Source organism: Blautia sp. MCC283, from assembly GCF_018785565.1.
In the GTDB taxonomy this organism is placed as follows: Bacteria; Bacillota; Clostridia; order Lachnospirales; family Lachnospiraceae; genus Blautia_A.
The window spans coordinates 1-57,671 of the sequence record NZ_WQQB01000017.1; the positions used below are offsets into that span (position 1 = coordinate 1).

Here is a 57,671-nt window from a genome sequence, read left to right on the forward strand (position 1 = left end):
GTTCGACTTGCATGTGTTAAGCACGCCGCCAGCGTTCATCCTGAGCCAGGATCAAACTCTCTGATAAAATGTTTGATTCGTTTACTCAAGACAACCGTTTGGCTATCTCTCGTTTTTACTGCTTTTGGTTTGTCAAAACCGTTCTTTAAAATGTAAAGAAATTTTCGAGAATCGTATGTGTTTCACTGTTTAGTTATCAAGGTTTTTCGTTCTGTCTCTCAGACAGCTCGTTTATTTTATCTCATCTCAAATCATTTGTCAAGTACTTTTTCAACTTTTTTCAAATTCTTTTTTGATGAATTTCTGTCTCGCTGACAGCTTGTTTACTTTATCATGTTTGCAAGCGTTTGTCAACAAGTTTTTTTATTTTTTTGAAAAGTTTATTTTTTTCAAAAAAATAACGGAGAAGGAGGGATTTGAACCCTCGCGCCGCGTTAGCGACCTATACCCTTAGCAGGGGCACCTCTTCGGCCTCTTGAGTACTTCTCCAGACTCCGAACTCATAATTTCTTATTAAATTGGAGTGCATTTCTTCTGTGTTTTCATCCGAAACGCAGGTTTAATTATAGCGGAAGGCGATATGCTTTGTCAACACCTTTTTTTATTTTTTTACATTAATTTTATTGTATTGCGATAGATGGGGGATAACAACGGGTATATACTGTTGTTTATTGCCTTATTGCATATGGCTACGCGGGTCGCATTGTAATGCGGGAATACGCAGGGGGAAGGCCATCTCAGAGTTCCGTAAGCCCGAAGGCCCTCCCCCTGCACCCCCCACCCTCTTGGGCACGGAAACCAGTGTTACATCTTCGATGTGTAACACAGTTGACTCTTGTCTGTATTCTTCGGTATTCAGGATGTAGCTCTTTGCCGATCCAATCTTCTGTATGCTACGATATTCAAAATGGTTCTCTTTGCCGATCTGGTTTTCTACATGCCACTCTCTCAAAATGCTTCCCTTCACCAATTTAATCTATATACTCCCCACAACCAGGACAGGGCGCCACAGCGCCCGCTTCCGTCCCTCTGCAGGCTTGTTTTCTCCTTTCCGGTCTGAATGCACAGCCGAGGCTCAGGATACTGGCTGGCTCTGCTTCTACAGGAGGGGTGCGCTTCTTAGATGGCGGGAATCTGCGTTGTTTTTCAAAAGTTCGCTGTTTGAGCGAAGCGAGTTCGGACTTTTGGAAAACGGTTTTAGCAGATTTTCGGCATCTTAGAAGCCAGCCCCCGACGAAGCCGCAGACCGGACAGTATCCTGAGCCTCGGCGTCCCTTCAGCCACCAAACCGTCCAATCACCAACAACCTCCCGCAGAAGCCCACCCTCCCAGCCATCCAGCGCAGCGCTGATGGCTCAACAACCTTCAAATTCAACAAAAAAGAGACTGCACACCCATGCAGCCTCTTAATGTTATTGATACAGTTTTTCGTTAGATCATCCAGAAATTATCCGTGCAGACAATCTTCCTGTAAGTCTCAAACTTAAACCACTTATTATGAAACTCCGACTTATTATCAGCCGCCTTAAACTCCTTCAGGAACTGCTGATAATCATCATTACTGCGGATCTCCAGGGCAAAACCTCTCTCGTCCACAACAGGAAGCCCCATAAAGGCATACTTATCCAGCGGAATAATATCCAGCACCTTCTTATCACGAATAAGAACAGCTGCATTGTCCTCCAGGGATACAATATCAAAATAACCCGGATACTCGAAGCTATCACCTTCTGTAGGTACAGCATCCCCTACATGATAAGTCTTAACCTCTTTATCCGCCTTAGAAAGCAGCGCATTCTCAAGGTTAAAATAAAACTCCTCAAAAACATAACCGCCAACCTTCACATCATCCTTCTGGAAATAAGGCTTCTCACCCTCAGTATCAACAGACTCCACAACACCACACGCAGAAGTCATATGACTCACACGATCGATCAGGATCAGCTCACCAAGAGTCTTATTCTTCTTAAACTCATCCAGCACAACCTTATCAGAAAGACCGATCTTACACAAAGCGATCTCATTCTTCTCAATGGTATCTGCATGAAGCTGCTCTCCGGTATTTACATCCGTCTTAAACTCAATACTCTTAACCACACCTGCGATCTTCTTGGTACCAAGCTTCACAAGATATTCCTTGCCCACTTCAAGTCTGGAATCATCCATCCAGAGAAGAGTAGCCTCGAAACCTTTTGCCACAGGAATCTCATTATTATTGGTAAGAACACAGCCACGGCTGACATCCACCTCTTTATCCAGCTGAATGGTAACAGCCTGGCCTGCAACAGCCTCCTCACGGTTGTCGCTGCCCACCAGGATCGTCTTAACAGCCGCTGTCTCGTTGCTTGGAAGCGTAGTGATGGTATCGCCTACATGAACCCGGCCACTCTCGATCTGGCCCTGGAAACCACGGAATTCATGGTTTGGACGGGAAACACGCTGAACAGGCATATAAAACTCGCTGACATTCTCAGCCTCGGAAACATCCACAGTCTCAAGATGATCCAGAAGCGCTTTTCCTGTATACCACGGCATATTCGGAGACTTCTTCGTAACGTTATCACCCTCTGTAGCACTGACAGGAATGATTACAACATCCTGAAGACCCAGAGTCTTTGAAAGCTCATTGATATCCTTCACGATCTCGTTAAAACGGCTCTCACTGTAATCAACAAGATCCATCTTATTAACAGCAAATACGAAATGATGGATACCCATCAGAGCGCAGATACGCGCATGACGTCTTGTCTGCACCAGAACACCCTGTTTTGCATCCACAAGAATAATGGAAAGCTGGGCAAAAGAAGCACCAACTGCCATGTTTCTTGTATACTCTTCATGACCAGGAGTATCCGCAACAATAAAACTTCTCTTATCCGTTGTAAAATAACGGTAAGCAACATCAATAGTGATGCCCTGCTCACGCTCAGCCATCAGACCATCCAGAAGAAGAGAATAATCAATGGCACCGCCTCTGGAACCTACCTTGCTGTCCAGAAGAAGGGCTTTTTCCTGGTCTGCATATAAAAGCTTGGAATCATAAAGAATATGGCCGATCAGTGTAGACTTTCCATCATCCACACTTCCGCAAGTGATAAATTTCAGTAATCCGCTCATCCTAGAAGTACCCCTCTCTCTTTCTTTTTTCCATGCTGGCAGCTCCGCCGTCAGAATCGATAACACGTGTAGTTCTCTCAGATTCCACAGAGCTTAAAGTCTCGTCAATGATCTCGTCCAGTGTCTCCGCGTCAGACTCGATACCACCTGTCAGAGGATAGCATCCAAGAGTACGGAAACGAACTTTTTTCATCTGCGGCTCCTCACCCGGGTTCAGACGCATTCTGTCGTCATCCACCATAATGATGTTGCCGTCTCTGTATACAACCGGACGCTCTTTTGCAAAATACAGCGGAACGATCGGGATATTTTCTCTCTTAATATACTGCCAGATATCCGTCTCAGTCCAGTTGGAAATCGGGAAAACACGGATGCTTTCGCCTTTGTTGATCTCCGTATTATAAAGCTTCCACATTTCCGGACGCTGGTTCTTCGGATCCCAGGCCTGCTCTGCATTACGGAAGGAGAAGATACGCTCTTTTGCACGGCTTTTCTCCTCGTCACGACGACCGCCGCCAAAAGCAGCTGTGAAACCATATTTCTTAAGAGCCTGCTTCAGTGCTTGCGTTTTCATGATATCTGTGTATGCGGAGCCGCTGTCAAAAGGATTGATACCCTGCTTCACACCATCCTGATTAATGTACTCAAGCATTTCGATTCCCAGATCCTTCGCGGTTTTGTCACGGAACTCAATCATCTCTTTAAATTTCCAGGTTGTATTTACATGAAGAAACGGGAATGGCGGTTTCTCTGGGTAAAAAGCTTTCATCGCAAGATGAAGCATTACAGAACTGTCTTTTCCTATAGAATAAAGCATTACCGGCTTTTCGCACTCTGCTGCAACTTCACGGATGATGTAAATTGCCTCTGCTTCCAGCTCATCCAAATGTGATAATCCACTCATATCTGATCTCATCCTCCTGTTCCGGCCGCCAAAACCGGCAGCACCTGTTTTCTAGTATTTATTCGAATTTCGTCGATCCACATCGATCACGGATGTGGAACCGTCTGTTTTTGTAATGATCCAGTGAAGGATATCACCTTCGCTTTTTACATTCATGATACTTCCGTTACCACCGATATCCGCACCAAGGAAAAAGTCAATGGCACCGGCTTTACATTCCTTTACACAGGAAACACAGCCCCAGCAGTTTTTCGGATATTTCATCACGGCTTTTTTGTCTTCCATGACAATCAGGGTTCCCGGACATACTTCACTGCACTTTCTGCAGCCAACACATTTTTTCTGATCAATTCGTATGCTCATATGTGTCCTCCTTTACAATGTCACGGAAAATGATCTTGATCTCGCCGTTTTCCAGTTTCGAATTTACATATTTATAAAATTTCTCATCGGTTTCCGGATGATCCAGATTTTCGTTGAAAGAATGCCATCTGGTCTCTTTTCGGTTTTTCAGATGAGCGATCAGTGAACGGCACACAATGAGACGCTCACGAAGTTCGTATGCAAACATCAGCTCATGCATATCTGCTGCCGCTGTTTTTTCGGCAAGGGCCTGAAGCTTGAGGATTTTTTCATCTGCAAGGTCAAGCTGTTTCTCATTGAACTGATAATTGGAAGCAATTCCTCCCGCATACTCATCCATGACTTTCTGCATGGCTTCCTCAAGCTCCTCAACGGAAAATGCCGGTGCATCCTCATTACGGAACTTTTCGTACTGAGAAAGGATTTTTTCTTCCTGAACTTTGATCTCCGCTTCTGTGGTAATATCCGCTTCTTTCAGAGATCCTGCGGAAAACTGTTTCACCATATCCAGTGCTGCAAGTTTTCCTTCTGCAAGTGCCCCTGTTACATATTTCTGGGGACATCCGCCTGCAACATCACCTGCTGCATAAAGACCTTTCACAGTAGTCTCACGGCCTGTGTTTACCCAGTAGCCGCTGGCTGTATGGCCGCCTACGATATAGGGCTCTGTTCCCTGGATCTCCACATCCTGCTCACTTGGGTTTTTTCCACTTTCGATCCATTTCAGAGTCTGGCTTGGTGCCATGTTCAGATAAGCTTTCAGAAGATCTTCATCCTGCTCTTTCGTGATCCCTGTAGTCTTCAGGTAACACGGGCCATGGCCAAGCTGATTTTCCCGGACTGTTCCGTAAACTCGCTCGCTTGTGGTCAGACCGTATTTTGTCTCGTAGATCTCGCCTGCCGCATTGATCTGTTTTGCGCCGACACCCTGTGCGATGGTTCCTGTAGGAGCGATGGTGTCCTTGCAGCGAAGAGCAATAAAACGCATCTCAAAAGATGTCATCTCCGCGCCTGCCAGGATTCCCATTGCGTATCCGGCACCTGTGTTAAATGGCGGATACCACATCTTATGTCTGGAAAATCCAGGATTGTTCGGTTTATAAAGTCCAGCCGCTCCGCCGGTTGCAACAAGAACTGCTTTTGCCCGGATAACGTAAGCGGTTTCTTCCATAATAGAAAAACCAACGGCTCCGTAAACCTGACCGTCTTTTACAAGAAGGTCTGTGATATTTACATAATTCAGAACATCTACATTCTCAGCTTCATGAACTGCATCCGCAAGAAGTGGTTTGAAATTCTCGCCGTTGATCTTGATGTTACGGTTTCCTCTGGCTACATAATCGCCATTTTCATCCTTCAGGATCACAAGTCCAAGTTTTTCCATTTTTGCGGTAACTTCGTTGAAGTTCTCCGCTGCTGTAAGAAGAAGGTCCTGTCTTACGATCCCGGCGGCATCTTTTGTGGCGTAATCTACATAGTCCTGAGGCTTGCGGCCTTTTACAATGTAGGCATTGATGGCGTTGACACCAGCTGCCAGACAGCCGCTTCGCTTGATATTTGCTTTTTCTGCGATCAGTACCCTGCCGGCTTTCTGTTCTGAGAGAACCAGCGCCGCATAGCAGCCTGCGGTACCTCCGCCTATGATCAGCACATCCGTTGTAATTTCTTTTGTGTTTAATCTGTTTTTCATACTCATCACTCTGTTATCTGAATCTCATGTACAGTTACATTTTTTTCTTTGTCTACACCGAAGGCCTTCAGCACCGGGTTTTCTGCATCCATAAGGGAGAGGATCAGATATTCGATGTTCGGGTCAAAAGCAAGTCGTTTGTCTTCTTCGGAAGGCCTTGACGGAGACTCCGGATGAGAATGAAAGTTTCCGATCATCTGATATCCGTTCTGACGGATATCTTTGATCGCGCTCAGCTGTTCTTTCGGATCCATGGAAAAGTGCTCGTTACTCTCGTCGATATTTGTCAGTAAATACACCTTCTCGATGGTTTTTACATCGCCCTCAATGGTCCCGCCCAGAAGGCCGCAGGACTCATTGGGAAGTCCCTTTCTGCAATGGTCTAATATTTTTTCGTAATCTTCTTTTTTTAATTTCAGCATTATCTTCGCAGCCTCCAATGGGTTTCTATACTTATTTATACTGCCTGCACCAGCAGACACTTTTGACTTCTATATGATCAGTGTTTCAGCTCGCACACAGCCTGCTCGTAATCGATCAGCTCTGTGATGGTCGGATTGTCGCCGCATACCGGGCAGTGATGGTTCTTCGGAAGTTTTACGGTACGGAATGTCATCTTCAGCGCATCGTAGGTAAGAAGTCTTCCTGTAAGAAGGTCACCCTGTCCGATGATGTACTTGATGGCTTCCATTGCCTGAAGGCTTCCGATCACGCCGCCCATGGCTCCGATAACACCAGCCTGCTTACAGGTCGGTACGGCATCCTTTGGTGGCGGGCTCTGGAATGCACATCTGTAGCATGGTCCCTGTCCCGGAACGTAAGTCATCAGCTGTCCCTGGAAACGGATGATACCTGCATGTGAAAACGGTTTCTCAGCCATTACACAGGCATCGTTGATAAGGAATTTTGCTGGAAAGTTGTCTGTTCCGTCAAGAATGAAATCGTAATCTTTGATCAGATCCATGATGTTGCTGGAATCTACAAAGGTATGATATGTATTTACGGTAACGTCCGGGTTGATGGCTTTCATAGTCTCAGCCGCAGACTCTACTTTCAGTTTGCCAACATCTGCAGTTGTGTGGATGACCTGTCTCTGAAGATTGGAAAGATCTACCTCATCTGCATCTACGATTCCGATTGTTCCCACACCTGCTGCTGCAAGGTAAAGGGCTGCCGGTGCTCCAAGTCCGCCGGCTCCGATGATAAGAACCTTGGCATTCAGAAGCTTTTTCTGGCCTTTTACTCCCACCTCTTTCAGGATGATGTGGCGGGAGTAACGCTCAAGCTGCTCATTTGTAAAAGCCATTATCTTGCGCCTCCTCCCATGTAGTACAGGAACTCAACAACATCACCGTCTTTTACAACTGTGTTCGGAACGTCTTCTTTGCTGATGAATTCATCGTTGATGGTTACGGTTACATACTCAGGACTTTCGATATCCTCTTTCTCAATAAGCTCTGTAAGTTTCAGTCCGTCTTCGTATTCTTTTTTATTTCCTGCAACTGTGATTGTCATTTCTCTGTTCTCCTATTCTTCAACTTTTCTTACGATCAGTGTATAAGTTCCATCTTCATTATCTTCAAGTTTCAGGATCTGATGTCCTTCTTCTTTTACGCTTCTCGGTACATTCTGTACTGGCTCGCCATCGTTCATTTTGATCGCCAGGATCTGTCCGTCGTCTAGCTCCTCAAGTGCTACTTTTGCTTTTACAAAAGTTACCGGGCAAACTACATCGGTAATATCTACTGTATCATCAATTTTAATATCAGCCATTGTATGCTCCTTTCAAAACTTCCTGAAGTTTTTCAGCGCCTACCCGGTCGATGGTAAATTTAAAACGCTCTCCCGGATTTGCATAGTCATCAAAGAACTGGATCGCTGCATCGGTCACTCTGAAAAGCTGTTCTTCAGAGGTGATCAGCGGAAGGAATTCCTGTCCCTTGCTGATGTGATTTCCAAACGTTCCGCCAAAGGAAACGATAAATGCTTCGTTTACATACCATGCATCTACAGGACAGGATTTTGCACATCTGCCGCAGTAGTTACATTTCTCTGTGTCGATCACCAGCTTGTCATCTTTAAAGGAGATGGCGTTTTCTCTGCAGGCTTTTTCACAGACACCGCAGTGGATACATGTATCTTCTTTCCAGCTGACCTGTGCTGCTCCTTTGATTCCTACATCGTTCTCCTCTGCTTTCAGACAGTTGTTCTGACATCCGGTAACACCGAATTTGAATTTATGAGGAAGCTCTCTTCCAAAATATCTCTCATTTAATTTCACCGCAATGTCATAGCTGTTGATGTTTCCGCTTGGACAGACTGCGTTACCCTGGCAGGCTGTAACTGTACGGACTCTCGGTCCGCAGACACCAGGTTTGCATCCGCCTTTCGCAAGATCATCTTTTACATCATCAATATCATCTAATTTAATGAACGGGATCTCAACTCCCTGTCTGGAAGTAAGATGTACATATCCGTCACCGTATTTCTCAGCTACTTCTGCAATCTTCTTAAGGTTTTCTGCGGTAAGCGTACCGCCTACACAGGCAAGACGAAGAGAAAAATTATTTTTCTGCTTCTGTCTCATGAAACCACCTTTTTTTAATGTAGCGTAATCTACTTTTGCCATAGCGAACTCTCCATTTCTCTGCTGGTGCAGCTATCGATTTTATCTGTTACTCTCTATCGCTTGTTTGAAATCTTCTTTTAAATCTTCAATGTCTTCAATTCCCACGCTGATCCGGATCAGGTCTTCGAACACTCCGGACTGCTGTTTCTCCTCATCGGAGATGTGTGCCGCGATGGTGGATTCCGGATGGATCACCAGTGTCTTCGTATCTCCGATGTTGGAGATGATCAGCGGGATCTTCAGGGAATTGATAATGGAAAAAGCTTTCTCCTTGCTTCCGGTTCTTACGGTTACGATAGCTCCGTAACCATTCCTGAACTGCTTTTTCGCAATTTCGTGATAAGGGCTCTCTTCCAGTCCCGGATAATTTACTTCAATGTCACCACCCAGGCTCTGTAAAAATCTGGCAAGTTCCAGTGCGTTGTCACACTGTCTCTGCATTCGAAGTCCCAGGGTTTCCAGTCCCAGATTATTAAGGAAAGCATTCTGCGGAGCAAGACACGCGCCAGTGTTCCGGAAAAGTCCGTTTCGAAGTTTGGCGATGTATGCAAATGGTCCGAATTTCCGGTATGGAGCAAGTCCCGGATATCGGTCAGGGTCCCATTTCAGGCCCTTACCACAGACAAGAATGCCGCTGATCGCATCGCTGCTTCCATTGATATACTTGGAAGAAGAATGAACCACGATGTCAGCTCCAAGCTTCAGTGGCTGGATCAGATACGGGGTTGCTACCGTATTGTCTACGATCAGTGGTACGTCATGCTTATGTGCCACTTCTGCAACCGCCTGGATATCGGTAACGTCCAACTTGGGGTTTCCGATAGTCTCCGCAAAAACAAGTCTCGTTTTCTCTGTGATCTCTGCCTCAAAAGCTTCCGGCTTATTCTCACTTACGTACTTTACGGAGATCCCGAAAGGCTTCAAATCATCAAACAGTTCCACAGTTCCGCCGTACAGTCCGCAGGCTGCCACGATCTCGTCTCCTGCCTGCAGAATGTTCAGAAACGCATTGGTCAGCGCCGCCATTCCGGAAGCACATGCTACACTGCCGATTCCATCCTCCAGCATAGTCACTCTTTTCTCAAAGGACTCTACCGTAGGATTGTTGATCCTTGTATAGGAGAAGCCCATTTTTTTATTGTCAAAAATTTTCTCCAGGTCTTCCGCGCTGTCATGTCGGAATGCGCTGCTCTGATAGATTGGAACCTGTGTTGCACCCTGCGGATATTTCTCATTGGTGCCGTGGAGCAGTCCTGTATTAAAGCCGTATTCGTTCATAGCCTCTTCCCTTTCTTTTGTTGACACTTATCTTAACCTAGTATTCATAGTATGTCAATAGGAAATATGGATTAATTGCATTTTTTTTGATACAAAAGAAAGGGCTGACATGGTACAATGAAATTATACTTATAGAATCTCAGATCCGGATCAGGCGGATATCTGCAATCCGCATTCGCTACATAACTCTGCATCGAATAACCGTTTCTAATTTTATCAGGAGGTGATCTCTATCCATATAAATCTGAAACTCCGAGATATTTTCCACTCATTATTCAGCCCCACCCTGGATTTCCGTGTCCGGCTGTTCAACATCCTCGCCTCCGGTGGCACCATTATCAGTCTGATCATGGCTTTTCTCAGTTTCGGGACCGGCTCCTGGGGAAATGTGCTGATCAACTTCGCACTGGTTGTCATATCCGGAGGACTTTTTCTTTATTCCTATTATAGTGGGAAATATCAGCGCTGTTACCTGATCACCATTGTCCTGATCTTTCTCATTGTTTTTCCGATCATGTTTTTTACCAGCGGCGGATATCATGGCGGCATGCCGGCATTCTTCGTGTTTGCCATTATCTTCACTGTGCTGATGCTGGAAAAATGGCGTGCTCTGATCGTTTCTCTTCTGGAGATTGTCCTATATATGGGACTGTGTCTGGTTGCGTACCATTTTCCGGACAGTGTGACTCCTTTTGCAACGGAAAAAGACCGGCTGGCAGATGTACTCCTGGCATTTGTCTCTGTAAGTATTGTCTGCGGCATTGTTCTCTATTTTCATCTGAAAGAATACAATCAGCAGCAGATCCTTCTTAAGGAACAGAACCAGCGGCTTCGTTCCCTTGACAATGCCAAGTCCACCTTCCTGACCACCGTTGCCCATGAGATCAAAAATCCTCTGAACTCCATCGCTCTCCACGCCCGTGACACCTCCGAGCTCCTTGAGGAAGATCCTCTGGATTTCTCTCTTATGCAGGAAAATCTCCGCACCATCGAACAATCAGTAATGCGGATTGACCGGATTGTGCTGGATCTTATGGATACCGTTTCCATTGAGCAGGGACGGCTTGCCCTTTCCCTTGTACCATCAGATCTGGGAGCACTTTTACATTCTGTGGAAAAAGATTTCAGCAGTCATCCAAGTCCCGGGAATAACCAGCTGGTCCTTACGATACAGCCCAACCTCCCGGAAATCTCTGCAGACCCGGAACGACTGATCCAGGTTGTCACCAATCTGATCTCCAATGCAGAGCGTCACACCCAAAACGGAACCATCACCATTTCTCTTACCGGCGAACCGGGCTGGCAGACCATCTGCGTCTCCGACACCGGAACCGGCATGTCAGAAGAAATGCGAAAAAACGCACTCAAGGGTTATGTTTCCGCTGATAAGGATTACTGGCGGCACGGCATAGGCCTCTATGTCTGTCATCAGATCATCACTGCCCATGGCGGTAAAATATGGATAGAAAGTGAAGAAGGCAAAGGTACCCGCGTGTTCTTTTCCCTTCCGGAGGAGGAATCTTAAATGACTGAAAACAAACCACACATCCTCATGGTCGAGGATGAAGAACAGATCCTGAATACAAACTGCCGGATGCTGCGGCGCCGCGGTTATGATGTCCGCACCGCACAGACAGCCGCTGAGGCTTATCATCAAATTGATGAAAATCTGCCGGATCTTCTGATCCTGGATATTATGCTTCCTGACGGAAACGGTCTGGATATCTGCCGCCGCTTCCGCGAAAAAACCATGAATCCGGTTCTTTTTCTCACCGGAAAAAGTGATATCCGGGATCGGGTAGAAGGACTTCAGCAGGGAGGCGACTATTATCTCACCAAACCTTATAATTTCGATGAATTTCTGGCCGTGATCCAGATGCTTCTGGAACGCCAGAAACGAATGGAAGAAAAAATAAAAGAAAAATTTCAGTCCTCCCGTCAGATCACCATCGGCAGCCTGCGGTTGGATCTTTCGGACGGCCATGCATATCTCAATAATGCCGACACAGGCCTTACCCGGACCGAATTCTCTCTGCTGCGTCTCCTTGCAGAAAACCAGGAGAAGATTTTTTCTGCAAAGGAGCTCTACGAAGCGGTATGGGGCAGCTGTGCAGGAACAGATACCAGCACGGTACGGCGGCATATCTTTAACCTCCGGACCAAGATCGGTGCCGAAGATACCGATGAATATGACATTGTCTCGGTTTATGGGAAGGGATATCTTTTTACCTGCCGGTAAATGTCTCTTTTTCTTCACATTTCCGGATATCAGGATCTGTCTGTTACAATATACTTAACAAACAGATCCTTTTTATTTTGTAAAAATTTATGATCCGTGGACAGTAACTGAATAACTGCTGCGCAATTTATCAGGAGGTGCCTATGCATAAAAAAATCTTAGTTCTTTTAACAGGCGCGATCGCTCTTTCCATATCTGCAGTCCCGGTCCTCGCTTCTGACCCTCCAACCGATGACGGTCAGTACATCTGGCAGGATGAAAACGGAGATTACTGGTACCGCAATGGTTCCGAGGATGAATATATCGGGGAAGGTAATTATGCCCCTGACCCGGATTCCGGTGAACTGATGGAAGGCAACGATGCCGGCTGGACCGAACAGGACGGTTATTTTGAGCCTCATTATTATTATGAGGACGGCAGTGTGTGGCTGGAAGATGCCACCGGAACCACATATATTGGCTCCAGAGATAAATATTATATTGATGACTACGGCAATCTTCAGGAATATTCCGATTCTGAAACTGATTCCTCCTCCGGAGATTCTTCAGAAGGATCCTCCGATACCAGTGGAAACTCCTCCTCGCAGGATTCCGATTCTTCATACCCAAATTCCTCTTCCGATACAAACGCAGAAGAATCCTCTGAATCGGAAAAGCGTGGCGAGCTTCATATGCGGGTTGGATTCCCTGCCGATGATACGATCAGAGAATCCATGCCCGAAAAAGAAGGTTATTTCGAACAGCGTTCCGTAAATGGCGGAAAAAGCACTGCCTTTGTTTTAAAAGTACCAAACTCCTCTCTGGAGGATTCTTCCCTGAAGGGTTTTCTGGCAGAATACTATCCGGTAAAGGGTGAGATCATCACCAAAAAGGATCTTACCTTTGAATCTTATCCTGCCACGAAATATCAATACTTAACCGAAGTCAACGAAGAAGAAAAAAATGTAGATGCTCTTGTATGCCAGACTGACGATTATACATTCGGACTTTTTGTCCTGACTCCGTCAGACACCTATGATAAGGCCGCCGAAAAGGAAGCCACAGAGCTGATCAAATCCATAGATTTCGTTTACGCAGAGCGTGTGGATATGGCCATGACAGATTACTTCCAGGTCCTCACTCCGGAGCGCTGGAAATATCTCTGCCATTATGAAACAACCGAAACCGAAAATGGTGGATATAAACTGACTTATTACAATGAGGATGTTCCTGTACTGACTCTGGAAGCCAGATATTACGATGGCGAAGACCAGCCTCTGGACAGTGTATGGCAGGGCTATCTCGGCCGTATCGAAACCGTCGACGGCAAAAAATACGATCTTCTGTCCACCATCAGCCAGTACTCCAAGGACGCCTCTGATGAATGGAAGGAAATGTATGACACTTATCTGGATGTCATAAACGGGATCCGTATAATGGACGGCTGTTCCCTGACCGAAGGAAGCCATGCCTGATCCCTTGTGATTCACATTGCCCCCTCTGCCGTTATTTTGCAGACCGGAAGATCCATAGCTGCATGTGATGTTGACAGCTGCTATATATCAGGTACAGATTTTCCAGTCGCAAAAGGCACATCATATTTACATAAAAGAAGCTGCAGACTCTGTTTTTTCACTGTTCTGCAGCTTCTTTGTGTTATTGTGTCCAACTATATCTTCTGCTGTCTATCCTTCGTAAATCTGATCAAAAATTCCTCCATCTGAGAAATGCGTTTCCTGTGCCTTTTTCCATCCACCGAAATCATCAATGGTAACAAGATTGATGTCCAGGTCAAACACATCGGAGTATTCCTTCAGAATATCCTGGTTTGACGGACGGTAATAATTATCACCGGCGATCCTCTGTGCTTCATCGGAATAGAGATAATTCAGATATTCCTCTGCCACATCTCTGGTGCCTCTTTTGTCTACGACTTTATCGACTACTGCTACAGATGGCTGTGCAAGGATGCTGATGCTTGGTGTTACGATCTCGTAGTCGTCCGGATAATCTTTTACGGAAAGATATGCTTCGTTTTCCCAGGCGATCAGTACATCTCCCTGTCCGTTTTCTACAAAAGAGGTTGTTGCACCTCTGGCACCGGTGTCCAGGACAAGTACGTTTTTGTAAAGATCTCCGATGAATTCTTTAATTTTATCCTCGTCTCCGTTATATTTATCTTTTGCATAGGCCCAGGCTGCCAGATAGTTCCATCTTGCTCCGCCGGAGGTTTTCGGGTTTGGTGTGATCACACCTACGTCTTTCTTTACCAGATCATCCCAGTCTTTGATGTTCTTGGGATTTCCTTTTCTTACAAGGAATACGATGGTTGAAGTATAGGGAGAACTGTCTTCCGGAAATTCATCTACCCATCCGTCATCGATAAGCCCTGCATCCTGGATCGCGTCCACATCATATTCCAGTGCCAGTGTTACCACATCTGCTTCCAGTCCGTTGGCAACTTCAAGTGCCTGTTTGCCGGAGCCTCCATGGGACTGCGTGATATCCACGTCCTGTCCAGTTTTTTCTTTCCAGTGTTCCTGGAATATCTTATTGTACTGTTCATAAAGTTCTCTGGTCGGATCGTAGGATACATTGGTGATGCTGACGCTGTCCGCCGCATATGTTGTCACACCTGTAAGGCTTCCGGTCGCTGCTACTGCTGCAAGAACTGCTACTGCTGATTTCCATTTTCTTTTCATAATACTTACCTCCTGTGTTTTGCCTCGTGTTTTGTTGTTGGGGCTATTATAAACATGAGTAAGTCCATATGAAAACTGTTAGATTAGAAACCGTTTTCAGCAGTTTTCAGAAACAGGGGTGTTTTTGCGGATTTCACAGGTTTTTATATCTGATTCCGGCCGATATTATGTTGTTTTTGTTGATTTTTGCATCGTATTTTATTGTTCCGGGAGTATATGTGAAAACGTCATCAGCCTTGTGAATCCAACAAATTCTCCCAGTACTCCCCTCTGTTTGACAAAAATCTTTCTGCATTTATTTTTCTGAAACAGTTATCCACACCCGCCCAGGAAAATCGTTCTTTCAGGCGAGTGGTTTTCCACATATTCCACAGAAGTTATCCCCTGTTGGCTGTGCAGTCATCTATGCACTTGTGTGACCTTATCTCTTTTTACAGATAGATGTAGTCGTTCATTACCGGCTGCAGACCGTGATCTTTCAGGGCATTGAATACTTCATCCACGGATCTTCCGTCTGAAATCTCAAACTGATCATCACCTTTATCTTCGATGTCTTCCACATGGCTTCCGATTCCTGTGCTGACACCTGCAGAAATCTTGGTTGCTGCGATATTTACCAGGTTGTCACGGACACGCTCGCACTCTCTGGTGGATACGGTGATACTTGCAAACGGCATAAACAGACGGTATGCACAGACTACCTGCAGAAGCTGTGGTTCATGGACATCCTTCGGATTAATCCGGTCATTGTTGATGATCGGGCGGAGTCTCGGGCAGGAAAAAGCAATCTCTGCGTGTGGATATTTTCTCTGCAGAAGGTATGCATGATATCCCGTCGCAAAAGCATCTTTACGGAAATCATCCAGTCCCAGAAGAGCTGCAAAGCCAACACCTCGCATGCCACCTTTCAGTGCACGCTCCTGTGTATTTAATCTGTATGGAAAAATCCTCTTATGGCCTGCCAGATGCAGGGTTTCGTATTTATCAGAATTATAGGTCTCCTGGAAAACAGTTACATAATCTGCACCGCATTTGTGAAGATATGCATACTCATCAGAATTCATCGGATACACTTCAAGACCTACCACCTTGAAATATTTCCGGGCAATCTCGCAGGCTTTTCCGATATATTCTACATTGGATTTGGATTTGCTTTCACCGGTAAGGATCAGGATTTCCTGAAGGCCGGTTTCTGCAATAGCTGCCATTTCCTTCTCAATCTCTTCCTCATTCAGCTGTGCACGGCGGATCTTGTTGTGGCAGTTAAATCCACAGTAAATACAGTAATTTTCGCAGTAGTTTGCAATGTAGATCGGTGTAAACATACAGACACTGTTTCCAAAATGTTTTCTTGTTTCGATCCGCGCTGCCTGTGCGATCTCTTCCAGAAGAGGCAGTGCTGCCGGTGAAAGCAGTGCCTGAAAATCTTCCGGTGTACGGTTGTCATGGGCCAGGGCTCTGCGTACATCTGCTTCTGTGTATTTGTCATAATCATATGCATTCATTGCGGAAATAACCTGATCCATCACATCAGACTCTTCCAGCTGTTCCATATCCGGAAGGTACTTCATGTGGTCGATACGATTCTTTTTCATGTCTTCCAGAATTTCTTCGTTTACGATACTCTCATTAAAATGGCCGTCCTGCTGACTGACCTGTACTGTTTCTGCCATTGTTGTTATGTCGCTCCTCTCGCACTTTTATTATCTCTAAACTATTTTATTCATGCAGAAATCCGGTCAGCGGTGAGGATGCACTTGCACCTCTCTCCAGAGTTCTTCCCATACCGGAAAGATATGCACTTCTTCCTGCCTCGATGGCTTTCTTAAAAGCCTCCGCCATAACACGGACGTCCCCTGCTGTTGCGATGGCTGTGTTTGCCATAACTGCCGCAGCACCCATTTCCATAGCCTCACATGCCTGTGATGGACGGCCAATCCCTGCGTCTACGATGATCGGAAGATCGATTTCGTCGATAAGGATCTGGATGAATTCTTTTGTGCAGATTCCTTTGTTAGAACCGATCGGAGAACCAAGCGGCATTACACAGGCAGCTCCTGCGTTTACCAGATCTCTGGCTGCATTCAGATCCGGATACATGTACGGCATGACAACAAAGCCTTCTTTTGCAAGGATCTCAGTTGCTTTGATGGTCTCATAGTTATCCGGGAGAAGATATTTGGAATCATGGATGACTTCGATCTTTACAAAATCTCCGCAGCCAAGCTCACGGGAAAGTCTTGCGATGCGGACTGCCTCCTGTGCGTTTCTGGCACCGGATGTATTCGGAAGAAGTGTAACGTCCTTCGGCACATAGTCCAGGATGTTGGCAAGTCCGCCTTCATTTGCACGGCGCAGAGCAAGTGTTACGATCTGTGTTCCTGCTTTTTCGATACATGCTTTTACAAGATCCAGGGAAAATTTTCCGGAACCAAGAATAAAACGGGAAGTAAACTCATGGCCTCCCAGGATCAGTTTGTCTTCATTTGTGTTTGCTGTTGTCATTTTTTATGTCCACCTTTCTTTTTATCTTCAATATACCTTTTATCTCAGCAGCTTCCGCCGCCCATAAACTGCAGAATCTCCACAACATCGCCGTCTTTCAGCACTGTTGTATCGTAAGTCTCTCTCTTGATGATCTCTTCATTCAGTTCAACTACTACCTGCACCGGAGCATAATTGCAGGCTTTCAGATATTCGGTTACTGTCACCGGATTTTCCAGTGTTCTTTTCTCGCCGTTTACTGTGATCATAAGCTCTCCTTTCCGAGAATAAAAAAAGAGTCCACAAAGAAATACACCCGCGGTGGTGCACCCCTTCATGAACTCAGTTCACTCTCAAAATTTCCTGTATTCCGTTGTAGATACCAGGGTTAAAAGCATCTGCTCTTAAGCCCTTCCTTGTAAATCCTGATCATAAATAAAAAGGGAGATACACCAAAGTATCTCCCGTAAATTCATCCTATACGTTCCTACGTTGGCATTATCCAAATCAGGTATAAGGGTCGAAGTTGAAGACTTCCTCTCAGCCTGCCATCACAAGCTCCCCTGTTATTTACAATGCTTAGTATAAGGCGAATTATGATTAATGTCAAGCCTGAAAGGCTTAAGCCACACGACATAACGGAATAGAAAACCCCGGAAGGCTCGCACACTTCCGGGGTTTTCGTTTTTGCCAATGTTTGAATTTCATCACATTTCTTAGCTACTATTATCTTATGCTTTCCACTCTGTTTTGTCAACCAGAGTATATTACAATTCCGGAACCACTGTAGTCCATAGATGATTTCCTATTTTCTGGAAATCCCCCTCCAGAGACATTACAGTTACTACTGCATCCTTGTCAGGAAACGCCAGACAGAACTGACCATAATTTCCATCGGATCGATAGGAACCGGCTTCCGGATTCATGACAAACTGATATCCATATCCAAAACCGGAATAAAGATTTCCCGGACTTCCTGCCGCTGAATTGTCTACCAGATTGGACGTTGCCCTCTTCATGTACGACTCTGGCACCAGCTGTTTTCCATTATAATTTCCCTTGTGAAGAATCATCTGTCCATACCGGGTAAACTCATCAATATTCACATAAAGTCCATTAGCCGCATGCACATGCCCTTTCGGACACAAAGTCCAGTCTGGATTTCCAATTCCAAGCGGCTCAAAAAAGCGATTTCTCAAATATTCCAGAAGATTAACTCCCGCACGTTTTTCAATCGCACAGCTGATCATATAAGTATTAAAATTGCTGTACAGCCATTCTGTTCCCGGTTTTTTTATCACTTTCGCATTCTCGAAGAAATATCGGATCCAGTCCGGAGTTGTGTAACGCTCCGGCCAGTCACAGAAAAACAGAGAGCTTTCCAAACCTGTAGTCATTGTCAGCATATTTTCCAGCGTTACATCCCCCAGATATCCTTCCGGATTCTCCGGTGCATACTCTGGAAAAATATCCACAATCTTCTCATCAAGTCGAATCAGCCCTTCATCAAGTGCGATTCCTGCCGCACAGGACACAACACCCTTGCAGGCAGACCAGGTATTCAGGCGGGTTTTCACCGGCATTCTTTTATATTCTGCCGTTAACTGTCCTTCACGCCATATCTGCGCATACATAACATTGAGATTTTCTTTTAAAGTTTTGATAGCAAATTCATTGATCAGGTTCTGGTCTTTATTCATAAACATTAATCCTCCCACACACTTGTTTCCATCTTTACATCAGGACTTACACTTCTAAACCATCCGTAAGCCATGCATACTACAATGGCTATCAGACTGATGATTACTACCGGAAGTTTCAGGCTTCTGCAAGAATTGATAAAAATGCAGATATATGCAAACAGGCTCAAACAGCAGAGGAAATAATATTTTCCGTTAGAAATATGCATTGGTGATTTTTCCCATGCTTCTGCATGTTTTTTCGGAAGCTGGAAATAAGCATAAATCTGCAGAAATGCCAGTGCTGATGCCAGAAGCATAATATTATTTACAACATCACTGATAGAAAAGTCCAGTAACACAGGTAATATTCCCATAAGATAAGTAAATGTCATCAGTTTCCAGTAAGCCCCTCTTCTGTTCTGAGCTGCCCATGATTTCGGAAGCCATCCATCTTTACAGGACTGTGCAACCGGAATACAGTTATTGGAAATTGTTGAATTAATGGATGAAGACAGTGCAAGTACCGGACCACCAATCATAAATACTGTGAAAAGTGCCGGATTTAAAATATTTTTTGCAACCAGGGTAAGCGGCTGTCCGGCTACCTGATCCAGAGGAAGCACACCACTTGCTACAATTGCAACACCGCCATATACAACCATCAGTGTCGGAATACAGTACAGAAGTGCCTTTGGAATATCTTTATGTGCTTCTTTTGCCTGTTTACCATAATTCATAATGCAGGAATATCCGTTTGTTGAATATACATACAGCATGATTGCGGAAAAGAATCCGGATGGACCATTGGAGAAAAAGTCTGGTGCTGTAAACTCAAACACCGGATTTTTCAGCTGGAGGCATCCCAGAACAATAAACAGACCAAGTGCAACAAACAGCAGGGTAACCAGAATTTTCTGTACCTTCGCCATTACATCCACACCACACAGATTGATGGCAAAGAACACACTCAGGGCTGCAATTCCAAACCATTTCGCATTGATCTGCGGCCACAGGGAATTTGCATACATACCAATTGCCACACCATAAGTCGCCAGATTGATCGTCTGTGGCAAAAATCCTACTGCATACATACCGGCAACTCGTTTGCCGGCCATATCTCCTACCAGAGAATAAAATCCTCCTCCAAGTTTCAGTGTAGATGTGATCCATGGAATTGGTGCAATCATCATAAATCCCCAGATACATGCAGCTACATATGCCAGCCATGCTGACTGACCAGTCAAAAGAATTGCCGGTCCGATCAGTGTCAGAACACCCGATCCAATCGCCTGTCCTACACCGATTGTATAAAGATCACTTCGTTTCAGGTAACCTGTTTTTTCTTTTATTTCCTTTACTGTTGACGACATAAAAGCCCCCCTTTTTTATTGGCTCTAATATTAATAGTGCAATTAATTCTTTTTCTGACGTCATATGAATTATTTAATGCTATATTAACATCTAGGTTTCAAGATTTCTATTGACAATATTATTAAAAATACACACTTTAATTTGTGCATTATTTACATCTTTTTTTATATCAAGAAGAATTTTTTACTTCATTATATTGTAATCAAACTTTACACCTGTTATAATTTATTATACTAATCGTACAATACAGGAGGTTTTCATGAAAATAGAACAGTTGATCCGTGAAAAAGTATCTTTCCTTTCTGCCGGTCAGAAGAAAGTCGCCGAATATATATTACAACACCTTGATTCATTCAGTTATTCCACCCTTGCGAAACTCAGCAAGGAAATTTCCGTAAGCGAAACCACTATCATACGCCTCGCTTATTCTCTGGGATTTGAAAGTTTTTCTGAAATGCAGCGTACTGTACAGAATGATATTCTTTCCATTCCCACAGCTACAGCAGATGACACACTGGACAATGGGAATTTCTATCAGAACATCATTGCAAAAGAACTCCATTCCATGGAAAACTGGGCTTCACACCTGAGTCAGGATGATATGGATCAGATTGTTACCTATCTGACCAATGCGAAGAAACGTCTGATTGTAGGCGCCCGTTCCTCTTACAGTGCAGCACTCTGGATGGGAACCTTGCTGAATCAGCTTCTTGGAAATACCAAGGTGGTTCATGAATTTTATGATCCCCATTTTGAATATCTCACGGAAGCTTCTGAAGATACTGTTGTTCTTCTGCTCTCTTTTGCCCGCTATACCAAATGGTCACTGAAATACGCACAGGTTGCCAAAAACCATGGTGCAAAGATCCTTGCCATCACAGACAGTATTTCATCACCGGCATGGTCTCTGGCAGATCATGCGGTCATTACAGAGATCAATCTCAATGAAATGGGATTTAACTCCTTTTCCTGTCTCTATTGTCTTTTTGACAGCATTGTTGCAAAAATCCGAAAAAGCAAGTGCAAGTCCATCAGTACACGCCTTCATGACCTGGAAGAACTTTACTCAGACTTTGATCTTTTTTACGAATAATAATTACAGGGGGGATTATCATGCAGGAAATTTTAGATATTTTTCTTGAAAAATCTAAACATCATCATTCCAATATTATCTATGCCCAGATATATAAAAACGATGTTTTAAAAGAAGAATTCAGGCTTTTTCCGGTAAAAACCCGATTAAATATATGGTCTATCAGCAAGCCTTTTGTTGCCATGGCTGCTGGTATCGCAGAACGCGAAGGACTGATCACTCTTGATGAATATATTTATCCCTGGTTTGAAAAATATTTCCCATCTGATCCTTCCGAAAATCTTTACAAAATAAAGATCCGTGATCTGCTTACGATGTCATCCGGTCAGAAAGATCCTCTCTTTTTCTGCGACGGTCCGGAACGATACAGAGAAAAAGACTGGGTAAGATATTTTTTCCAGAATGATTCTTTTCCCTATACACCAGGTACCCATTTCGTGTACAGCAATTTCTGTTCCTATATTTTGTCTGTTCTTCTGGAAGAAAAATCCGGAACCGGTTTGTTGAATTATCTGCGATATCGTCTGTTTGAACCAATTGGCATCCCGAATCCGGACTGGACCCTCTGCCCTCAGGGACATTGCATGGCAGCTAATGGACTGTATCTGACGATTGATGAACTGGCCCGTTTTGGGCATCTGCTTCTGCATGAAGGTGCTCTGAACGGAAAACAGATCGTCCCAAAAAAATTCGTGATTGATGCCTGTCAGAAACATATCGATTCTTACAATCCACTGACGGAGCATCCGGATTACCAGAGCTATGGTTATGGATATTTCATATATATGGGACCTATGGAAGATACACTAATCCTGTCCGGCAATTACGGCCAATACTGCGTCGTTGATAAAAAACACCATATGGTATCCTGCGTTATGTCTTTGGATGGAAATGACCACAAAAAAATCCGTGATGATCTGGTAGATTCCCTTGCAGAATATTACGGTGTGAAAATTTCACATATATAAAAAAATGCCGCTCCTGCGGCAAATCATATGATATTCGCAATCCGCTAGCGCTACTTGCTCATAAAAAAATGCCGCTCCCGCGGCATTTTTTTATATAACCAACCAGTCCTCAACCATAGCTGTATTATGCAGCAACACGGCTTCATTTCCTTTCGTCACAAAGATCCTCTGTACGAAAACATCCACAACTTCGCCTTCCCGGACGGGTTCTTCGTCAAGGCTTCTTCTGGCGCTGAGTGTGGTGTCTCCTACCCGGACTTTCAGTTCCAGGCTGCTGCCACGGAATGCGACTCGTTCTACGATGCCTTCTGTGGCAGAACTTTTATATTTCTGCTCCTCGTTCTTCTTGGTCACTTTCACAAACTCCGGACGGATAATAGCTTTTTCTCCGCCTGGAACTTCCTCAAAGTGATTGAACACCTGATAATCCTCGATCACCGACGTCTGTCCGAAAAATCCCGCCGTAAACGCAGTATCCGGATTCTGGTAAACCTCCAGCGGCGTTCCCTTCTGCTCGATACGTCCCCGGTTGGTAATGATGATCTCATCCGCCACCTCAATGGCCTCGTCCTGATCATGGGTAACGAAAATACTGGTGATTCCCAGTTTCTCGATCATATCCTTCAGCCAGCTTCGAAGCTCTGTACGGATCTTCGCATCAATGGCAGCAAAAGGCTCATCCAGGAGAAGCAGCTGCGGATTCGGAGCAAGGGCCCGGGCAAAAGCAACTCGCTGTCTCTGGCCGCCGGACAGCTGACTTGGATATCTTTTTTCCAGGCCTTTCAGCCCGATCAGCTCTACCAGTTCCATAACCCTCTGCTTGATATACTTCTTATCCGCCTTCTGTACTTTCAGACCAAACGCAATATTATCATACACAGTCATATACCGGAAAAGGGCATAATTCTGGAACACAAATCCAATGCCTCGCTCGCTGGCAGGAACATCATTGACCACTCTTCCGTCAATGATGATCTCACCGCTGTCCGGCTGCTCCAGACCGGCGATCATACGGAGGATCGTTGTCTTTCCGCTTCCGCTTGGGCCTAAGAGACCGATCAGCTTACCTTTTTCGATGCCAAAACTTACGTTGTCAGATGCCTTGTAATCTCCATATGTTTTATTGATATTTTTTAACTCAACGTACATCGCCTTTTTCCCCCTTTCCTTTATGTTCCAAAACATTTCTCGCAATCAGAAGGATCACCGCCAGGATCACCAGGATCGAAGAAACCGCAAACGCCGGAACATACTGGAATTCGTTATAAAGAATTTCCACATGAAGCGGAAGTGTATTTGTTTTTCCACGGAGATGTCCGGACAGTACGGACACGGCCCCAAACTCTCCCATAGCTCTCGCTGTACACAGCACAACGCCATAAAGGAATGCCCACTTGATATGCGGGAAAGTCACTTTGGTAAAGATCGTCCAGCCTTTTGCTCCCATCAGTGCTGCCGCCTCTTCCTCATCGGACCCTATAGATTCCAGCACCGGAATGATCTCTCTTGATACAAATGGAAACGTAACAAAAATCGTTGCCAGGATAATTCCAGGAACTGCAAACACGATCTGGATCCCTGCTTTGTCAAGAACAGAATAAAGCGGGCTCTGCTTTCCAAAAACCAGAATATAAATAAGACCTGCGATGACCGGTGACACCGTAACCGGAATGTCGATCAGCGTCGTCAGAAGCTTTTTTCCCCGGAAATGAAATCTGGTCATTGCCCACGCTGCACACAGGCCGAAGATCGTGTTGCATACAACAGCAGCCACCGTTGCTTCTATGGTCAGTGCCAGAGCTTTCAGCGTATACTCATCTGTCACAGCCTGCACGTAGCACTCCCAGCCTCTACTCAGCGCCTGGGTAACAACAACCACCAGCGGAAGCACCAGCATTACAAAAAGAAAGATCACGGAAATCCCAATGAGGATCCATTTCACCGGCCCGGAAGCCTGCTTCTTTTTTTCGTCCATTATGCGTCCCTCCCTCTGATTCGTTTCGTATTTCTTGCCTGCACCAGATTCACGCCAAACAGGATCAAAAACGATACCGCCAGTGTAACCAGCGCGATAGATGTTGCACTTTCGTAGTCAAACTCCTGAAGTTTTGACATGATGATCAGCGGCGTGATCTCTGTATAATAAGGTTTGTTTCCTGCGATAAAAACAACACTTCCGTACTCTCCCAGGCAGCGTCCGAAGGCAAGTCCCGCTCCGGAAAGCATTGCCGGAAGAAGCTCTGGAAGGATAACCCTCCGGAAAATGGTGAATGGTTTTGCACCCATGACACGGGCCGCCTCCTCATAGGAACCGTCCAGTTTTTCCAGCACCGGCTGAATGGCCCGGACTACAAAAGGAATCCCCACAAAGATCAGAGCTACCGTGATACCGATCCTGGTATACGCGATCTTGATCCCGAACTTTGCAAAAAAGCTTCCCACCAGTCCTTTGTCGGATGTCAGTGATGTCAGCGAGATACCGGCAACTGCAGTTGGCAGCGCAAAAGGCAGCTCGATCATTCCATCCATGATCCTTTTTCCCGGAAAATCATACCGCACCAGCACCCACGCAAGGATCAGTCCCATGATGGCATTCACCACCGTGGCCGCAAATGCAGTGATAAAACTTACATAAAATCCGGACAAAACTCTCGGCCGTGTGATCACCTGGATAAATTCCCGAAATCCCAGCCGCGCTGAATATACAGCCAGAGATGCAAGGGGAATCAGAACCACGATACTCAGCATCGCCAAAGTCACTCCCATTGTCAGTCCAAAGCCTGGTATCACCCGTTTACTCTGTTGTTTCTTCATTTCTGTCTCCCCTCTTTTCCATTTCTGCTATGTATATATCGTCAACATGTGCGCCATGCCATTACCTGCATCCCGCAAAAAGCAGCTCTGATCTGTCTGTTTTCGCCAGTCATGCTTTTTTACTCTTCATAGATCTCATCAAATACTCCGCCATCTGCGAAATGTTTCTTCTGCACCTCATCCCATCCGCCGAAATCTTTGATGGTAGTCAGCTTCACATTCAGATTAAAAGTATCTGCATGTTTTTTCAGGATCTTCTGATTGACCGGTCTGTAATAATTCTCAGCGATCAGCTCCTGCGCTTCATCGGAATACAGATATTTCAGATAAGCTTTTGCGGCATCTGCGTTATCGTGTTTTTTTACATTTTCATCTACAACAGCAACGGACGGCTGTGCCAGGATACTGATGCTCGGTGTTACGATCTCGTAATCATCCGGATTGTCCCTTACAGAAAGAAACGCTTCATTTTCCCAGGCGATCAGCACATCACCCTGTCCGTTTTCCACAAAAGAAGTGGTGGCACCTCTTGCTCCGGAATCCAGAACCAGGACATTTTTGTAAAGCTTCTTGATAAAGGCTTTCATCTCTGTCTCGTTGCCGTTATATTTCTCATTGGCATAAGCCCAGGCTGCCATGTAATTCCAGCGGGCACCACCGGAGGTTTTTGGATTGGGAGTGATCACCCCCACACCATCCTTTGTCAGATCATCCCAGTCGTGGATATTCTTCGGATTTCCCTTCCGAACAAGAAATACAATGGTGGAAGTATAAGGAGCACTGTCATCCGGATACTCATCGATCCATCCTTTGTCGATCAGACCGGCATTCCGGATCGCATCGATATCATATTCCAGAGCAAGTGTCGCCACATCCGCAGGAAGTCCATTGGAAATCTCAAGAGCCTGCTTTCCGGAACCGCCATGGGACTGGATCACATCCACACTCTGACCTGTTTCCTCTTTCCAATATTTTGAAAAAATCTTATTATATGCTTCATAAAATTCTCTGGTCGGATCATAGGACACATTGATGATCTCCACATGATTTTTATCCTTTGTATTGTTTCCCGATACTGCAAAAGTTCCTGCCAGTACCACTGCTGCCAGTGTGATACAGACACCTGCAATGCGTTTTCTTTTCATGATCTGTGTACTCCTTTACAACCACATTTTTATTTGGAAATCTTTTTCCCAACAATGTAAATACTTCATTTCGCTGTCAAATCATACCTGTTCTTTCCGTTTACTGTGGTTCTGTAATTTTTTTATTTGAATTGAATACATTAAACCATATTATTCCCATTAATTAAATAGGGATATCTGAAAACGTTTTCACGAAATACTCTGGTCATAGCGCAACCGCATCCTGTCTGTCACTATATCTGCGCATCCGCAACACTCAGATACAATAATCGCTCCACATACTGTCCTCCACACTGCTGCAGCTGTTCCGTATCATCAGTCTGCCTTCCAGCTCCATTCGCACAATACCGGAATGTCCGCCCTTCAGTCGGTCCAGCAGCAGGTATAATGCAAATTTTCCCATATCCTCCTTGGGCAGGCTCACCGTTGTCAGCATCGGTCTGGTAAACTGTGCCTCCTGTATATCATCGCTGGATATAATCGAAGGCATATAATACCGGTTCCGAAATTTATTCAGGCACTTCAGCATTCCGATCGCCGAAATATCATTGGCACAGTAGATTCCGGTTGGCATGTCGTCCGACTGAAAGAACTTTTCCATGGCTTCATAACCCTCGGCCTCAGTCTGCTTTGTTTCGATAACATACTCCGGTATCACATCCAGATCATGCTTCTTCAGTGTTTCCAGATACCCGTTATACCGGTCCTCGCTGTGACACTGGCCAATATAACCGATATTTTTGTGCCCCAGGGAGATCAGGTATTCCACTGCCGCTGCTGCGATCTTTTTCCCATCACAAAGGACCTCATCCACTTCATAATTGGTAGAATTCCGATTCACCGATACCACACTCTTATACTTCTTATTCAGCTTCTTCAAAGCCTCTTTATTACATCTGCCGATGATGATCAGTCCGTCCCTTTTCCCTTCCACCTCATCATACATTCCGTCGATCAGCCGGTCCAGATTCTCCCTGCGGCACTTCCGGTCATCAGAAAATACCGACATATACCATACTTTGGAAAGGATGCAGTTTTTATCATGGATCTCACTTTCGATCACCCGGAGAAGCTCCGCAAAAAACGGATCGGTGGTGGAAGAATCGGTTCTTGTCATCAGAATATTGATGTACCAGGTTTTCTCCTGCTTCGCGGAAACACCTCTTTTCAGATTCCGGGCCGCCTCGTTGGGCACATAATTCATCTCGATGGCTGTTTTCCATATCTTATCCCGGAGTCCGGGAACAGAACATTTATAATTGGGATTATTCAAAACCCGGGAAACCGTAGCCGGTGAAACCCCTGCCTTTTCTGCGATCTTCTTAATGGACATGTACCTTTCCCTTCTCTCTGAAAAATTTCTGCTCACTGCCAGTCCAGTAAACCTCTCAAATCTATCTAAAACAGATAATTTTCCCATTCCTAATTTCATATTAACTAAATATGATTTATATGATAATAAGGCCGGTCTAAAAAGTCAATCTTATTTTGTGAAAACGTATTCTTTTTCGCTGTATGATCTATTTCATTGCACGATATGTTATCGCTAAATTTTTATATAAATTTCCCTCATCTGTTTCGTATATTTTTTACATGTTTTTTTTGCTTTATAGAAAATATTTTGGTGCTTTCAAATATATTTTGAAATATTTCTTTATTAAATGTCTAATTTTAATCTTTATTTTCAAATCATTTTTATAAACGTTTAGTATGTTTATTGACTTTTAACAAATCTTAGCAAGAATTCTCCTACCTCTTCAGGTAGTGAGATGAATTGCGAATCTGAGCATATTGGCTCAAGATAATTTCTAAAAAACAGAAAAACACTTGTTCTGATAGTGAGCTTGTATTATAATTAAAAAAGAACAGAATGTTCAAAATAGGAAGCTGTAAACTATTGATAACAAATAGGAACAAGGTGAGAAAAATAAACCGGGCAATAAAAATAAGGATCTATCCAGATACAAACCAGAGAATTCAGATAGAAAAAACAATTGGATGCAGCCGATTTATATATAACTGTATGCTCGCGGATAAGGTAGAATATTATACAAAAGAAAAAAAGATGCTGAGGAATACGCCTGCCAGATATAAGAAAGAATATCCCTGGCTGAAAGAAGTGGATTCTCTTGCATTAGCAAATGTACAGATGCATCTGGAAAGTGCTTTCCGTAAATTTTTTCGAGAACCATCTACAGGTTTCCATGCTTCAAATCAAAGAAGTCATCGAAAAGATCTTATACGACAAATGTAGTAAACAGAAATGTCTTTCTGGAAGGAAAACGTTTGAAACTGCCTAAGATGTCAGCTGTCAGGATAAAGCTCCATCGTCCGATACCGGAAGAATGGAAATTAAAATCTGTAACGGTCAGTCATGAGCCATCCGGAAAATATTTTGCCAGTCTTTTATTCTGCTGTGAAAACCAAACAGTAGAAAAAATACCAGCAGAAAAATTTCTTGGGATAGATTTTGCCATGCATGGTCTGGGTGTCTTTTCTACAGGGGAAAAAGCGGCTTATCCGATGTTTTACCGAAGGTCAGAGAAAAAACTGGCGAGAGAACAGAGAAGGCTGTCCAAATGTCAGAAAGGAAGCCGAAATTACGGGAAACAGAAAAAGAGAGTTGCTTTGTGTCATGAAAAGATCCGAAACCAGAGAAAAGATTTTCAGCATAAACTCAGCACCAGTCTTGCGGAAATATATGATGCAGTGTGCGTGGAAGATCTGAGCCTGAAGGCGATGGCAGGAGGACTCCATTTTGGAAAAGGTGTACATGACAATGGATATGGACAGTTCCTTTCTATGCTGGAATATAAGATGGAAGAACGGGGGAAATATCTGATCAAAGTAAACCGTTATTTTGCATCCAGTAAGATATGTAGCGTGTGCGGAAAGAAAAAAGCAGAATTGTCTTTATCTGAAAGAATTTATTACTGTGAATGTGGAAACAGAATGGATCGTGATGTGAATGCGGCAGTCAATATCATGAACGAAGGAAAACGGATCCTTACAGAATGTGCATGATAGCACGATAAAAAGTCCGCATCCGGACTTATAAAAACCGCGGGACACGCGGGGATAGCCTGTTTTATCTTTGCCCTGGAGGGCAATTGAGCAGGAAGCCCCCACTTCAAAATCTATAAGATTTAAGTGGTGGGAGTATGTCACTTGTCGATTAGGTATAGTATTTCTTAGGAAGAAAACCAGCAAATTAAAGGCAGGACAAAGTATGACCAATAAAGAAATCGCCAAAACTCTTGGTATCTCACCGGCAGCGCTTTCTCTTATACTGAACCATAAACCGGGTGTTTCCGCTCAGACCCCGGTTACCCGTACCATCTGTTTTATTGTATATCTGAAGGACGGCAGGGTTCTGAACCAGCATCCCTTTTTTCTCCTTTTAATGAAAAGTATTGAATCGCACGCACGTAAATGCGGATATCATATTACACTGATTACCATGAATGCTTCTATTCCTATTGAAGAACAACTGAAATCTGCACTTCCCATTGCGTCAGAGGGAATTATACTTCTGGCCACAGAAATGCTTGATGAAGATGCCCAGCCTTTTTTGGATCTCCCGATTCCCTGTATTGCAATTAACAATGATTTTTCCCATATGGATATCAGCACAGTCGCAATCAATAATCAGCTTGGAACTTTTCAGGCGGTAGAATACCTGTTCTTACAGGGCCACCGCAATATTGGATATCTTCACAGCCTTGAATCTATCAGCAGTTTTGACGAACGCAGAGACGGCTATCTTTCCGCCATGAAGCATTTTCATCTGGAACTTCCCCAGGACGACATCTACTATGTCCATTATTCCGAGGAAGAAAGTTGCCAGGACATCTACCGGATTTTTAAAGATTCTCCGGTTCACTCAACTGCCTTTATCTGTAATGACGATACCATTGGCGCCGGTGCCTTAAGAGCGTTTCGTATGCTTGGTTACAAAGTCCCGGCATTGCCGGGATTTTCTATTGTATACACCGTTTTTCTGGTATAATGATCTTATCAGAAAGGCGGTGTTTTTTATGATGACAAAAAATGCAGATAAAAAACGTGAACAGATGATGATGTTTATCATGGATGACATGGTGCCACAAAATCATATGCTTCGTTTGATAGATAAAGCAATCAACTGGAACTTTATTTATGATCTGGTAGAAGAAAAATACTGTCTGGATAATGGTCGTCCCAGTATGGATCCGGTCATGCTGATAAAGATACCTTTTATTCAGTATCTTTATGGAATAAAAAGTATGCGTCAGACCATAAAAGAGATTGAAGTAAACGTTGCTTACCGCTGGTTTCTTGGACTGGATATGCTGGATCCTGTTCCTCATTTTTCTACATTTGGAAAAAATTACACCCGCCGTTTCAAAGATACAGATCTTTTTGAGCAGATCTTTTCAAAGATTCTGGAAGACTGCATGAAATACAAACTTGTAAATGCAGATCAGATTTTTGTTGATGCAACACATATAAAAGCCTGTGCAAACAGCAAAAAAATGCGCAAAAGAATTGCACGTGAACAGGCTCTCTGGTATGATGAAGAGCTAAATAAAGAAATCGAAAAAGATCGTCTGGCGCATGAAAAAAGGCCACTAAAGAAAAAAGATGATAATCAGCCGCCAACATCAGGAGGTGCTGGAACTGCCCCACTTTCGGAACCAGAAGAAATCCCAGAAGGTGTGAAAACACAAAAATTCAGTACCAGTGATCCGGAAAGCGGGTGGTTTCGAAAAGGTGAGCATAAACATGTTTTTGCGTATGCGGTCGAAACTGCCTGTGATAAGCATGGCTGGATTCTTGGTTACACAGTACATCCTGGAAATGAACATGACAGCCGCACTTTTAAAACTTTATACGATAAGTTCACGAAGCTGGCAAAAATACTGGAAAAACGAGGCTGGAATACAGCCAGATTTTTGGCTTTTTTAAAAAAAATAAAAAAGGAATTGATTATTAGCGAAAAATGGTGCTGGGCATAAGACCCAACACCAAGTTTGTCTACAGTCTGGGGGGGGCTGTCGAGAACAGCCCCTTCGTTATATAGAAGTTATTTTAAATTTAATGCTTTAAAGTCATTACCGCTGGGTCTTAAGCTTTCTCTTAGCGCCAGCTCCTGCAGCAGCACCTATTGAAACGAGCATAAGAATCACATATAACTGCACATCTGTACTGTCTCCAGTTTTTGGAGAGGACTTCGTTGTTTTATCCGTTGTACTGGTCACCTTTGTTGCGTTAGCTGTCTTTGCTGAAGATGCCTCTGTTTCCTTTTTGTTTACTGTAGAAAGTTTTGCAAGCACTGTGTCTTCCTTTTTTATTTCAGTTTCTGCTTTTGCATCACTAAAATACTTATTACATTTATCGCAGAACCAGTATGTGCTGTTTCCTTCCTCTGTAGCAGTAGCATCCTTCTTCTCTACCTTTTTCAGATTATGACCGGTTGCTTTAATCGCTGTCGGATTGCTGATTTCCACGGTTCCTGCTTCGTCTGAGAAAAGCTTTTTGCAGGTGTTACACTTCCAGTAGGCTTCATATCCATCTTCTGTGCAGCCGGCGTCTTTCTTTTCTACCTTTTCAAGATTATGACCAGTTGCTTTAATCGCTGTCGGATTGCTGATTTCCACGGTTCCTGCTGCGTCTGAGAAAAGCTTTTTGCAGGTCTGGCATTTCCAGTAGGCTTCATATCCGGCTTCTGTGCAGCCGGCGTCTTTCTTTTCTACCTTTTCAAGATTATGACCGGTTGCTTTAATCGCTGTCGGATTGATGATTTCCACGGTTCCTGCTTCGTCTGAGAAAAGCTTTTTGCAGGTCTGGCATCTCCAGTATGTTTCATATCCATCTTCTGTGCAGCCGGCATCTTTCTTTTCTACCTTTTCAAGATTATGGCCAGTTGCTTTAATCGCTGTCGGATTGATGATTTCCACAGTCCCAGCTTCGTCTGAGAAAAGCTTTTTGCAAGTCTGGCATCTCCAGTAGGCTTCATATCCATCTTTGGTGCAGCCGGCTTCTTTTCTCTTGACTGCTTTCAGATCATGACCTGTCGCTTTGATCTCTATTGGATTGATGATTTCCACAGTCCCAGCTTCGTCTGAGAAAAGCTTTTTGCAAGTCTGGCATCTCCAGTAGGCTTCATATCCAGCTTCCGTGCAGCCGGCATCTTTCTTTTCTACCTTTTCAAGATTATGGCCAGTTGCTTTAATCGCTGTCGGATTGCTGATTTCCACGGTTCCTGCTGCGTCTGAGAAAAGCTTTTTGCAGGTGTTACACTTCCAGTATGTTTCATATCCATCTTCAGTGCAGCTGGATTCTTTCTTTTCTACCTTTTCAAGATTATGACCTGCAGCAGGAATTGGCTCGGTGTAGGTGTGGCTGCTGTCATTCTTGCAGACATAGGTACGAACGCCGTCTGTAGTGCAGGTAGGTTCTGTCGTCACAGAGCTTTCGTAGTTGTGTCCGAGTGGGTTAGATGTTCCGCCGCAAACTGTACAAGTCTGTCCGCTTGTGCAAGTTGCCGTTCCACTCCAATTATGCTCAGAACGTGGATTTGATATATTAGTACCACATTCTGCGCAAGAAACGTGTTCCCAATGATATCCACCATCTTTATATTCATAAGTACTGGTTGTACCTACCCATTTACCACAAATATCGCAATAGGCCGTCCCAGCATATGCCGTTGTTGGCAGCATCATTAGCACCATGAACAGCGTAAGCAGGACGCTCAAAAATCTTTTTTTCATATAGTTTCCTCCCAATAAACATCGAATTTTGCTGGTAATTTCTGTATATAAAGATTTTATCATGTTGACTGCTTCCATATAATCTCCGTTTCACCTCGAAAAAGTATATTTTCTATTTCAGCATATAATTTTTCAGTTCATCCCTCTTTTTTATATTCAGCTTCACATAAATCCTGCTCAGATAAGTTTTAACCGTATTGGGTGAAAATCCCAGATAATCTGCAATTTCCTGATTATTCCAGTCACGGCTTGCCAGCATGGCAATCGAGAATTCCACCGTGGATAATGCATCTGTTACAGAATTTTCCGACATCGGATTGTGGATTGCCATCCATCCTCTGCTAAAACTGATAACCTGATCCGATAATTTGTTATATAGTTTTGAATTTTCCTTACGGATACATGACTCCAGAAGTCCCTGCAGCAAACCATGATGTTCAATAAAGGGTTCCAGGAATTCGTCTTCTTTCGCCATATCCCATGCCAGCATCAATGCGTCTTTTGCTTTCTGCTGATGTTTCAGATTCATCTGGCACATTGCCATCATGCAATACAGATAAATCATACTAATCGGATAGGTGCCGTCCCTGAACATGAATGCTGCCTCACAAATTCCAAGCGCTCTGCCGTACTCCCCTTTCAAATACACCATATGAGCTATCACATAGGCAGAAAACATCTTAATTCCAGGAGGGAGTGCTGCTGCATAAAATTCCACATCCGGAAGTTCATCTACCGGAAGATGCAAAAGTACGGAAGACATATATCCTGCAAATACACTAATTGCTTTATCCTCCGCAGACGAAGAATATTTCATTTCTTTTTCAAGACATTCCCGAATCTCCCGTATCCCTTTTCTGGATGCCACGGCTCTGCCAAGTGTCAGATTCGAATATACATATAACAGGCAGGAAGACATCTTAAGCTTTATATTATGGCTCATCAGGTAATGTTCTGCTATATGACTGCATTTCTCCGCCTGCCCGGTAAAATAATAATATTCAGCACGTGCAATTTTCTGAAAATCCCTGTCTTCAAAACTGGCTACCGTCCTTTTCGCTTCACCCGGCTGAAAAGATGCATTGATCAGCGGCAGGATGGTATACTCACTCATGATCGTGTACCTCCAACAGCTTCTATATTCGACATAAGATCAACTCCTCCCGACTCTCCGGTCTTATTGTTTCAGTATCTGTAACACCTGAATTCATAAGTAAAACCGCCCGAAATAATAAATGTTCACTTCTATTATATAATTTTGTGAGGACAAAGAAAAGTTTACAGTTAAAAAAAGGAACTTTTTTCTTATGTCGGCAGTATTGGACAAAATGCTGGATTAATACTAAACTGAATCCACAGATGGTAGTTGCAGATGCAGGATATAAAACTCCTGCAATCGCCCATCAGCTGTCGGAAGATGGAATTCAACCACTTTTTCCGTATACCCGTCCCAAGACCAAAGAAGGCTTTTTCGGAAAACACGAATTCGCATATGATGAATACTATGATTGTTATATATGTCCGGGAGCACATATACTGACGTACAGTACAACAAACAGAAATAGATATAAAGAGTATAAAAGCTGCGGTGAGCATTGTGCTGAATGCCAATATCTTTCAAAATGTACAGAAAGCAAAGATCATGTAAAACTGATCACACGTCATGGATGGGAAGAATACATGGAAGTAGCAGAAGACATTCGGCACACGATCGGAAACAGACAGATCTACCAGTTAAGAAAAGAAACCATAGAGCGGATCTTCGGTACAGCTAAAGAACAGCATGGATTTCGATATACGCAGTATGTAGGAAAAGCACGGATGGAAATGAAAGCCGGGCTTACCTTTGCATGCATGAATTTGAAAAAACTGGCAAAGATTCTGGAAAAACGAGATTGGAATACAGCCAGATTTTTGTTGATTTTGAAGAAAATAAAAAGAAAAGAAGTTTTAAAAGAAAAATGGTGCTGGATATAACACCCAACACCAAGTTTGTCTACAGTCTGAAGGGGAGGAATTTTCATTCCTCCCCTTATCTTATAATCTTAATTACAGTTTGTTGGTAAGTCCAACTACATACAGTTCTTTTCTGTACTCCGGAATCTTAACCAGAAGACCCTCTTCTGTGTCTGTTGTTTCTACCTTAACACTTGGATCAAATGGTCTCAGCTGTCCATGATAACCTTTGATCAGGAACTCATTTGCTCCCTCTTTCAGATGATCTGCAAACACATTGAGATTTCCCTCTTTCTGTGTATAATGCAGCTCAATTCCATTCTCCAGCATCTCAGATTCGCGGTCGCTGCAGCGTGTGCCATAAATACCATCATGGTTAACTTTCAGCCATGCGCCAAGAATCTTCAGCCTCTTTACCTGTTCTTCCGGAATTGTTCCGTCTGCTTTTGGTCCGATGTTCAGAAGCAGGTTTCCATTGTTTGCAACAGTTCCTACCAGAAGTGAAATTAGATCCGGAACAGAAATCAGTTTGTCATCACCTTCATTGGCATTATAACCGAAGGATAATCCCATTCCACGGCACATTTCCCATTTCTCTTTTCGATTCACAGAACCGGATTTGTACTCCTTGGTAAGGAAGTCATGGTAACGGTCATTGAAACGGTCGTTTACTACACCTTCCGGCACTTTGTTATAATAATGTGCCAGGAAATACGGCATCATCTCTTCGCTCTGTTTCGGCCATCCGATATCGTTCCAGAAAACGCTTGGTGCATAATCATCTACCAGTTCATTCATCTGGTTGTATGAATAATCTGCATATGCAAATGTCGGGCTGGCTGTTCCAAACAGATCATCATCCTCAAAAATAGGATCATTTGCATACTGCCAGTCAATCAGTCCTGAATAATACAGCCCCATACGGATACCTGCATCCCGGACAGCCTCTGTCAGCTCACCGGTGATATTTCTCTTCGGTCCCATTTCCACAGAGTTAAAGTGTGTATACTTACTCGGGAACAGGCAGAATCCATCATGATGCTTGGTTGTCAGAACAACATACTCTGCACCTGCTTCTTTAAAAATCTCTGCCCACTGTTTCGGATCCCAGTTTTCAGCTTTCCACATAGGAATAAAATCTTCATATTTGAAATCTTTTCCGTATTTTTCCATATGATGCTCATATGTCGGGCCTTTTCCTATGTTCAGAGAATTATAATACCACTCTGCGTAAGGATTATCCGCAAACCACTCTTTGGAATCAACTTCTCCCAGTTCCCATGTATGTGGCGCAAAAGCCGGTACAGAATAAATTCCCCAGTGAATAAAAATTCCGAATTTACAGTCCTCATACCATTTTGGAACGGTATGTGTATTTACAGAGTTCCAGTTTCCTGTGTATCTTTTATTTCCCATAGTGTAATCCCCATAACCTTTCTGTTATACATAAGTTTTTGCTGATTTTCCTGTATTTTTCTGCCGGAACAGTTCCGACAGTATCCCCCGTTTATTCTCCGATAATTTACTCTATCGTGATCTTCAGTACCACCGGCATATCCCCTGCATCAACCGCTCCTCTTCCGCAGGAAATATCCAGTTCTTTGTTTCTTGCATATGACGGATGCAGATCTGTTCCAAGAATCTCAATATCCCTGATCGTAGATTTCAAAAGTTTCATATCATTTCCAAGAGATTTGATATGGATCTCTCCGTCTTCCGGCCAGTGAAGTACCGTTGCGTAAATATGGTTGCTCTTGCTTGTGAAACGGATATCCTCAGAAGTAAAATGCTTGTCATAAGTATCTGTGAAATGGCCTTCCGGAACCACCGTCGGACCCTCTCCAAATACTTTCCAGTATCTGGTTCCGTAAATTGCCTCTCCGTTTACTTTCAGCCATTTTCCCATTTCTCTCAGGATATGTGCATCTTCTTCCGGAATCGTGCCATCCGGCTTCGGTCCGATATTGAGAAGAAGTGCGCCATTTTTGCTGACTACATCGATCAGATCCAGAACTACATCTGAAGGTTTCTTGTAATCATTTCCGATGGTATAGCCCCAGGAATTCTTCGCTACAGAAGTATCGTTCTGCCAGAGATCCGGTGTGATATGGTCTAACTGACCTCTCTCCAGATCATTGACCGCACTGCCGTAAACATATGCGTCAAATTTTGCATCAATAGCAGTTTCTTTTCCCCACTGAGCAGAACGGTTGTAATAATATGCCGCAAATTTACGAAGATACGGTTTCCATGCATACTGCTGGATCCACCAGTCAAAATATACGATAGATGGATGATATTTATCTACGATCTCGCAGGTACGTACAAGCCAGTCCTGCATATGCTCTTCCGATGGCGGATTGTCATAGATATCACTCATATCCCGGGTGATTCCTGCTACCGGTCCGTAAAGATCCGCATATTCCGGATCATTGACATCTGCCTCCGGGATCTGACGTCCTCCGTTAAAGAACCAGTAATGCTCCGCTCTGTGAGAAGAAGCTCCCAAAACCATGCCTTCTTTTTCAACTTCTGTCTTCAGCTCTCCCAGGATATCACGCTTCGGTCCCATCTCAGCAGCATTCCAGCGGCAGAGGTCACTGGCGTACATCTGAAATCCATCGTGGTGTTCTGCAACCGGAACTACGAATTTCGCTCCTGCCTCTTTAAAAAGTGCTGCCCATTCTTTTGGATCAAATTTTTCTGCCTTAAACTGCGGAATAAAATCTTTATATCCGAATTTATCCAGAGTTCCATATTTCTCTATATGATGCAGATTTTCTTTGGAGCCTTTCACATACATATTTCTGGGATACCACTCGTTTCCAAATGCCGGAACACTATATACACCCCAGTGAATAAAAATTCCAAACTTATCTCTTGCATACCACTTCGGAGTAGGATGCTCACAGAGAGAATCCCACGTATCGGTATATGGTCCCTGTGCGATCACTTCATCGATCAGGGAAAGATATTCTTCTTTTTTCATTTCACAGTCCTCTTTTGTGTTTTTATTCATATTTAACAGGTGTTTATATGTTACCATCAAATGTTTTAGTTGTATACGCTTAACAATTCACAAATAAAACGTTTCGTTTTTGTGCAATATACATATCAAAAAAAAGCTCCGATGATGTTTTTATTTAAACTTCATCAGAGCCTTTTCTGTTTTTATATAGTATTCTCTTCGATCACTTTCTCGATCCGTCTCTTTACTTCTTCCGCAATCTCCGTTGTATGCATATCCTTATATTCCTCATAATACATTGGAGGAAGGATATGTACCTGCACTGTGATCTTCTCTGTGGAACCGGTATCAAAAGCTTTAAAAGAATCGATCAGCGCAACAGGAACGATCGGACATTTTGTCTTTGTCGCAGTCTTAAAACTGCCGCCCTTGAATGTTCCCGGGTGATTTCCGTTCTTACTTCTGGTTCCTTCCGCAAAGATCAGATAATTGCGACCTGCCCTTACCTCGCGGATCACATTGACAATCACCTGCATGGACTGCTTCAGGTCCTCTCTGTCAATGATAAAAGCCTTCATGCAGGCAAAAACCTGCTTCAGGAATGGAATATCTCCCACTTCTTTCTTAGCTACTACAGAGAAAGGAACCGGGCAGGCTTTAATGATCGCCAGTACATCAAACAGTCCCTGGTGATTCGGAAAAAACATAAATCCGTTTTCCTTGGGGATGTTTTCCTGCCCATGCACATCAATATGGATATTTCCGCCTTCGATGGCATGCTCATCTACATGTCTCAGGAATGTGTATTTCTTCTCTTCCGGATAATCATCTGTATGCGCCGCATACCAGCAAAGTTTAATCCACCAGTAAGGAACAAAGATCAGATTCCTGATCACCATCAGCAAAATTCGCTTCATTCTTATGTCCTCCTGCCTGTTTTTATCCGTTCAGTTTACTTGCAATTTTGTCCTCATATCCCGGATTCTTTTTCAGAAAGACTTCGTAAGCCTTGGTATAGTCTGTATAAGTTTTGGTGGTCATAAATTTCTGATAATCTGCCGCAGCCTGCTGGCTGATCTCATCTGAGATCTCAGCCGGCGAATACAGATAATATTTCTTATCCTGCACTTTTACAAGGTAAGTACTGATGCACGGATATTCCTGGTCATTCTGCAGTACAAGATTATAGCGGATATAAACATACGTATAATTTTTACTCTCAGAAATGGCCTCACAGCTGTCAATATTTACATCCTTTGCTCCATGAGCCTGGAAATATTTGACCGTGGATGAAATCTCTGTTTTTGCCTCATCAGAAATCTTATCCGCACCATAACATTCCTGCATTTTTTTGTCCTTGCCTTCTACCGCAGCCTTGATATAACTTTCCACAAGCCCCTCCGGGGTTCTGTGGCTGATCCCCCCACAGCCTCTGGCTGCCAGGATGATCACCAGCAGTATCAGAATAACTCCTGCCAGTGTCGCCACATGGACAAAATTCAGTTTTTTGTTGGAATATTTCAGTTTTTTCACAGATTTTTTTCTGCGTTTCTTTTTTGTCGTCGTCATGACTTATCCTCGACCTTATTCTTCTTCACTGCCTGTGACAGTTTCATCTGCGGATATTTCTTCCTCGTTATCGTTGGTCTCTCCGTCAGCTTTTTCGGAATTTACCTCCACTTCCGGATCTTTATCTCTTACCTTGGCGATGCTTGCAACCGTTACACCATCTGTAAGATTGATCATCTTCACACCGGAAGTGATCCTTCCAAGAACTGAGATATCTGCACACTGCAGACGGATGATGATACCTTCTGTTGTGATCATCATGATCTCGTTCTCTTCGTTCACAGCCTTGGCTCCGACAACGTTTCCGGTCTTCTCGGTGATCTTGTAGCACTTCACACCTTTACCGCCACGGTTCTGGACAACAAACTCACTCATTGCTGTACGTTTGCCCATTCCGTTCTCAGAAACTACCAGCAGATAATCCCCCTGGGTATTCAGCTGCATGGCAACAACTTCATCACCATCTGTAAGATTCATACCTCTTACACCCATGGATGCACGGCCTGTGCTGCGGACATCAGTCTCTTTAAAACGGATGCACTGTCCGTCCTTGGTCACAAGAATGATATCTTTGTTATTATCGGTAGCTTTAACCTCGATAAGCTCATCATCGTCACGGAGAACAATCGCTGTAAGGCCTGTCTTACGTACATTCTCGTAATCTCTGATCGGAGTTTTCTTCACAAGACCTTTCTTGGTTGCCATCATCAGATAATGACCCTCTTCATATTTGCGGAGCGGGATCACAGCTGTGATCTTTTCTCCCGGTGCAAGCTGCAGCAGGTTGATGATCGCAGTTCCTCTAGCTGTACGGCCGGCCTCCGGAATCTCATATGCCTTCAGTCTGTATACACGTCCGGTATTGGTAAAGAACATGAGATAATGATGGGTTGTAGTCATCAACAGCTCTTCAATATAATCGTCCTCAATGGTCTGCATACCCTTGATTCCTCTGCCGCCACGGTTCTGACTGCGGAAGTTATCAACCGTCATACGCTTGATGTAACCAAGCTTGGTCATTGCGATCACGGTATTCTCTCTCGGGATCAGATCCTCTGTGGAAATATCGTATACATCGTATCCGATGGAAGTCTTTCTGTCATCGCCGTATTTTTCTGCAACAGCGAGGATCTCCTCGCGGATCACACGGAGAAGAAGCTTACGGTCAGCGAGGATTGCCTGGAACTTGCGGATCTTCTCCATAAGCTCTGCATACTCGGCTTCCAGCTTCTCTCTTTCCAGACCTGTCAGTGCACGGAGACGCATATCCACGATTGCCTGAGCCTGAACGTCTGTCAGCTCAAAACGCTCAATAAGTTCCTGTTTCGCGATCTGTACATTACGGGAACCACGGATGATACGGATCACTTCATCGATATTATCAAGTGCTTTCAGGAGGCCTTCCAAAATGTGGGCTCTCTCCTGGGCTTTATTCAGATCGTACTGTGTTCTTCTGCGAACAACATTCTCCTGATGTTCCAGATAATACTCCAGCATCTCTTTCAGGTTCAGAACTTTCGGTTCCATGCTTCCATGATTCGGAACAAGGGAAAGCATGATCACGCCAAAAGTATCCTGCAGCTGTGTATGTTTGTAGAGCAGGTTCAGGATCACATTGGCATTGGCATCTTTACGGAGATCGATGCAGATACGCATACCTTCACGGCTGGAATGGTCATTCAGGTCTGTGATTCCATCGATCTTTTTATCACGGACAAGCTCTGCGATCTTCTCGATAAGGCGTGCCTTATTTACAAGGTATGGAAGCTCTGTGACTACGATACGGGATTTACCATTGGGCAAAGTCTCGATATTTGTCACAGCGCGGACACGGATCTTGCCACGACCTGTACGATAAGCTTCCTCGATTCCTCTTGTTCCGAGGATGGTTGCTCCTGTAGGGAAGTCCGGTCCCTTGACGATCTCAAGAAGTTCTTCCATTGCTGTCTCGCGGTCTTCTTCCACAATGTTATCAATAATCTTAACAACGGCATTAACTGTCTCACGAAGATTATGAGGTGGAATATTGGTCGCCATACCTACAGCGATACCTGTTGTACCGTTTACCAGCAGATTCGGAAAACGTGCCGGAAGTACAACCGGCTCACGTTCTGTCTCATCAAAGTTCGGCTGGAAATCAACGGTATCTTTGTTGATGTCTGCAAGCATCTCCATGGAAATCTTGCTGAGACGTGCCTCTGTGTATCGCATGGCAGCCGCACCGTCACCATCCACGGAACCAAAGTTTCCATGTCCGTCAACCAACGGATATCTTGTTGACCATTCCTGGGCCATATTAACCAGCGCACCGTAGATGGAACTGTCACCATGAGGGTGATATTTACCCATGGTATCACCGACAATACGCGCACATTTTCTGTGTGGTTTGTCAGGACCATTGTTCAGCTCGATCATGGAATACAGCACTCGGCGCTGTACCGGTTTCAGGCCGTCTCTTACATCCGGCAGAGCTCGTGAGGCGATAACACTCATGGCATAGTCGATGTAAGATTCTTTCATAGTTTTTTCCAAATCCACTTCGTGGACTTTGTCAAAAATATTATCTTCCATTCTTCTTTATTCTCCTAGATATCAAGATTCTTGACGAATCTTGCATTTTCTTCGATAAATTCACGTCTTGGCTCTACCTTGTCTCCCATAAGAGTGGTAAATGTCAGATCGATCTCAGATGTGGCAGCCTCGTCCATGGTCACACGGAGAAGAATTCTCTTCTCAGGGTCCATAGTAGTCTCCCAGAGCTGTTCCGCATCCATCTCACCCAGACCTTTATAACGCTGGATCTTATTGTTTCCGTCACGTCCGATCTCGGTAAGGATATTGTTCAGTTCATCATCATCGTATGCGTACCATACTTTCTTGTTTTTCTCGACTTTATAAAGAGGCGGCTGTGCCAGGTATACATATCCCTGCTTGATCAGCTCCGGCATAAAACGATACAGGAATGTCAGAAGCAGTGTTGCGATGTGCGCACCGTCAACATCGGCATCGGTCATAATGATTATCTTATGGTAACGAAGTTTGGAGATATCAAAATCCTCATGGATTCCGGTTCCGAAAGCAGTGATCATGGCCTTGATCTCTTTGTTTCCATAGATCTTGTCCAGACGTGCTTTTTCAACGTTCAGGATCTTACCACGAAGTGGAAGGATCGCCTGTGTGGCACGGTTTCTCGCTGTCTTGGCGGAACCGCCCGCGGAATCTCCCTCTACGATATAGATCTCGCAGTTCTCCGGATTCTTGTCCGAACAGTCTGCAAGTTTTCCAGGAAGAGACATGCTGTCCAGTGCGGATTTTCTTCTTGTAAGGTCACGGGCCTTTCTGGCTGCTTCTCTGGCTCTCTGTGCAAGAACAGATTTCTCAACAGTAGCCTTGGCAACTGCCGGATTCTGCTCCAGGAAAATCTCCAGCTGCTTGCTTACAACGCTGTCTACCGCACCTCTTGCCTCGCTGTTTCCAAGTTTCTGCTTGGTCTGTCCCTCAAACTGCGGATTCTCGATCTTAACGCTGACGATCGCGGTCAGACCTTCACGGATATCATCACCGCTTAAGTTCGGCTCGCTGTCCTTAAGAAGCTTATTCTTACGTGCGTAATCATTGAATGTATTGGTGATCGCATTACGGAAACCGGTAATGTGTGTACCGCCCTCCGGTGTATTGATATTATTTACAAAACCATAGGTATTCTCTGTATAGGAATCATTATGCTGCAGAGCAACCTCTACAGATACACCATCCTTCTCACCTTCACAGTAAATGATCTCCGGGTAAAGTGCCTCTTTACTTCTGTTCAGGTAGCTTACAAACTCACGGATACCACCCTCATAGTGGAATACCTTCTCACGCTCCTGGCCCTCTCTCTTATCTTCCAGCACAATACGAAGACCCCTTGTCAGGAATGCCATCTCACGGAGTCTCTGTTTCAGGATATCATAATCATAAACAGTCTCCTCAAAGATCTCCTTATCCGGAAGGAAATAAACCTTCGTTCCGGAAAGCTCCGGATCACAGTCGCCTACAACCTTCAGCGGATACATGGTCTTGCCACGCTCATATCTCTGTTTATATTCTTTACCCTCGTGGTAGATAGTAACCTCCAGCCACTCGGAAAGTGCATTTACAACCGATGCACCAACACCGTGAAGACCACCGGAAACCTTATATCCTCCACCGCCGAACTTACCACCTGCGTGAAGAATGGTAAATACAACCTCAACTGCCGGAATACCAGCCTTATGATTGATGCCAACCGGGATACCACGGCCATTATCTGTAACGGTAATGGAATTATCCGGATTGATATCTACATGAATCTCCGTACAAAAACCAGCCAGTGCTTCATCGACTGCATTATCCACGATCTCATATACGAGATGATGAAGTCCACGGCTGGAGGTACTTCCGATATACATTCCAGGCCTCTTACGTACGGCTTCCAGTCCCTCCAGGATCTGGATCTGATCTGCGCCGTATTCTGTATTCTCTGCGCCCATGTCATTCCTCCTGTTCTTGTCTGTCCGGACGTGTTTGAAAATTCATTTCTGCAGAACCACAGCAATTTCAGAAATTACTGCACCATACCCTGATCCATTAATTTCAGTAACTACTGTATTTTCAAATTTTGCAGAAAGCAATTCTCAAACCCGCTCCAGAAGTGTCATTTATACCTGTAAAATAAACGTTTTTTACATACGAATACAGAGTTTATTATAGCACAAAAAAGCCTGTATTTCCACGCAAAATCATAGGAAATACAGGCAAAAAAGTATCTTATTAAATGCAATCCCAAAACACAGCACCATATGCTCTTAAAACATATGAAATATTCAGCTACTCCGGTAAAAGCCCAAATTCCTTTAACAATTTCTTCTGGTATTCCGGATCTGATGCCGATCTTATAAAAAAAGCCACATACGTTCCCAAAAATCCTTGGTCACAGTATGCAGCTTATTCAATCATCCACGATCACGTTACCTACGATCCGTACCACAATTACACCTGATCATTCAGCAGAACCTTCTCCATCCAGAAGTGCCTTATAAATATCCCTCTTGGAAACACCACGATCCCTAGCGGCAAGCTTCATAGCATCCTTTCTGGAATTCCCCTGCTGCTCATACATCGCCACATGCTCCGCAATGGAAACCTCCTCCCAGGAAGCACGCTTCTCCGCTTCCATTTCACTGCGGCTTCTGCCCTCGATCACAAGGACACACTCACCCAGTGGCTTCTCATCTTTATAAAAATCCATCAGATCATCGATCGTCGTCCGAAACGCCGTCTCATGTTTCTTTGTCAGCTCCCTGCAAAGAGTCATCCTGCGGTTACCAAGTGCCTCTCTGAGCTCGCCAAGGGTCCGTACAAGCCTGTGAGGCGCCTCATACAGGATAATAGTCCTCGTCTCGCTGGAAAGCTCTTCCAGAATCGTTTTTCGCTCTTTCTTATCCGCCGGAAGAAACGCCTCGAAGGCAAAACGCCTGGTATGCAGACCTGACAAAGTCAGAGCAGTAATACAGGCAGCAGGCCCCGGCAATGAAGTCACCTCAATACCAGCTTCGTAACACATAGCTGCAAGTTCTTCTCCAGGATCTGAGATACCTGGAGTTCCTGCATCTGTGATCAACGCAATGTTTGTGCCTGAGAGCATTTTTTCCACAAGAACGTGACCTTTGTCGATCTTATTATATTCATGATAACTGGTCATGGGGGTTTTTATGTCAAAATGATTTAAAAGTTTAATACTGTTGCGGGTATCTTCCGCAGCGATTAAGTCCACTTCCCGAAGGGTTCTTAGGACTCGAAGGGTGATGTCTTCGAGGTTTCCTATGGGGGTGGCGCATAAGTATAGTTTTCCGTTTTGTTTCATATTTTCCTCTTTTCTCGCTTAACCGCGGGGAGTTGTTTTCCACTTGGCCGTGGGGGATATTCCGCTTGACCGCGGGGGGGTGTTTAAGTTTGGGAACTTTGAAAACCGCAAAGGGGCCGCAAAGCCGCGCCCCCTCTGCACACCCCTTGGGCTTTTTTTAAGTAGTGCAAGGGATTCGTTGTTCTTATTTGTTGACTTGTGTCTATATGCTTCGGTATTCAGCGCACTATGCTGTGCCGATGTTGTTTTATTTCTTCACTTTCTCTGTGGTTCTCTTCTGGCAAGGTGTCTGTATTCTTCGATACTCAGCGCGCTACGCTGTGCCGATGTTGTTTTATTTCTTCACTTTCTCAGTGATTCACTTCTGGCAAGGTGTCTGTATTCTTCGATACTCAATGCGCTACGCGTTGCGATCTCTCGCTTTGAATCTCAGGCGAGGGGAGGCAGGCTGCTGGTGGTGACGTTAGCGGAGCCCCCGTCAGCGAGGTGAGGATAGCTGCTGCCACCGAGCGCACTGTTTGAGCGAAGCGAGTTTGCGCGAATGGCAGCAAACCGGCGCCGCAGCCGAGCAGGGGGCGCAGCGTGTCACCACCAGCAGCCTGCCTCCCCTCGCCGTCCCTTCACCAACCGAAGTTCCACAGCCACCATCACCTCCCAGCCATCCAGCGCAGCGCCGATGGCCCAAAACCTCCCGAGCAGCCACCCCAATCTCTCACAACCAAACAACCAACCAGGCAGCCACCCTAAGCCACAACATCACAACATTCACACCATCCGATACAACTCCAAAATATCCTTAGTATAAACCCCAGGCCTCTCATAAACCACCAGCGGCCGTTCAACCTGGATCCTGGAATTCCCGCCCTTACAGGCCTCGATCAACACCATATTCGGCTCCTTATCAATAAAAGGATACACCAGCTGCATCCTCTTAGGCTCTAGCTTATACTTCGTCAAAGTCGCCATCAGCTCCACCAGTCTGAAAGGCCTGTGCACCAGAAAAAACCTCCCCCGGTCCTTCAGAACCCGGGCAGCCTGACAGGCCACATCATCAAAAGTACAAAGAATCTCATGCCTCGCAATCGCCTTGGGAACATGCGGATTCGTTAACCCATGCTGTCCGATCATATACGGCGGATTACACGTCACCACATCAAAAGAAGCCGCCCCAAAAATCCCGGCAGCCTCCTTGATATCACCTTCAACGATCCGAACCCTGTCCTCAAGACCATTATATCTCACACTACGGTCAGCCATCTCCGCACACTCATGCTGGATCTCCAGCCCCGTAAAATGCTCCCCATCCGTACGGTCAGAAAGCAAAATCGGAATAATTCCCGTGCCAGTCCCCATATCCAGTGCAACCTCACCCTTCTTCACCCGGGCAAAACCAGACAACAGAACCGCATCCATCCCGAAACAGAACTTCTTCGGATCCTGGATCACAAACAACCCATTCTGAAGATCATCCACACGCTCACCACATTTAACAAGATCACTTCTCATTCGGTTTTGAATCTCCCTTTTTAGCCTCTTTCTCATCGTGGTCAGCAGAACCTGCACCACCCTTACCTTTTTTCTTCTTGGGGCGGAACTTCAGATCACGAACCGGAAACTCCTGGATCTCCTTCTCATCGTTAACATCCACAACAATCTTAACCATCTGACGGAGAACATTCACACTCTGAACTGTACCGGTAATACCCTGCGGTGTAGTCACTATATCACCAATTCCCGGAAGATTCCGGTTCAGCTCCTCATAAGTTTCCTGCTCATTCTTAAGACAGCACATCAGACGTCCACAAACACCTGAAATCTTCGTCTGGTTCAGAGAAAGATTCTGCTCTTTCGCCATCTTAATGGAAACCGGTGCAAATTCGGAAAGATACGTATGGCAGCAAAGCGTCCTTCCACAGATACCAATACCACCAAGGATCTTCGTCTCATCACGGACACCGATCTGACGAAGCTCAATCCTTGTCTTAAACACAGACGCCAGATCCTTAACAAGCTGACGAAAATCAATCCGCCCGTCCGCTGTAAAATAAAACAGCACCTTGTTATTATCAAACGTATACTCCGCATCGATCAGCTTCATCTCAAGCCCATGTTCACGGATCTTCTTCTTGCAGATCTTAAAAGCCTCTTTCTCCTTCAGACGGTTCTCAGCCTCATGCTCCTCGTCCTCTTTTGTCGCAACACGGAGAACTTCCTTCAGCGGATGCACCACCTCGTCCTCCCTCACACTGCGCGGCTCCAGAACAACACGGCCATACTCCACACCGCGGGCAGTCTCCACGATCACATGATCGCCGACCTTCACCTTATAGTTCTTCGGATTAAAATAATAAATCTTACCAACGTTACGAAATCTAACTCCAACTACCATTTCCATTCTATTTCTCCCTAATTGTCAGGAACAGGAGCTCCAGGGCAAGTTCGAGATTAACATTGGCACGGAGACGCACCTTGGTCTTCTCCAGTGCTTCAAGGATCTTTTCGATATTCTCATAAGAACGCTCGCTGGCCTGCTCTCTGATAAAATTAATCTCCTGTTTAAAAACCAGGTTGTCAATTTCCCTTGTTGCCTTAAACATCAGAACATCGCGGAACCAGAACTGAAAAATATCCAGGTAATCATTGATATTATTCTTATCAGCAGTCAGAGTCTTAATTGCCTCTGTCAGCTCATAAACTTCCATGGAATTGGCATATTTCAAAATCTTCAGTGCATTGGCCGTCATATCCGCAAACTCCTGGGAAGTAGCGGCCTCCTTCGCCTTGCCAATGCTGCCCTGTGCATAGGACGCATCGATCTCAGCCTGATAATCCGGCACCTGAAGATGCTCCATCAGATATTTTTTCACAAGACCATCATCCACTACTTTCAGATCCAGACGCACGCACCTGGAACGGATGGTAGGAAGAAGGCTGTCGATATTGCTGGTCAACAACAAGATTACCGCATATTCCGGCGGCTCCTCGATTGTTTTCAAAAGGGCATTCTGCGCCTGTACTGTCATCATCTCCGCATCCGGAATGATATAGATCTTATACGGACTGCAGTACGGCTTGATATCCACATCATGGACAACCTGCTCACGCACCTCATCAATACTGATACTGCCAGGTTTCTCATGTGTCACTGTGATAATATCCGGATGATTCTTGCCGATCACCTTCTTACAGGAATCACAGGTCATACACGGTTCAGATTCTCCTGATTCACACTGCAGTGCTGCCGCAAAAGTCCCCGCAAGAAGTTTCTTGCCGGAGCCCGGTTCTCCCGTAAAAATATAAGAGTGGGACACCTTCCCTGTCTCTATCGCATTCTTCAAATGCCTGATTATATCGTCATGGCCGATGATGTCATGAAATCCTGCCATAAGAATCACCTCTTTCTGCCTTTTGTGTCCTCCGTCATACCCGGCGGACATCTTTCATCTAATTATAACATAATCTTCTGTATAAAAAAAACTATTTTTCCCTATTGTACAGATTTTATATAATTTCCAATTTCCTTCACACATTCATCCAGATTATGATTCTGAAAGCGCTTCCATATACCAGCTTTCAGAATATTTTCTTCTGAAAAATCATTCTGGTCCGCCAGAAAACGCCTGCACATCTCCTCATACTTCGGCACTTCCTGAGTTCTCTCACGGGCAAGGGCACGCTCCAGACGCTCCCCGTCCTCCACTTCTATATAAACAGGACGCATCACATCATCCCCATAATACTCCCGAAGTTTCACAAAAGACTCCAGCGTACCGATTCCCAGATAGCTGTCATTTCCCACGGAAACCTGCCCGTCATCCGCTGTAAAATATGTCCACGGACCATAAACCGTCTGATAAGTCCTGGCCTCGATCAGCTTCCCGTTTCTCCGGAACTCCTTCAGTTTATTTTCATCCACAAAAAAATATTCTCTTCCGTTCTCTTCTCCATCACGGATCGGCCGGGTGGTATAGATCACAAGCCGCCTCAGTCCCAGCTCCTGGTCCGCCTCCAGCTGCCTGTAAATACTATCCTTACCGGAAGAACTTTTTCCCATAATGTAAAAAATCTTTCCCACTCTGTCTCCTCTGCTTTCCGCGCATTACTGCTCACACTTCAGCCCAATCCAATATATCCCATAGCCAAAGCAGACAATCCGTTTGCTGCCTTCCCACAGATCAGCAATACACAGAATTTTCACTGTCAGTTATCACTGTCATACATCTCATGTTTCATTCTTCACAACGCACACAGTCTCACTTGTCTGGTCACTCAGGCCCTGTACCTCAAAGCCCTGTTCCAGGTATCTTCTCACATTTTTTACGAAATGTCCAGAAATCTGTTCCCCCGGAACGATCAGCGGGATTCCCGGAGGATAAAGATATGCAAACTCCACAGAAGTGCGCCCGATACATTCCTCAAGGGCACAACGCTCAGATTCCGCATCCATCGCCTGAGAAATTCGCATCATCTGCTTCATTTTTCCATTCTTCAATGGTTTTTCTTCCTCCGCCTCCTTTTTACATTTTAACGATTCACGCCTGTCGATCTCTTCAACGGCTTCGCAAAGTCTTCGAAATCCCTCAGCCGTATCTCCAACTGCTGCCAGCGCCAGAACATAATTCTCCGCCTCCATCTCCATTTCCAGATGGAACTCCTCCCTGAGGATCTGATGCAGCTGTCTTCCATTCAATGAGCTGTTCACTGTCGACAGCAATATCTTGGATCTGTCGAAATCAAAAACTCTCTGGCATTCACAAACTTCCGGAGTGACCAGCCGGATATATTTACACTTTCCAAGACGCTCCCTGGCTTTTTCCAGATTGTCCGTAAATACCTGGAACATTTCATCCCCTTCCCGCTCCAGCTTATCCATACACGCATCAATACTACTCATAAGAATGTAAGAAGGGCTGCTGCTCTGATAAATTCTCAGAAAACGCTTCAGTTTTTCTCTGCTTATCCGCTCGCTGCACAGATGGATCACCCCCGTCTGCGTCAGACACGGCAATGTTTTATGTACGCTGTTGATCACCACATCCGCACCAAGCTGCGCCGCAGACACCGGAAAATAATCCGAAAAACGAAAATGTGCCCCATGAGCCTCGTCCACGATCAGCGGCACACCATAATGATGAGCAACCTCCGCGATCTTCGCCACATCTGACACGATCCCGTCATAAGTCGGGGAAGTGATCAGAACCGCCTCGATTTCCGGATTCTCTGCCAGATACATTTCCACACAGCTCGGTGAGATTCCTCCGTTTATCCCCAGTTTTGGATCTTCATGTGGATAAATATACGTAGCACCCAGATCTCTGAGGTAGATTGCGTGATAAACTGCTTTATGGCAATTCCTTGCCACCAGGATCTGACCACCCTTATCTACAGCCGCAGACACCGCCGCCAGAATCGCCCCGGAACTTCCGTTAATACTGTAAAAACTCTCCGGCACACCATAAAGCCGTGCAACATCCTCCTGGGCCCTTTTCAGAATATCCTCTGCATGATGCAGGTTATCGAACCCGTTGATTTCCGTAATATCCCTCTCTACCGGAAAATCTCCATCCACAGCCAGTGGATTTCTCTTATGCCCGGGCATATGAAATGGGTAAAAATCACTTCTGCCGTATGCCTCCAGTTTTTTATATAATCTGTCTTCCATAATTCTCCCTTTCGTCCAGATAATAATAAAGAGGGGCTATCATCAAAACGATATTCCCCTCTGTTTTATCACATCTCAGTAAAGTCAATCCTCAGATCCTCATAAATTCCAACCTTAACCGAATCCTGAAATGTATACTGTTCCGTATCTTCATTCTCAAAATCATATACCATTATCTGATTCTTCGTCGGATCCACGATCCAGTATTCTCTCACACCGGCAGTCCTGTATTTAAACAGCTTCGTGTAGTAGTCCATACGCCTGCTTGAAGGAGAAACGATCTCAATGATCCAGTCCGGAGCTCCTTTACAACCTCTGTCATCCAGTTTATCAGAATCACAGATAACGGAAACATCCGGTTCCACGTAAGTATTTGTTTTCTCATCCAGATACACTGCAAACGGTGCAGCAAATACTTCACATTTCCCTTTATTGTCATCTATATAGTTGCCTATTTTTCTGGACAAAATGCTCGAGATCCTCTGATGTCTCGTATTCGGTGGCGACATATAATAAATTTGTCCATCGATCAGTTCCGCTCTTTCGCCCTCCGGCAGAGCATAAATATCCTCTATCGTATAAACTTTTTCTTTCAACAGCGGCATATTTCCACTCCTCTCAAAAACACCTGGTAAAATGTACACCTTTATTTCGCTCTGCATTCATACGCGCATACAGCAGCTCCATCTGAAGATTTCCCGATACACTCACACCTTAAACCGGTATCCCACACCCCAGATTGTCTCAATATACTGAGGCTTGGCCGTATTAAACTCGATCTTCTCACGGATCTTCTTGATATGAACCGTAACCGTGGCGATATCACCCACAGACTCCATATCCCAGATTTCCCGGAAAAGCTCTTCCTTCGTAAATACCCTGTTTGGATTCTCCGCCAGGAAAGTCAGAAGATCAAACTCCTTGGTAGTAAATGTCGTCTCCTCGCCATTGACCCATACACGTCTGGCTGTCTTATCAATCTTAATGCCACGGATCTCGATCACATCATTCTTATGCACATTGGAACCAACCAGACGGTTATAACGCTCCATATGAGCCTTCACACGGGCAACCAGCTCACTTGGGCTGAACGGCTTGGTCATATAATCGTCTGCACCAAGTCCAAGTCCACGGATCTTATCGATGTCATCCTTCTTCGCGGAAACCATGATGATCGGCGTATTTTTCTCCTCACGGACCTGTCGGCAAATATCGAAACCGTCCACCTCCGGAAGCATCAGATCCAGAATGATCAGATCAAAATCCTCCTTCATGGCACGTACAAGACCTGTATCACCACGGTTCTCGATCTCCACTTCAAACCCCGAAAGCTCCAGATAATCCTTCTCAAGATCCGCAATCGCTTCCTCATCCTCTATGATCAAAATTCTACTCATTAATCGGTACCTCCTGATATTTTCTAAGAACAAAATACATGATCGTTCCAATTCCCAGCCTGCTTGTAGCCCAGACCTTTCCTCCATGATCCTCCATGATCTTCTTTACGATGGAAAGTCCGATACCGCTTCCTCCTTTGGAAGAATTTCTGGAAACATCGGTACGGTAAAAACGGTCAAAAATATACGGCAGATCCTTGGCGGCAATTCCTTTACCATTATCCTCGATCTCCACCTGGATAAAATCACCCACATCCTTCACACGAAGCTGGATGATCCCCTTGGGCTTCTCCATATATTTAATGGCATTGCTCACAATATTATGGATCACACGGCGGATCTGCTCTCCATCTGCGATCACCTGGACATCTTTCTCCACATAATTGGCATACACAAGCTCAATTCCCTTGGTTTCCATCTCAAGTCCAAGTTCCTCCGCACAGTCCGAAAAATAATCCTCCACATTCAGCTTGCTGAACGTATACGGAATACGGTTGGTATCGATCTTGGAATAAAACGTCAGCTCATTGATCAGGTGATCCATCTCATTGGTCTTATTATAAATAGTACGCACATACCGGTTCATCTTCTCCGGTGTATCTGCCACACCATCCATAATCCCCTCCACATAACCCTTCACCGCAGTGATCGGTGTCTTCAGGTCATGGGAAATATTACTGATCAGTTCCTTGTTCTCCTTATCCATCAGGATCTTCTCTTCCGTGGACTCCTTCAGCCGTTTACGCATCTCCTCAAAATCCTGGCAAAGCTGGGAAAATTCATCCTTCCCCTCAACCTCCAGCACAAAATCCAGATTACCCTCTTTGATGTTCTGGGTTGCCTTACGAAGCTTCACCAGCGGAACCGCAATACTCCTGTAGATCCAGAGACCTACAGACAGCGCTGTAAAAACAAGAATGATCGTTGCCGTCAGAATCATATCCTTGGCCATCAGCTTCACCTGACTGCTGGAAGACTGCGCCAGAGAAATATCATAGACCATCTCATTGGAATCAGCAGCCTGACTGCTGCTCTCCTGTACATGTTTCACCTGAGTCCGGCTGAAACCGTAAAGACTTGCTGAAAAAAGAAGCAGCGGCAGCAGGATCACTGCGATAAAGCCCACAATAATACGTGTTTTTAACTTCATCTATATCTCCGTCCTTTATTAATCAAGCGGATATTTGCAATCCACATTTACACACGTATTATAACATAAACTATATTACCCATCTCTAAATTTTCTATAAAAAAGCCCCCGGTAGTGCGAATACCGGGGGCTTCAATCTTTGTTCTTTTGGAACTATTATTATCTCTTACAGATATTTCTTCAGAGTCTCAACCTTGTCCAGATGCTCCCATGGAAGGTCAACATCTGTACGGCCAAAGTGACCATAAGCAGCAGTCTGTTTGTAGATCGGACGGCGAAGATCAAGCATCTTGATGATACCAGCCGGACGAAGGTCAAAATTCTCACGAACGATCTCAACAAGCTTGGTCTCAGAAAGCTTACCAGTTCCGAAAGTATTCACACTGACAGATGTCGGATGTGCAACACCGATTGCATAGGAAAGCTGGATCTCACACTTGTCAGCAAGACCTGCTGCAACAATATTCTTAGCAACGTAACGAGCTGCATAAGCTGCAGAACGGTCTACCTTTGTGCAGTCCTTACCGGAGAAAGCACCGCCGCCGTGACGTCCTGTTCCACCGTAGGTATCAACGATGATCTTACGTCCTGTCAGACCACTGTCACCGTGAGGTCCGCCGATAACAAAACGGCCTGTCGGGTTGATGAAATATTTGGTATCCGCGTCAACCATATCAGCCGGGATGATCGCATCAAAAACATATTTCTTAATGTCCTCATGGATCTGCTCCTGAGTAACATCCGGATCATGCTGTGTAGAGCATACAACCGCATCGATTCTCTTCGGTTTGCCAGCCTCATCATACTCAACTGTAACCTGAGTTTTTCCATCTGGTCTTAAGTATTTCAGAGTACCGTCTTTACGAACTTTTGTCAGCTGCTGTGCAAGCTTATGTGCCATGTTGATGGCATAAGGCATATACTCCTCAGTCTCGTTGGAAGCATAACCAAACTGAAGGCCCTGGTCACCGGCACCGATGGAATCCAACTCATCCTCGTTCATGTTATCCTCTTTCTGCTCAAGCGCCTTGTCAACACCCATAGCGATATCTGTGGACTGTTTGTCAAGAGCTGTGATAACTGCGCAGGTATCTGCGTCAAAACCATAATCAGCATTGTCATATCCAATCTCACGGATCGTATCACGAACGATCTTCTGGATATCAACGTTAGCCTTGGTTGTGATCTCACCCATAACAAGTACAAGACCTGTAGTAGTAGCAGTCTCGCATGCAACACGGCTCATTGGGTCCTGCTCCATCATAGCGTCAAGGATGGCATCGGAAATAGAGTCGCAAACCTTGTCAGGATGTCCTTCAGTTACAGATTCAGATGTAAATAAAATTTTCTCCATGTTCTTCTCCTTTTGTAATAAAACAACGGTCATAGACATAAAAAACAGCCCGTACAATCCGGACTGTTTAAGTTCTGTAAACAATCCTCTTATTGTTCGATTGCTCGCTCAGGTTGGCACCTTCCAGAATATTCCGGGGTTGCCGTGGCTTCTCAGATCCTTTGTATCTCCACCACTCTGAATAAAAGGCTATCTTTTATGAAATTACTGCAACACATACAATATACTTCTCCTTACCAAATGTCAAGAAATTTTTTATGTAAAACTCTCTTTTGATAAAAAAAAGACAATATTCCCATTCCCTGTTGTTTATCTCTCATCCGCCGTTACAGTAAAAATATTCGTAAAACGGTTCTCCATATCCAGCGAAAGACCAGACATCTCTGTCTGGCCTTTCTGATGATCATTCTTTACAATGATTCATTTTATTATTTTTTCTTTTTTCTTTTTACTGCAAAACCTGCTGCACCGCCAACTACGATCGCTGCTGCAAGGATGCCAACCCATACACCGATCGGTGTATTATCGCCGGTCTTTACAGAAGTACGTCCTGTTGTTCCGCCTCCATCATTATTGGTTGATGTAGAACCTCCAGGTACTGGTGTACTTGTTCTCTCAGAAGGTGTTACTGTTGGCTGTCCGCTCGGTACCGGTGTATTCGTTACCGTCGGCTCCGGTGTTGTATTCTTACTGTTAGTGATATCCATGGAGTTTTCATAACTCTCACTTTCGTTCAGAATGATATCACCTTCACCGTCGATCTCATATGCGAAAGAATCATGATCAACCGGATTTCCATCCTTATCAGTCTCCATAACTGTATAGGTAACTGACTCAGGTTCTGTATTCTCCGGGAAAGAAATCTCTATATCGACAGAACCGTTCTGATTCAGTTCTCTGATCGTACCCTCAACAAGATTCAGAGAGTCATCTGCTCCTGTCTCAAATACAGCTGCATAGAAAGTATCCGGTACCGTTGTCTCCTGTCCGTCAACAAGAACCTTCTTATTGATCTTAATATGTCCTTTCAACGCAAATCCAGTCGGAATGAAAGAATAATAGTTATTTACATATGATACCGATTCTGTAGAACCATTCTGGCTGATCTCTGCCTCATTGGTCGCATTTTCATTGGAATCAGTTACATCATAGTAATAGGACTTTCCTTCATCTATAATGATTGAATCATTAATAGTCATCGGATCGCCATTCTCGTCCAGCTCAAATACATAATATTTTCCATCTGGTACATTTGCCCAGGTAGCCGTTCCGCTGCTTGCTTTTACAAGGCGGATATCTTTCATGTAGTCACTTCTGAACGGGATTGTTCCCTTATCATCCAGGAAAAGACCAACTTTATAGGTTGCATCATCTGCTTCCATTTCGATAACATCGAAAGTATCCTGATTAATATAGTACAGTCGTTTTGTAACCTGGATCTTTGTTTCCTTATCACCATCACGGGTTATCGTCTTCGGATATGCCTGCACATTATAAGTCCAGCCAGTACCTTCCTCTACAAAAGGAACCGTCAGTACCATCGGTGAAACAGATACATTCGGGTCATCCGGATTGCTCTGCACGATCAGATATACACCCTCAGCCATGTTATTGTACACAATGTTTCCATTCGCATCTGACTGCATTTCGCTTCCGCTGATCCCTGCTTTTTTTACTGCCGCGGAAAGAGACTCCGCCGCTTTGTACCAGTCTTCTGCTGTTTTGATATTCTCGAAATCGATTCCTGTAAACTGAAGTGCGCCATCCGCCACAAAATGTACGTTTCCGTCAAAAGTCACACCACCAACTTTATAAAGTGTCAGCTTCACATTTGGAATCGGCTTTACTGTTCCGTCATCTCCAGCTTCCTGCACCGTCAGAGTGATCGTACCGGTTTTACCGGCTTCATAATCATCTGCCAGAACTACCTGTGAAATACTGCCGATCAGCATTACAGCCATTACCAGAAATGCCAGAAAGCTGTTTAAAAAATTTTTCCGCTTAGTTCTCTTTTCCACTTTTTTCTGCCTCCTCTTTTCCTCCCGATCCCCGTCGCTTTCCACTGCGGCGGACGATCAGATAAACCAGCAGTATCAAGATAACAAGCACTGCACCTCCCGCAGCCAGCACTTTCTTTGGATCTGTCTGTGCAAGTTTCTGCGGAATTGTATCATTACTCTTCTCTTCTTCCACATATTCCGTACGGGTTCCCCGCACAAGAAGTCTGTGTGTATTTACTCCATATGGGGTACAGGTCACAAGTGTTACAAGATCTTTTCCCTCTACGATATCCAGTTCACTTGTTTCTTCCGGAAGAACCGTTTTTATCTGATCTACTTTATATGCCAGATTCTTTCCCAGGATATGCAGGATAAAAATATCTCCCACTTCCATCTGATCCAGATCTGTAAAAAGCTTCGCATTGGGAAGTCCACGATGAGCTGCCAGTACCGCATGAGTACTTTCGCCTCCAATCGGAAGACTGGTTCCCTCTACATGACCAACACCTTTTTCCAGT

General features: G+C 44.6%; 49 protein-coding genes, 1 tRNA gene, 1 rRNA gene, 2 pseudogenes and 2 riboswitches (1 of these 55 running past the window's edge). Of the genes and pseudogenes, 10 read left to right on the forward strand and 43 right to left on the reverse strand.

What is annotated here, in order from left to right; all coding sequences use genetic code 11:
* The 12 genes from GPK81_RS06055 to GPK81_RS06110 form a co-directional block, all read right to left on the reverse strand.
* Positions 1 to 67: ribosomal RNA gene (locus tag GPK81_RS06055) — 16S ribosomal RNA — on the reverse strand; the annotation flags it as partial.
* A 334-nt stretch (positions 68 to 401) separates the two neighbouring features.
* Positions 402 to 489, reverse strand: a tRNA-Ser gene (locus GPK81_RS06060).
* Between the two features lie 942 nt (positions 490 to 1,431).
* Positions 1,432 to 3,117 carry a sulfate adenylyltransferase subunit 1 gene (locus GPK81_RS06065; protein WP_215706711.1) on the reverse strand — a complete coding sequence of 562 codons (1,686 nt, stop codon included), beginning with the start codon at positions 3,115 to 3,117 and terminating at the stop codon, positions 1,432 to 1,434.
* Between the two features lies 1 nt (position 3,118).
* Positions 3,119 to 4,021, reverse strand: coding sequence for a sulfate adenylyltransferase subunit CysD (gene cysD / locus GPK81_RS06070; protein ID WP_015526618.1), 903 nt, complete (start codon positions 4,019 to 4,021; stop codon positions 3,119 to 3,121).
* 51 nt (positions 4,022 to 4,072) lie between these two features.
* Positions 4,073 to 4,384 (reverse strand): 4Fe-4S dicluster domain-containing protein, encoded by a 312-nt coding sequence (locus tag GPK81_RS06075; RefSeq protein ID WP_015526617.1) that lies wholly within the window; start codon positions 4,382 to 4,384, stop codon positions 4,073 to 4,075.
* Positions 4,368 to 6,074: an adenylyl-sulfate reductase subunit alpha gene (locus GPK81_RS06080; protein WP_118063706.1), complete on the reverse strand. Its 1,707-nt coding sequence runs from the start codon at positions 6,072 to 6,074 to the stop codon at positions 4,368 to 4,370. Before GPK81_RS06080 ends, GPK81_RS06075 begins: the two co-directional genes overlap by 17 nt.
* A gap of 5 nt (positions 6,075 to 6,079) precedes the next feature.
* Positions 6,080 to 6,496 (reverse strand): M67 family metallopeptidase, encoded by a 417-nt coding sequence (locus GPK81_RS06085; RefSeq protein WP_021976043.1) that lies wholly within the window; start codon positions 6,494 to 6,496, stop codon positions 6,080 to 6,082.
* A gap of 77 nt (positions 6,497 to 6,573) precedes the next feature.
* Positions 6,574 to 7,380, reverse strand: a complete 807-nt coding sequence (thiF, locus tag GPK81_RS06090; RefSeq protein WP_118071859.1) for a thiazole biosynthesis adenylyltransferase ThiF — start codon at positions 7,378 to 7,380, stop codon at positions 6,574 to 6,576.
* Positions 7,380 to 7,589, reverse strand: coding sequence for a sulfur carrier protein ThiS (gene thiS / locus GPK81_RS06095; protein ID WP_021976045.1), 210 nt, complete (start codon positions 7,587 to 7,589; stop codon positions 7,380 to 7,382). Before thiS (GPK81_RS06095) ends, thiF begins: the two co-directional genes overlap by 1 nt.
* 12 nt (positions 7,590 to 7,601) lie before the next feature.
* Positions 7,602 to 7,847 (reverse strand): sulfurtransferase TusA family protein, encoded by a 246-nt coding sequence (locus GPK81_RS06100; RefSeq protein WP_015526613.1) that lies wholly within the window; start codon positions 7,845 to 7,847, stop codon positions 7,602 to 7,604.
* Positions 7,840 to 8,703 carry a 4Fe-4S binding protein gene (locus GPK81_RS06105; RefSeq protein WP_118071857.1) on the reverse strand — a complete coding sequence of 288 codons (864 nt, stop codon included), beginning with the start codon at positions 8,701 to 8,703 and terminating at the stop codon, positions 7,840 to 7,842. The genes GPK81_RS06100 and GPK81_RS06105 overlap by 8 nt, the downstream gene beginning before the upstream one ends.
* 39 nt (positions 8,704 to 8,742) lie before the next feature.
* Positions 8,743 to 9,981, reverse strand: a complete 1,239-nt coding sequence (locus GPK81_RS06110) for an O-acetylhomoserine aminocarboxypropyltransferase/cysteine synthase family protein (RefSeq protein ID WP_118071856.1) — start codon at positions 9,979 to 9,981, stop codon at positions 8,743 to 8,745.
* A gap of 349 nt (positions 9,982 to 10,330) precedes the next feature.
* On the opposite strand from GPK81_RS06110, the gene GPK81_RS06115 reads away from it, so the two are divergent.
* The 3 genes from GPK81_RS06115 to GPK81_RS06125 all read left to right on the forward strand — a co-directional run bounded on the left by GPK81_RS06115 (position 10,331) and on the right by GPK81_RS06125 (position 13,674).
* The gene (locus GPK81_RS06115) at positions 10,331 to 11,506 is read left to right on the forward strand and encodes a sensor histidine kinase (protein ID WP_252196614.1); all 1,176 of its coding nucleotides are present in this window, start codon (positions 10,331 to 10,333) and stop codon (positions 11,504 to 11,506) included.
* Positions 11,507 to 12,220, forward strand: a complete 714-nt coding sequence (locus tag GPK81_RS06120; RefSeq protein ID WP_215706712.1) for a response regulator transcription factor — start codon at positions 11,507 to 11,509, stop codon at positions 12,218 to 12,220.
* A 143-nt stretch (positions 12,221 to 12,363) separates the two neighbouring features.
* Entirely contained in the window at positions 12,364 to 13,674 is a 1,311-nt protein-coding gene (locus GPK81_RS06125; RefSeq protein ID WP_215706713.1) for a hypothetical protein, read from the forward strand.
* 210 nt (positions 13,675 to 13,884) lie between these two features.
* On the opposite strand, the gene GPK81_RS06130 is transcribed toward GPK81_RS06125, so the two are convergent.
* The 6 genes from GPK81_RS06130 to GPK81_RS06155 form a co-directional block, all read right to left on the reverse strand.
* Positions 13,885 to 14,901, reverse strand: a complete 1,017-nt coding sequence (locus GPK81_RS06130; RefSeq protein WP_118170210.1) for a sulfate ABC transporter substrate-binding protein — start codon at positions 14,899 to 14,901, stop codon at positions 13,885 to 13,887.
* Positions 14,902 to 15,332: 431 nt separating this feature from the next.
* Positions 15,333 to 16,574, reverse strand: a complete 1,242-nt coding sequence (thiH, locus tag GPK81_RS06135) for a 2-iminoacetate synthase ThiH (protein ID WP_215706714.1) — start codon at positions 16,572 to 16,574, stop codon at positions 15,333 to 15,335.
* A gap of 46 nt (positions 16,575 to 16,620) precedes the next feature.
* Positions 16,621 to 17,406, reverse strand: coding sequence for a thiazole synthase (locus GPK81_RS06140; protein WP_021977211.1), 786 nt, complete (start codon positions 17,404 to 17,406; stop codon positions 16,621 to 16,623).
* A gap of 44 nt (positions 17,407 to 17,450) precedes the next feature.
* The gene (gene thiS, locus GPK81_RS06145; protein WP_215706715.1) at positions 17,451 to 17,654 is read right to left on the reverse strand and encodes a sulfur carrier protein ThiS; all 204 of its coding nucleotides are present in this window, start codon (positions 17,652 to 17,654) and stop codon (positions 17,451 to 17,453) included.
* Positions 17,655 to 17,852: 198 nt separating this feature from the next.
* Positions 17,853 to 17,960, reverse strand: a riboswitch (TPP riboswitch).
* A gap of 192 nt (positions 17,961 to 18,152) precedes the next feature.
* Positions 18,153 to 19,085 (reverse strand): serine hydrolase domain-containing protein, encoded by a 933-nt coding sequence (locus GPK81_RS06150; protein WP_215706716.1) that lies wholly within the window; start codon positions 19,083 to 19,085, stop codon positions 18,153 to 18,155.
* A 5-nt stretch (positions 19,086 to 19,090) separates the two neighbouring features.
* The gene (locus GPK81_RS06155; RefSeq protein ID WP_118063615.1) at positions 19,091 to 20,437 is read right to left on the reverse strand and encodes an APC family permease; all 1,347 of its coding nucleotides are present in this window, start codon (positions 20,435 to 20,437) and stop codon (positions 19,091 to 19,093) included.
* A 260-nt stretch (positions 20,438 to 20,697) separates the two neighbouring features.
* Between GPK81_RS06155 and GPK81_RS06160 the strand changes: the two genes are divergently transcribed.
* Both GPK81_RS06160 and GPK81_RS06165 read left to right on the forward strand, forming a co-directional pair.
* Entirely contained in the window at positions 20,698 to 21,531 is an 834-nt protein-coding gene (locus GPK81_RS06160) for a MurR/RpiR family transcriptional regulator (protein WP_148445788.1), read from the forward strand.
* A 20-nt stretch (positions 21,532 to 21,551) separates the two neighbouring features.
* The gene (locus GPK81_RS06165) at positions 21,552 to 22,499 is read left to right on the forward strand and encodes a serine hydrolase domain-containing protein (protein ID WP_118063619.1); all 948 of its coding nucleotides are present in this window, start codon (positions 21,552 to 21,554) and stop codon (positions 22,497 to 22,499) included.
* A 90-nt stretch (positions 22,500 to 22,589) separates the two neighbouring features.
* Here GPK81_RS06165 and GPK81_RS06170 read toward each other — a convergent pair whose 3' ends face one another.
* The 5 genes from GPK81_RS06170 to GPK81_RS06190 all read right to left on the reverse strand — a co-directional run bounded on the left by GPK81_RS06170 (position 22,590) and on the right by GPK81_RS06190 (position 27,791).
* A complete protein-coding gene (locus GPK81_RS06170) occupies positions 22,590 to 23,648 on the reverse strand; it encodes an ABC transporter ATP-binding protein (RefSeq protein WP_215706717.1) in 1,059 nt (352 codons plus the stop codon).
* Positions 23,638 to 24,474: a sulfate ABC transporter permease subunit CysW gene (gene cysW, locus GPK81_RS06175; RefSeq protein WP_215706718.1), complete on the reverse strand. Its 837-nt coding sequence runs from the start codon at positions 24,472 to 24,474 to the stop codon at positions 23,638 to 23,640. Before cysW ends, GPK81_RS06170 begins: the two co-directional genes overlap by 11 nt.
* Entirely contained in the window at positions 24,474 to 25,313 is an 840-nt protein-coding gene (cysT, locus tag GPK81_RS06180) for a sulfate ABC transporter permease subunit CysT (RefSeq protein WP_174088480.1), read from the reverse strand. Before cysT ends, cysW begins: the two co-directional genes overlap by 1 nt.
* Positions 25,314 to 25,432: 119 nt before the next feature.
* Positions 25,433 to 26,458, reverse strand: a complete 1,026-nt coding sequence (locus GPK81_RS06185) for a sulfate ABC transporter substrate-binding protein (RefSeq protein WP_252196615.1) — start codon at positions 26,456 to 26,458, stop codon at positions 25,433 to 25,435.
* Between the two features lie 256 nt (positions 26,459 to 26,714).
* Complete coding sequence (locus GPK81_RS06190; RefSeq protein ID WP_215706719.1) at positions 26,715 to 27,791, reverse strand: LacI family DNA-binding transcriptional regulator; 1,077 nt, start codon at positions 27,789 to 27,791, stop codon at positions 26,715 to 26,717.
* 537 nt (positions 27,792 to 28,328) lie between these two features.
* Here GPK81_RS06190 and GPK81_RS18305 point away from each other — a divergent pair.
* The 4 genes and pseudogenes from GPK81_RS18305 to GPK81_RS06210 all read left to right on the forward strand — a co-directional run.
* Positions 28,329 to 28,712, forward strand: a complete 384-nt coding sequence (locus GPK81_RS18305; RefSeq protein WP_330627584.1) for a helix-turn-helix domain-containing protein — start codon at positions 28,329 to 28,331, stop codon at positions 28,710 to 28,712.
* Positions 28,649 to 29,482 (forward strand): RNA-guided endonuclease InsQ/TnpB family protein, encoded by an 834-nt coding sequence (locus tag GPK81_RS06200; RefSeq protein WP_330627585.1) that lies wholly within the window; start codon positions 28,649 to 28,651, stop codon positions 29,480 to 29,482. The genes GPK81_RS18305 and GPK81_RS06200 overlap by 64 nt, the downstream gene beginning before the upstream one ends.
* Before the next feature lie 205 nt (positions 29,483 to 29,687).
* Complete coding sequence (locus tag GPK81_RS06205) at positions 29,688 to 30,467, forward strand: substrate-binding domain-containing protein (RefSeq protein ID WP_215706720.1); 780 nt, start codon at positions 29,688 to 29,690, stop codon at positions 30,465 to 30,467.
* Positions 30,468 to 30,495: 28 nt separating this feature from the next.
* Positions 30,496 to 31,338 (forward strand): annotated as a pseudogene (locus GPK81_RS06210) (transposase); the annotation flags it as partial.
* Between the two features lie 213 nt (positions 31,339 to 31,551).
* On the opposite strand, the gene GPK81_RS06215 reads toward GPK81_RS06210, so the two are convergent.
* Positions 31,552 to 33,213, reverse strand: coding sequence for a hypothetical protein (locus tag GPK81_RS06215; RefSeq protein ID WP_215706721.1), 1,662 nt, complete (start codon positions 33,211 to 33,213; stop codon positions 31,552 to 31,554).
* 112 nt (positions 33,214 to 33,325) lie between these two features.
* Entirely contained in the window at positions 33,326 to 34,327 is a 1,002-nt protein-coding gene (locus GPK81_RS06220; RefSeq protein WP_215706722.1) for a helix-turn-helix domain-containing protein, read from the reverse strand.
* Positions 34,328 to 34,569: 242 nt separating this feature from the next.
* On the opposite strand from GPK81_RS06220, the pseudogene GPK81_RS06225 reads away from it, so the two are divergent.
* Positions 34,570 to 35,190 (forward strand): annotated as a pseudogene (locus GPK81_RS06225) (transposase); the annotation flags it as partial.
* Between the two features lie 72 nt (positions 35,191 to 35,262).
* Here the strand turns inward: GPK81_RS06225 and GPK81_RS06230 are convergent.
* The 18 genes from GPK81_RS06230 to GPK81_RS06315 all read right to left on the reverse strand — a co-directional run.
* Positions 35,263 to 36,585: an alpha-L-fucosidase gene (locus GPK81_RS06230; RefSeq protein ID WP_215706723.1), complete on the reverse strand. Its 1,323-nt coding sequence runs from the start codon at positions 36,583 to 36,585 to the stop codon at positions 35,263 to 35,265.
* Positions 36,586 to 36,691: 106 nt separating this feature from the next.
* The gene (locus GPK81_RS06235) at positions 36,692 to 38,158 is read right to left on the reverse strand and encodes an alpha-L-fucosidase (protein ID WP_118071849.1); all 1,467 of its coding nucleotides are present in this window, start codon (positions 38,156 to 38,158) and stop codon (positions 36,692 to 36,694) included.
* Positions 38,159 to 38,340: 182 nt separating this feature from the next.
* Positions 38,341 to 39,054: a lysophospholipid acyltransferase family protein gene (locus tag GPK81_RS06240; RefSeq protein WP_118170179.1), complete on the reverse strand. Its 714-nt coding sequence runs from the start codon at positions 39,052 to 39,054 to the stop codon at positions 38,341 to 38,343.
* Between the two features lie 22 nt (positions 39,055 to 39,076).
* Entirely contained in the window at positions 39,077 to 39,706 is a 630-nt protein-coding gene (locus tag GPK81_RS06245) for a hypothetical protein (RefSeq protein WP_242997021.1), read from the reverse strand.
* 15 nt (positions 39,707 to 39,721) lie between these two features.
* Positions 39,722 to 42,277, reverse strand: a complete 2,556-nt coding sequence (gyrA, locus tag GPK81_RS06250) for a DNA gyrase subunit A (protein ID WP_021976144.1) — start codon at positions 42,275 to 42,277, stop codon at positions 39,722 to 39,724.
* A 14-nt stretch (positions 42,278 to 42,291) separates the two neighbouring features.
* Positions 42,292 to 44,217 carry a DNA topoisomerase (ATP-hydrolyzing) subunit B gene (gene gyrB, locus GPK81_RS06255; RefSeq protein WP_215706724.1) on the reverse strand — a complete coding sequence of 642 codons (1,926 nt, stop codon included), beginning with the start codon at positions 44,215 to 44,217 and terminating at the stop codon, positions 42,292 to 42,294.
* Between the two features lie 509 nt (positions 44,218 to 44,726).
* On the reverse strand, positions 44,727 to 45,590 hold the full coding sequence (gene rsmI, locus GPK81_RS06260; protein ID WP_215706725.1) for a 16S rRNA (cytidine(1402)-2'-O)-methyltransferase: 864 nt from the start codon (positions 45,588 to 45,590) through the stop codon (positions 44,727 to 44,729).
* A gap of 765 nt (positions 45,591 to 46,355) precedes the next feature.
* Complete coding sequence (locus GPK81_RS06265; protein ID WP_215706726.1) at positions 46,356 to 47,096, reverse strand: tRNA1(Val) (adenine(37)-N6)-methyltransferase; 741 nt, start codon at positions 47,094 to 47,096, stop codon at positions 46,356 to 46,358.
* The gene (locus GPK81_RS06270; protein WP_215706727.1) at positions 47,086 to 47,985 is read right to left on the reverse strand and encodes a PSP1 domain-containing protein; all 900 of its coding nucleotides are present in this window, start codon (positions 47,983 to 47,985) and stop codon (positions 47,086 to 47,088) included. Before GPK81_RS06270 ends, GPK81_RS06265 begins: the two co-directional genes overlap by 11 nt.
* A gap of 1 nt (position 47,986) precedes the next feature.
* Positions 47,987 to 48,976: a DNA polymerase III subunit delta' gene (gene holB, locus GPK81_RS06275; protein WP_021975781.1), complete on the reverse strand. Its 990-nt coding sequence runs from the start codon at positions 48,974 to 48,976 to the stop codon at positions 47,987 to 47,989.
* Between the two features lie 101 nt (positions 48,977 to 49,077).
* Positions 49,078 to 49,665, reverse strand: a complete 588-nt coding sequence (locus tag GPK81_RS06280; RefSeq protein WP_021975782.1) for a guanylate kinase — start codon at positions 49,663 to 49,665, stop codon at positions 49,078 to 49,080.
* A 147-nt stretch (positions 49,666 to 49,812) separates the two neighbouring features.
* On the reverse strand, positions 49,813 to 51,252 hold the full coding sequence (locus GPK81_RS06285; protein WP_215706728.1) for an aminotransferase class I/II-fold pyridoxal phosphate-dependent enzyme: 1,440 nt from the start codon (positions 51,250 to 51,252) through the stop codon (positions 49,813 to 49,815).
* Between the two features lie 68 nt (positions 51,253 to 51,320).
* Positions 51,321 to 51,857, reverse strand: a complete 537-nt coding sequence (locus GPK81_RS06290; RefSeq protein ID WP_118063649.1) for a Uma2 family endonuclease — start codon at positions 51,855 to 51,857, stop codon at positions 51,321 to 51,323.
* A 102-nt stretch (positions 51,858 to 51,959) separates the two neighbouring features.
* The gene (locus GPK81_RS06295) at positions 51,960 to 52,649 is read right to left on the reverse strand and encodes a response regulator transcription factor (RefSeq protein ID WP_021975785.1); all 690 of its coding nucleotides are present in this window, start codon (positions 52,647 to 52,649) and stop codon (positions 51,960 to 51,962) included.
* Positions 52,642 to 53,799, reverse strand: coding sequence for a sensor histidine kinase (locus GPK81_RS06300; RefSeq protein WP_021975786.1), 1,158 nt, complete (start codon positions 53,797 to 53,799; stop codon positions 52,642 to 52,644). Before GPK81_RS06300 ends, GPK81_RS06295 begins: the two co-directional genes overlap by 8 nt.
* 166 nt (positions 53,800 to 53,965) lie before the next feature.
* Positions 53,966 to 55,153: a methionine adenosyltransferase gene (gene metK / locus GPK81_RS06305; protein WP_119248047.1), complete on the reverse strand. Its 1,188-nt coding sequence runs from the start codon at positions 55,151 to 55,153 to the stop codon at positions 53,966 to 53,968.
* Positions 55,154 to 55,239: 86 nt separating this feature from the next.
* A riboswitch (SAM riboswitch) is annotated at positions 55,240 to 55,341 on the reverse strand.
* A 240-nt stretch (positions 55,342 to 55,581) separates the two neighbouring features.
* On the reverse strand, positions 55,582 to 57,171 hold the full coding sequence (locus GPK81_RS06310) for a pilin N-terminal domain-containing protein (protein WP_215706729.1): 1,590 nt from the start codon (positions 57,169 to 57,171) through the stop codon (positions 55,582 to 55,584).
* Positions 57,155 to 57,671, reverse strand: partial view of a class C sortase gene (locus GPK81_RS06315; protein WP_215706730.1) — the 3' portion only. The gene runs 392 nt beyond the window's last position; 517 of the gene's 909 nt are visible here — the last part of the coding sequence; the start codon falls outside the window, past its right edge — the gene reads right to left on this strand; the stop codon is at positions 57,155 to 57,157. The genes GPK81_RS06310 and GPK81_RS06315 overlap by 17 nt, the downstream gene beginning before the upstream one ends.

Coding starts and splice junctions, on each gene's coding strand:
- GPK81_RS06065 (WP_215706711.1), bottom strand. CDS start 3,117: ATGAGCGGATTACTGAAATTTATCACTTGCGGAAGTGTGGATGATGGA.
- cysD (WP_015526618.1), bottom strand. CDS start 4,021: ATGAGTGGATTATCACATTTGGATGAGCTGGAAGCAGAGGCAATTTAC.
- GPK81_RS06075 (WP_015526617.1), bottom strand. CDS start 4,384: ATGAGCATACGAATTGATCAGAAAAAATGTGTTGGCTGCAGAAAGTGC.
- GPK81_RS06080 (WP_118063706.1), bottom strand. CDS start 6,074: ATGAAAAACAGATTAAACACAAAAGAAATTACAACGGATGTGCTGATC.
- GPK81_RS06085 (WP_021976043.1), bottom strand. CDS start 6,496: ATGCTGAAATTAAAAAAAGAAGATTACGAAAAAATATTAGACCATTGC.
- thiF (WP_118071859.1), bottom strand. CDS start 7,380: ATGGCTTTTACAAATGAGCAGCTTGAGCGTTACTCCCGCCACATCATC.
- thiS (WP_021976045.1), bottom strand. CDS start 7,589: ATGACAATCACAGTTGCAGGAAATAAAAAAGAATACGAAGACGGACTG.
- GPK81_RS06100 (WP_015526613.1), bottom strand. CDS start 7,847: ATGGCTGATATTAAAATTGATGATACAGTAGATATTACCGATGTAGTT.
- GPK81_RS06105 (WP_118071857.1), bottom strand. CDS start 8,703: ATGGCAAAAGTAGATTACGCTACATTAAAAAAAGGTGGTTTCATGAGA.
- GPK81_RS06110 (WP_118071856.1), bottom strand. CDS start 9,981: ATGAACGAATACGGCTTTAATACAGGACTGCTCCACGGCACCAATGAG.
- GPK81_RS06115 (WP_252196614.1), top strand. CDS start 10,331: ATGGCTTTTCTCAGTTTCGGGACCGGCTCCTGGGGAAATGTGCTGATC.
- GPK81_RS06120 (WP_215706712.1), top strand. CDS start 11,507: ATGACTGAAAACAAACCACACATCCTCATGGTCGAGGATGAAGAACAG.
- GPK81_RS06125 (WP_215706713.1), top strand. CDS start 12,364: ATGCATAAAAAAATCTTAGTTCTTTTAACAGGCGCGATCGCTCTTTCC.
- GPK81_RS06130 (WP_118170210.1), bottom strand. CDS start 14,901: ATGAAAAGAAAATGGAAATCAGCAGTAGCAGTTCTTGCAGCAGTAGCA.
- thiH (WP_215706714.1), bottom strand. CDS start 16,574: ATGGCAGAAACAGTACAGGTCAGTCAGCAGGACGGCCATTTTAATGAG.
- GPK81_RS06140 (WP_021977211.1), bottom strand. CDS start 17,406: ATGACAACAGCAAACACAAATGAAGACAAACTGATCCTGGGAGGCCAT.
- thiS (WP_215706715.1), bottom strand. CDS start 17,654: ATGATCACAGTAAACGGCGAGAAAAGAACACTGGAAAATCCGGTGACA.
- GPK81_RS06150 (WP_215706716.1), bottom strand. CDS start 19,085: ATGAATAAAGACCAGAACCTGATCAATGAATTTGCTATCAAAACTTTA.
- GPK81_RS06155 (WP_118063615.1), bottom strand. CDS start 20,437: ATGTCGTCAACAGTAAAGGAAATAAAAGAAAAAACAGGTTACCTGAAA.
- GPK81_RS06160 (WP_148445788.1), top strand. CDS start 20,698: ATGAAAATAGAACAGTTGATCCGTGAAAAAGTATCTTTCCTTTCTGCC.
- GPK81_RS06165 (WP_118063619.1), top strand. CDS start 21,552: ATGCAGGAAATTTTAGATATTTTTCTTGAAAAATCTAAACATCATCAT.
- GPK81_RS06170 (WP_215706717.1), bottom strand. CDS start 23,648: ATGTACGTTGAGTTAAAAAATATCAATAAAACATATGGAGATTACAAG.
- cysW (WP_215706718.1), bottom strand. CDS start 24,474: ATGGACGAAAAAAAGAAGCAGGCTTCCGGGCCGGTGAAATGGATCCTC.
- cysT (WP_174088480.1), bottom strand. CDS start 25,313: ATGAAGAAACAACAGAGTAAACGGGTGATACCAGGCTTTGGACTGACA.
- GPK81_RS06185 (WP_252196615.1), bottom strand. CDS start 26,458: ATGAAAAGAAAACGCATTGCAGGTGTCTGTATCACACTGGCAGCAGTG.
- GPK81_RS06190 (WP_215706719.1), bottom strand. CDS start 27,791: ATGTCCATTAAGAAGATCGCAGAAAAGGCAGGGGTTTCACCGGCTACG.
- GPK81_RS18305 (WP_330627584.1), top strand. CDS start 28,329: ATGTTCAAAATAGGAAGCTGTAAACTATTGATAACAAATAGGAACAAG.
- GPK81_RS06205 (WP_215706720.1), top strand. CDS start 29,688: ATGACCAATAAAGAAATCGCCAAAACTCTTGGTATCTCACCGGCAGCG.
- GPK81_RS06215 (WP_215706721.1), bottom strand. CDS start 33,213: ATGAAAAAAAGATTTTTGAGCGTCCTGCTTACGCTGTTCATGGTGCTA.
- GPK81_RS06220 (WP_215706722.1), bottom strand. CDS start 34,327: ATGAGTGAGTATACCATCCTGCCGCTGATCAATGCATCTTTTCAGCCG.
- GPK81_RS06230 (WP_215706723.1), bottom strand. CDS start 36,585: ATGGGAAATAAAAGATACACAGGAAACTGGAACTCTGTAAATACACAT.
- GPK81_RS06235 (WP_118071849.1), bottom strand. CDS start 38,158: ATGAAAAAAGAAGAATATCTTTCCCTGATCGATGAAGTGATCGCACAG.
- GPK81_RS06240 (WP_118170179.1), bottom strand. CDS start 39,054: ATGAAGCGAATTTTGCTGATGGTGATCAGGAATCTGATCTTTGTTCCT.
- GPK81_RS06245 (WP_242997021.1), bottom strand. CDS start 39,706: ATGACGACGACAAAAAAGAAACGCAGAAAAAAATCTGTGAAAAAACTG.
- gyrA (WP_021976144.1), bottom strand. CDS start 42,277: ATGGAAGATAATATTTTTGACAAAGTCCACGAAGTGGATTTGGAAAAA.
- gyrB (WP_215706724.1), bottom strand. CDS start 44,217: ATGGGCGCAGAGAATACAGAATACGGCGCAGATCAGATCCAGATCCTG.
- rsmI (WP_215706725.1), bottom strand. CDS start 45,590: ATGAAACAAAACGGAAAACTATACTTATGCGCCACCCCCATAGGAAAC.
- GPK81_RS06265 (WP_215706726.1), bottom strand. CDS start 47,096: ATGAGAAGTGATCTTGTTAAATGTGGTGAGCGTGTGGATGATCTTCAG.
- GPK81_RS06270 (WP_215706727.1), bottom strand. CDS start 47,985: ATGGAAATGGTAGTTGGAGTTAGATTTCGTAACGTTGGTAAGATTTAT.
- holB (WP_021975781.1), bottom strand. CDS start 48,976: ATGGCAGGATTTCATGACATCATCGGCCATGACGATATAATCAGGCAT.
- GPK81_RS06285 (WP_215706728.1), bottom strand. CDS start 51,252: ATGGAAGACAGATTATATAAAAAACTGGAGGCATACGGCAGAAGTGAT.
- GPK81_RS06290 (WP_118063649.1), bottom strand. CDS start 51,857: ATGCCGCTGTTGAAAGAAAAAGTTTATACGATAGAGGATATTTATGCT.
- GPK81_RS06295 (WP_021975785.1), bottom strand. CDS start 52,649: ATGAGTAGAATTTTGATCATAGAGGATGAGGAAGCGATTGCGGATCTT.
- GPK81_RS06300 (WP_021975786.1), bottom strand. CDS start 53,799: ATGAAGTTAAAAACACGTATTATTGTGGGCTTTATCGCAGTGATCCTG.
- metK (WP_119248047.1), bottom strand. CDS start 55,153: ATGGAGAAAATTTTATTTACATCTGAATCTGTAACTGAAGGACATCCT.